Origin of the sequence: Streptomyces erythrochromogenes (assembly GCF_036170895.1) — a bacterium.
Taxonomy (GTDB): Bacteria; Actinomycetota; Actinomycetes; order Streptomycetales; family Streptomycetaceae; genus Streptomyces; species Streptomyces erythrochromogenes.
In genome coordinates this window covers 4258490-4314865 of the sequence record NZ_CP108036.1, presented here as the reverse complement: position 1 = coordinate 4314865, position 56376 = coordinate 4258490, and the positions used below count along the sequence as shown (strand labels likewise).

Genomic DNA, 56376 nt, shown 5'->3' with positions numbered 1-56376 from the left:
CTGCCTGCGGCACACCCGCTGACGGAGCGGGAGCTGGAGATCGTACGGCTGGTGGCGCGCGGGCTCACCAACGCCGAGATCGGCGCGGAGCTGTTCATCACCGCGGGCACGGCCAAGACCCACATCGCGAACGTCCAGGCCAAGACCGGGGCCCGGAACCGGGTGGGGATCGCCGCATGGGCATGGGAGCACGGCGTCGCGAAAGCGGAGGCCGACTAGTCACGTTTCACGTGAAACGCGGCGGTTCTTCACGTGAGGCGATGTTTCACGTGAAACAACGTGGCGCGTGAGCGGCCAGGACAGCAGTCCGACGGCGAGCGCGATGGCGTGGCCGAGGTCGGTGAAGGTGCCGCCGGTGGCGAGGGGGATCCCGAAGAAGGCGATCACTCCGGCCAGGTAGAACCATCTCCAGGGGTTGGGAAGGCGGTAGGTGAGGACACCGATCGAGGCCGCGAGACCGTAGCTGACGCCGATGTCGACGACGTGGGTCATGCTGCGGGGGGCCCGGTGGTCCTGGATGGCCGTCAGAAGGACCTTCTGGCTGATCAGGGTGGCGACGACATGGGCGGTGGCCACGATCACGAGCCAGCGAAGTGTTCCGAGCCAGCGTTCGACGGGTGCGTGGAGCACCTCGAAGAGCACGGCGTAGAGGGCGAGAGACGCCGGGTTCGCGATCCAGAACGCGCTGCTGATGAGGGCTCGGACGGGGTGCTGGACGAGCTGGTGGATGTTGCTGCTGTTGCGGTGGAGCAGGACACGGTCCAGCTGGTCCGGCGCTATCGCGACGATGATGCTGGTCACGGCGATGATCAGCAGCCAGATGTGCGTTCCGGGCGAGGAACGTATCCAGGACCGCAGGGGCCGGGACGGCTCCGGGTCGGTGCGCTCGCTCATGCACCGATGATGACCCGCAAAGCTGTGCCCCGCCTGGCCGGTGGGCCGGGCGGGGCACTGTTGCGCGAGTACTGCGGCCGGGTCCTACTCCTCGCCGGCCAGCGTGAGGCGGCGCAGCTTCTGGCCCGCGTAGACGGTGGCCCCGACGGTGACCACGACGAGCAGGACCGACGCGGTGGGCAGGGCCACTGTGGCGTCGACGTACCCCTCCCCGGCGACCTTCTCGGCCAGGGCCAGGGCCCACTGCTGGACGCTGAGGGTCTTGGCGCCCGAGACCAGGCTGCCGAAGAGCGACTCCCAGATCAGGGCGTAGACCAGGCCGAAGACGACCGCGTGCCGGCTGACCGTGCCCAGCAGCAGGAACAGGGCGCTGTAGGCGATCGAGGCCACGAGTGCGGCGATCGTGTAGGCGACGGCGATCTGCTGGCCGTTGCCGTTGAGGATGAAGCCGGCGATCAGGGTGGGGATCGCGGAGAAGGCCATGGTGACGGCGATCGCCACGATCAGCTTGGTCATGATGATCGTCGGCCGCTTCACCGGCTTGGCCAGCAGGTAGACGATGGAGCCGTCGTCGATCTCGGGACCGATGGCGCCGGTGCCGGCGATCACGCCGATCAGCGGGACCATCGTGGCGAGGGCGAAGCCGCCGAGGAGGTCTGCCGCGACCTTGTCGTCAACACCCGTGAAGGCGCGGACGGCGAGGGCGATGACGATCAGCAGGGCGGGAAGTGCGAAGAGGATCAGCGCGCGGCGCCGGCCGAGCAGGGCCCGGTAAGTGAGCCGGGCAACGGTGGGGTCGTACATGGGTGCCAGCTCCTTTCAGGCCGTGACGAGGTAGGAGAAGACCGACTCGAGGGACTCGTCGGAGGGCGAGACCGTCAGCAGCCGGATGCCGTGCTGTCGGGCCACGACGGGCAGCAGCTCGGTGAACCGGCCGAAGTCGACAGCCTGGATGCGCAGCGCGCCCTCCTTCAGGTCGACCTCGATGCCGGCCGTGGAGGGGTCGGCGATCAGGGCCGCGGCCAGGGACCGGTCGTCGGAGGAGCGGACCAGGTAGCGGTGCGGGCGGTCCGTCATCAGGCGGCGGATCTTGCGGAAGTCGCCGGAGGCGGCGTGCCGTCCGGCCACGACCACCTCGATGTGCGAGGCGAGCTGCTCGACCTCCTCCAGGATGTGGGAGGAGAACAGGACGGTGCGTCCTTCGTCGCCCATGCGCCGCAGCAGGTCCATCAGCTGCATGCGCTGGCGGGGGTCCATGCCGTTGAACGGCTCGTCCAGGAGCAGCACGGACGGGTCGTGGACGAGGGCGGACGCCATCTTCACGCGCTGGCGCATGCCCTTGGAGTAGGTGGAGATCTTGCGGTCCTGCGCGTACTCCATCTCGACGGTGGCGAGTGCGCGCTGCGCGGCCGCGTCGTCGAGGCCGTGGAGCTCGGCGTTGGCGACGACGAACTCACGGCCGGTGAGGAAGTCGTACATCGCCTCGCGCTCGGGCACGACGCCCACGTGCTTGTAGATCTGCTCGTTGCGCCAGATCGGGGCGCCGTCGAGGGTGACGGTGCCCGTGGAGGGGGCGAGGAAGCCGCCCATCATGTTGATGAGGGTGGACTTGCCCGCACCGTTGGGGCCCAGCAGTCCCGTGACACCGGGGCCGATGCGCATGGTCACGTCGTTGACGGCGACGACGTTCCCGAACCAGCGGGAGGTGTGGTCGATGTCGATGGTGGTCACAGCCCGGCCTTCCGGTAGCGGGCCATCAGGGCGGCGTAGGAGCCGGCGATCAGGCCGAGGGCGACGAGCAGGTAGACGAAGCCGATGCCGGCCGAGGGGCCCTCACCGCCGGGGAAGGCGGAGGTGGCGCCGAGGAACGCGGTCTGCACGCCGTCGATCAGGGTGATCGGGGAGAACAGTCCCAGCCAGTCGATGGCTCCCGCGTTCCCGGTGCTGTAGGCGATGCCCTGCACCGCGGTGACCGCGCCGTAGGGGATCAGCAGCACCGCGATGATCGCCGCGACGCCGAACCCGCGGCGCGGAGTGAGCGCGGCCATCACCAGGCCGATCCCGGAGAACAGCAGCGAGAGCAGCAGAACCGACACGAGTCCTTGCCCGAATCCCTTGGTCTGGTCGGCGAAGTCGAACTTCGCCAGGAGCGCCCCGATCCACATGATCAGCAGCGGCGTCGCGGTGAGGATGAACATGGCCGAGGCCATGGCCGCGAACTTGGCCACGACGTAGTCGACGCGCTCGATGGGCCGCGAGAAGTAGAGCGGAACCGTCTTGAAACGCAGGTCCCGCGAGACGGACTGCGGCGCCTGGGAGGCGAGGTAGAGGCCGATGACCACCTGGGTGGTCAGGGCGTACGTCGTGTACTTGATCGGCAGGTCCGTGGAGCCGGGCACCGCGATGGCCACGGCGACGATGATCAGCGCCGGAACGCACATCACCGCGAAGAGCAGCATCGGGAGGACCTTGGACTTGGCGGACCGGCCGAGCCCGTAGGCGCCGCGCAGGGACTGCGAGAACAGCGACTTGCGGGCGTAGGCGCGGCCGAGCCGGGGTCCGTCGTAGGACCGGTAGCCGATGTTGTGGATCTGTGTCGACGTTTCAGGCGCCATCGGAACCGGCTCCCTTCTGCTGAGCGGTGTACGCGGGCTGGTCGTTGTCGCGGAAGACCTCCGCGATGTGGTGGCGGCGCTGTTCCATGCGGACCAGGCCGATGCCCAGTTCCGCGACGGTGTCGCGGATGGTGTCGTAGGTGTCCTCGCCGGTGGCCTCGACGAGGAGGATGTGGCCGGCGCCGGGCAGGCCCTGCTCCGCACCGGCGTGCAGGGTGAGGCCCGCCTCGGCCAGTGCCTTGCGCAGGGCGGTGGTGCCGTCCGGGTGGGTGTCGGAGTCGGTGACCTCGACCGCGAGGGTCGTGGTGGTCTGGGTGAAGTCGCTGGTGGAGCTGGAGCGCAGCAGCTTGCCGCCGTCGACGACCACGACGTGGTCGCACGTCCTCTCCAGCTCGCCGAGGAGGTGGGAGGTGACCAGGACGGAGATGCCGAAGTCGGTGTAGACGCGGCGGATCAGGCCGAGCATCTCGTCGCGGCCGACCGGGTCCAGGCCGTTGGTCGGCTCGTCGAGCAGAACCAGCTGGGGGTCGTGGACGAGTGCCTGGGCGAGCTTGACGCGCTGCTTCATGCCGGTGGAGTAGCCGCCGATGGGGCGGTAGCGCTCCTCGTACAGCCCGACGTGGCGCAGGGTGTCGGCGGTGCGCTCGCGGGCCGCGGTCGGCGGCAGCCCGGACATGCGCGCCATGTGGACGACGAACTCGGTGGCCGAGACGTCGGGTGGCAGGCAGTCGTGTTCGGGCATGTACCCGACGCGTTCACGGATGGCGCTGCCATGCGTATTGACGTCGAGGCCGAGTACGGCGGCGCTGCCCTCGGTGGCGGGGGACAGTCCCAGCAGAATCTTGATCAGCGTGGACTTGCCGGCTCCGTTGGCACCCACGAGCCCGGTCACGCCGGGGCCGATGTCCAGGGAGAGCCGGTCGAGGGCGGTCACTCGGGGGTACCGCTTGCTCAGGCTTTCAGTCGCGATGACAGTCACGGACCCGACGTTAGTGGCGCGGTTCCCGTGAGGCGTCAGACCTGGAGCTGGATCCCGTCTCCGCCTTCAGGCGTACATGCCCGTACTGGAGGCTGATGTGGACCGGACAACTTTGTCCACAGGTCCGTGCACGACCCTTGACGTGATCTCCGGTCATTGTCACATTCATCAGTGTCAACTTACGGGCGCGTACGGCTACACGGATGGACGGGCTGACATGGCTGGGGACACCAGGCAACGCACCGCGCGGCACTCCGGACGGCTCTCCGCCGACCTGAGCGGGTTCAGAGAGGTGCAGCGCCTCTCGTACGAGTGCGCCGAGGCGGTCGCGGCCCAGCTGAGGCCCGGAGTGACCGAGCGCGAGGCCGCGCGCATGCAGCGCGAGTGGCTGCGCGACCGCGGGGTGCGGGACTGGTTCCACCTGCCGTTCGCCTGGTTCGGGGACCGCACCGCCTTCGCGAACTTCCGGATCCCGCTCCAGTTCTTCCCGACCAACCGGCGGCTGGAGCCGGGCATGCCGTTCATCCTCGACATGGCGCCGGTCTACAAGGGTTTCTCGGCGGACATCGGCTACTCGGGCAGTCTGGGCCTGAATCCGGTGCAGGACCGGCTCATGTCCGATCTGCAGGCGCACCGGGTGCTGATCCTGGAGCAGGTGCGCGAGCGCCGCTCGCTGCGGGAGATCTACGAGGACGTCGAGCGGCTGATGAACCGGCAGGGGTACGCCAACCGGCACCGCGCCTACCCCTTCGGCGTGATCGCCCACAAGATCGGCCGGGTGAAGGAGCGACGCTGGTCGCCGACGGCGTTCGGATTCGGCGCCCAGTCCCTCAAGGGGCTGGCGAGTGACGCCCTGCACGGGCACCGTGAGGGCTGGTCCCCGCTGTGGAGCCCGTACCACTTCTCCGACCACCCGCCGCAGCCCGGCCTGTGGGCGGTGGAACCGCACCTGGGCTTCCGGGGCACCGGCGCGAAGTTCGAGGAGATCCTCGTGGTCACCGACTCACGGGACCCCGAGGAGAGCGCGTTCTGGCTCGACGACGATCTGCCGCACGTGCGGCGCTGGGCCGAGGAGGAGAGGGCAGCATGAGCGGCATGACCGGATCAGGAGCGGCGGAACTCGCGGGTGCGCGGGAACACTGGGTGCGCACCGGCGGGATCGAGTTGTGCGTGGTCGAGCTCGGCGAGAAGGGCCGCCCGACCGTGCTGCTGGTGCACGGCTACCCGGACAGCAAGGAGGTCTGGACGGAGGTCGCCGAGCGGCTCGCGACCCGCTTCCACGTCGTGCTCTACGATGTGCGCGGCCACGGGCGCTCCACCGCGCCGCAGCCGCTGCGCGGCGGCTTCACCCTGGAGAAGCTGACCGACGACTTCCTGGCGGTGGCGGACGCGGTCAGTCCGGACCGGCCGGTACACCTGGTCGGCCACGACTGGGGTTCCGTACAGGGCTGGGAGTTCGCGACCGTCGGCCGTACGGAGGGGCGGATCGCGTCCTTCACCTCGATGTCGGGGCCTTCCCTGGATCACTTCGGGCACTGGATCAAGAAGCGCGTGTCGCGGCCGACCCCGCGTGCGGCGGCGCAGCTGCTCGGTCAGGGCGCCAAGTCCTGGTACGTCTACATGCTGCACACGCCCGTCCTGCCGGAGCTCGCCTGGCGCGGACCGCTCGGCAAGCGGTGGCCCCAGATGCTGCAGCGCGTCGAGAAGGTGCCGGCCGGCTCCTACCCGACGGCCTCGCTGCCCTCGGACGCTGCCCACGGCGCTTGGCTCTACCGTGACAACGTGCGCCCGAGGCTGCGCCGGCCGCGCTCCGACGCCTACGCCCACGTGCCGGTGCAGCTGATCACTCCGACCGGGGACGCTTTCCTGTCCGAGCGGCTCTACGACGGCCTGGAGCGGTGGGCCCCGGACCTGCTGCGGCGGACCCTGCCCGCCAAGCACTGGATACCCCGGACCCGGCCCGACCAGCTGGCCTCCTGGATCGCCGAGTTCGTCACGGCCCGGGAGGAGCCGACCTCGCGGGCACCCGAGCAGAAGGCCCCGGCCAAGTACGCCGACCGATTCGGCGGCCAGCTGGTCCTGGTCACCGGCGCGGCCAGCGGCATCGGCCGGGCCACCGCCTTCGCCTTCGCCGAGGCGGGAGCACGGGTGGTGGCTGTGGACCGGGACGCGGAGGGCGCGGCGCGCACGGCCGACATGGCCCGCCTCGTCGGCGCCTCCGAGGCCTGGGCGGAGTGCGTGGACGTCAGCGACGAGCAGGCGATGGAGAAGCTGGCGGCGAAGGTCGCCGCCGAGTACGGAATCGTCGACGTCCTGGTCAACAACGCCGGGATCGGCATGTCGGGGGCCTTCCTCGACACCACTGCCGAGGACTGGAAGAAGGTCTTGGACGTCAATCTGTGGGGGGTCATCCACGGCTGCCGGATCTTCGGGAAGCAGATGGCCGAACGCGGTCAGGGCGGGCACATCGTCAACACCGCCTCCGCCGCGGCCTATCTGCCCTCCCGCACCCTGCCCGCCTACAGCACCTCGAAGGCCGCGGTGCTGATGCTGTCAGAATGCCTGCGCGCGGAGCTCGCCTCGAAGTCCATCGGCGTCTCCGCGATCTGCCCCGGCATCGTCAACACCAACATCACCGCCACCTCGCGCTTCGCCGGGGTGGACCAGGCCGAGGAGAAGCGCCGGCAGGAACGCTCCTCGCGGCTGTACGGCCTGCGCAACTTCCCGCCGGAGAAGGTCGCCGACGCGATCCTGCGCGCCGTGGTCCGCAACGAGGCGGTCGTGCCGGTCACGCCCGAGTCCAAGGGCGCCCTGTGGATGTCCCGCTTCACCCCGCGCGCCCTGCGGCGCATCGCACGGCTGGAGCCCCGGCTGTGAGCGGGGGCCCGAGAGAGCCCGGCACGGCCATACCCCGCTCCTTCCTGCGGTCGTACCATCCCTCGCAGGAGGGCTCGCTGCGCAGGGCGGTCGAGTACCTTGCGGCTCCACCTGCCGCCCGGGCCGCAGCCGGCGCGGTCGGCCGAGCCGCGATGTCGTAGGGAGCCGGGATTGTCCGATCAGGCGGTAGCCGAGTACCGGATCGAGGATCTGGCGCACCACAGCGGAGCGACGGTGCGCACGATCCGCGCGTACCAGGACCGCGGTCTGCTGCCCAAGCCCGAGCGGCGGGGCCGCTCCAACGTCTACCGGGACACGCACCTGGCGCGGCTGCGCCAGATCGCCGACCTCCTGGACCGCGGCTACACCCTGGCCTCCATCAAAGAGCTGCTGGAGGCCTGGGACGCGGGGCGCGGGCTGGGCGGCGTACTGGGGCTGGTCGCCGAGGTGCACGGGCCGTGGACCGACGAGGAGGCGGTCCGGATCAGCCGGGACGAGCTGAACGAACGGTTCGGCGGCCTGCCGGACGACGACGCCGTGAGCGAGGCCTGCGACCTGGGCGTGCTGGAGCGGGTCCCGGGGCGCCCGGACCAGTTCCTGGTGCCGTCCCCGCAAGAGCTGGCGGTGGCGGCCGAGCTGTACGCGGCCGGGGTGCCGCTCGCGGCCATCACCGGACACCTCCGGGAACTGCGGGGCCAGGTGGAGCACATCGCCTCGCGGTTCCTGGAGTTCACCACCGAGCACGTCTTCGCGCGCTACCTCGGGCAGGTGCCGCCCACGGACGCGGACGCCGCGGAGGCGGCGACGATGGTCCGGCGGCTGCGGCCGCTGGCCCAGCAGACCGTGGACGCGGAGCTGGCGCGGGCGATGCGGCTCTTCGCGACCCGACACCTCCAGCGGCACCTGGGAGCGGCCGGGGGGCCGCAGCCGACGGGCCCCTCACCGGTGGCGCTGCCGGCCGGGACGGTACGGGCGGTGCAGGAGCTGGTCGGCGCCGAGCACGTGGCGGAGTTCGTGCGGGCCGCGACGGAGCGGGAGCTCCAGGCCCGGACGATGAATGATCTGGCGCGCCGGGGTGACCGGTAGCCGTGCGCCCGTGGCGAGGCGGCCCGTAGCCGGGCGGCCGATAGCGGGGGCGATCCGTAGACCCGCCGACCCGCAGCGCCTGAACGGAATTGGTCCACAGGTTCCACAGGGCGGATCACGCGTTTGTCGTCAAAACCCGCCCAAACGGCTGTGGACAAGTCACCTTTTCCTGTGGGCAACTGAGACGGCGTCTCAACCGACGGCCTGGTACACGGTCCGGTCGGGGCCGACACCCGCCGGCGGCTCGGGCTCGCGGGCGTCGGTGACCTCGGGCGCGGCAGCGTCCTTCGCCCGGGTTCCGTAGAGGAAGGCCGCCAGCGCCAGACCGAGGATCCCGCCGAGGAGCTGGGCCGCGACGAAGCCCGGCAGCGACCCGGGCGATATGCCGGTGAAGGAGTCGCTGAAGCTGCGCCCGATGGTGCCGGCCGGGTTGGCGAAGGAGCCGGAGGAGGTGAACCAGATCGCGGCCGCGATGTACGCCGCCACCGCCGCCGGAACGAGCCTGTCGCGCCCGATGTGCCCCAGCCCCTGGATCACGAGGACGAGGCCGGCGGTGGCGATCACCTCGCCGACGAGCAGGTGGCCCCCGTCGAGCGCCTGGGTGGCGAAGGTGCCCGGGGTCCGGCCGAACATGGCCTCCGCGAGGACAGCGCCGCCGATGGCTCCGGCGGTCTGGGCCACGACGTAGACGAGCACCTCGCGGCCGCCGAGCCCCTTGCCGCCGGCACGGCGGACCCACCAGGAGGTGAGGGTGACCACCGGGTTGAGATGGGCTCCGGACAGCGGCCCGAAGAGGGTGATGATCAGCCCGAGGCCGATGGCCGACACGAACGAGTTGGCGATGAGGGCGACACCGGTGTCGGGGCTGAGTTCCGCGGCTTTGAGCCCGGAGCCGATCACGACCACGAGCAGGCCGGCGGTCCCGATCAGCTCGGCAGCCGCACGGCGTGGCAGAGAGGTATGGACTGTCATGGTTTCTCCCCCAGGGCAGAAGTGGCAATGGAAAATATATTCCGCATCTCGGAATGGCGATAGAGGGTGTCCACCGGCCGTCCACCGCCGCACGGCCGCCGAAAATCCCTGCCGGAGGGCCTCACGAGCGGGCACGCTGGGGTTCATGGATGAAAGACGCACCGTGAAGGTGTCCAAGTACGTCTCGAAACACCTGCGGCACCAGCCGGAACGGATCGGACTGGCGCTCGATCCCCACGGCTGGGTGGAGATCGACGATCTGCTGAGCGCCGCCGCAGCGCACGGCTTCCACTTCAGCCGCGCCGAGCTCGACCACGTCGTGGCCGCCAACGACAAGCAGCGGTTCGCCGTCGACGGCACCCGCATCCGAGCCAGCCAGGGGCACACCGTGGCCGTGGACCTGGACCTTCCGGAGGCCGAACCGCCCGCGTACCTCTACCACGGCACCGTGGCCGCCGCCCTCGACTCGATCCGCGCCGAGGGTCTGCGCCCGATGGCCCGCCACCACGTGCACCTGTCCCCCGACCGGGAGACCGCGACCCGGGTCGGCGCGCGCCGCGGCCGGCCCGTCGTCCTCAGCGTGGACGCCGGGGCGATGCGTGCGGCCGGGCACGTCTTCCGGATCAGCGCCAACGGGGTGTGGCTGGTGGACGCCGTGCCGCCGCAGTTCCTGCGCTTCCAGTAGCCCGGCCCAACAGCCCTTGCGCGGACGCCTGAAATCGCGCGGAGATTGTCGGACCATCCCCCTAATGTGTGTCCCACTCCGGGATCAGTGAGGGGGGGACCTCGCGATCGCCGAACCATTCACGCCTGCACGCGAGGTGACGCCCCATGACGTCCACACCCACGTCCACACCCATGTCCACACCCGCGTCCGCGCCCCACAGCTTCCAGGTGGATCTGCGCGGTCTGGTGGACCTCCTCTCCCACCACCTCTACTCCAGCCCGCGCGTCTACGTCCGCGAGCTCCTGCAGAACGCGGTGGACGCGGTCACCGCACGCCAGGCGATCGACCCGGAGGCACGGACCGGCATCCGGCTGTCGGCTTCCGGCGGCCGGGTGACCATCGAGGACAGCGGCATCGGCCTGACCGCCGCCGAGGCCCATTCCTTCCTCGCCACCATCGGCCGCAGCTCCAAGCGGGGCAGCGGGGACGAGCTCCACGACCAGGCCCTGGAGGCCACCCGCCGCGAGTTCCTCGGCCAGTTCGGAATCGGACTGCTCGCGTGCTTCGTCGTGGCCCGCCAGATCCGCGTGGTCACCCGGTCCGCCCGCGACCCCCAGGCCGCACCCGTGGAATGGCTGGCCACCGACGACGGCTCCTACACGGTGCGCGAACTGCCCCACGCGGCCCGCCCCGAGCCCGGCACCACCGTCGTCCTGGAAGCCAGGCCGGGTGCGGCGGAATGGACCGTCCCGGCCAAGGTCGAGGAACTGGCCCGCGACTACGGCTCCCTGCTCCCCTACGACATCACCTTCGACGACGGCGAGGGCGGCGAGCCTCGCCCCGTCACCGACCGGCCCGCCGTGTGGGAGCGCGCCTTCCCCACCCCCGCCGCCCGCCGCGTCGCACTGGCCGGGCACTGCGCGGAGCTCTTCGGTTTCACCCCGCTCGACAGCATCGACCTCGACCTGCCGGTCGCCGGCGTGCGCGGGGTGGCGTACGTCCTGCCCGACCCGACCAGCCCCGCCCATCGGGCCGGACACCGCGTCCACCTCAAGGGGATGCTGCTGACACAGCGGGCCGACAACCTGCTGCCGGACTGGGCGTTCTTCGTCCGCGCCGTCATCGACACGGACACCCTGCGGCCCACCGCCTCCCGCGAGAACCTGTACGACGACGAGACCCTCTCCGCCGTACGGGAAGCCCTCGGCGCCCGCATCCGCGGCTGGCTCGCCGAGCTCGCGGCGAGCGACCCGGACCGCCTGGCCGCGTTCCTGCGGGTCCACCACCTCGGTGTGAAGTCCATGGCCCGGCACGACTCCGAACTGCTGGGGCTGATGCTGCCGTGGCTGCCGTTCGAGACCAGCGCCGGTTCGATGAGCCTGCAGGAGTTCGCGGCGGCCCACACCGACATCCACTTCACGCGCACCGTCGAGGAGTTCCGCCAGATCGCGCCGATCGCAGCGGCCCACGGCCTCGGCGTCATCAACGCCGGCTACACCTACGACGCTGACCTGCTGGCCCTGCTGCCCTCCGTACGGCCGGAACTCAAGGTGACCGAGCTGGACGCCGGAGCCGTCACCGAACGGCTCGACCCGGTGCCCACCGCGGCCGAGTTGGCGCTCGCACCCTTCCTGGCCACCGCGCGCAGCCGCCTCGAAGCCCAGAGCTGCGACGTGGTGCTGCGCGCCTTCCAGCCCGTCACCGTGCCCGCGCTCTACCTGGACGACCGCCAGGCCCGCCAGGAACGCGACCGCACCGCCGCGATGGAGAGCGCCGACTCCCTGTGGAGCGGCATCCTCGGGGCGCTGCGTGGATCCGCGCCCCGCGCCCGCCTGGTCCTCAACCACAACAACCCGCTGATCCGCCGGATCTCCGGCCTGCAGGACGAGGCACTGACCGGCACCGCCGTCGAATCGCTCTACGGGCAGGCGCTGCTGATGTCCCAGCGGCCGCTGCGCCCGGCCGACTCCGCCCTGCTCAACCGGGCCTTCCTCGGCCTCCTGGAGTGGGCGACGCACTCCACCGCGCACCCCACCGATGCCCGTGACGGCGAGGAGGACCAGAAGTGACGACCCTGACGCACGAGGAGATCGTGCGGGGCCTGGCGGAGAACCGCGAGGCGCCGAACGGTGCCGCGCGCAACGCACACGCGGAGGCCTTGGCCGGCGCGGCCGAGGCCGGCGGCGACCGGGCCCTGTTCCGCGAGGCCCTCGACAACCTGATCAACGCCTACCTCTACAGCTCCGAGTCGCCGAAGATCCTCGTACCCTTCGCGCGTCTGCTGCAGGAGTACGACAAGGACCCGGCCGCCTTCTCCGAATGGGAGACCCACTCGCTGTTCTGGCAGTTCAAGTGGGTGGCCACGGCCATCGCCGACTCGCCCGGCATCCCGCTGGCTTCGGCGACCGGCTGGCTGGACGAGATGGAGCGCCGCTACCGGCTCGCCGGATACAGCGAGCGGCCGGTGCGCGACGCCGAACTGTGGCTGGCCCATGCCACGGGCGACGACGAGCGCGCGGAGCGCGCCTTCCGGAGCTGGCTGGCGGCGGAGCGCGACGACATGAGCGACTGCCAGGCCTGCGAACTCGGGGGCCAGGGCCACTACGCCGTCCTGCAGGGCGACGACGCCGAGGCCCTGGAACTGTGGCAGCCGGTCCTCACGGGGGAGCTGGTCTGCGCCGAGGAGCCGCACCGCGTCCTCGCCAGTTCGCTGCTGCCGCTGCTGCGGCTCGGCCGGACCGACAAGGCACGCTCGAATCACCTGCGCGGCTACCGCATGGCCCGCGGCAACGAGAGCCTGCTGCCGTCGGTCGGCAAGCACATCGAGTTCTGCGCGCTCACCGGCAACACCTCGCGCGGCCTGGAGATCCTGGCCGAACACGCCTCCCACGTGGCGCCGCTCGCGAACCTCGACGACCGGCTGGCCTTCCACGGCGGCATCCTCGTCCTGCTGCACCGCCTGGGGGAAGAGGGGCACGGGGATCTCCCGGCCGTCTCCTACGAGGGCACCCCCCGAACCGTCTCCGGGCTGTACGAGGCGCTCTACGCGGGCTGCCTCGACATCGCCGGGCAGTTCGACGCGCGCAACGGCACCACGCGGGTCTCGGACCGGTTCCTCGCCCGGGTCGTCCGGGAGCCGCTGACGGCGGACCTGCCGCTGGGGGTGCGCAGCACCAGGCTGCCCCGGCCGGCCACCGCCACTGCGGAAGCCGCTCCCGCCGTTCCGGGGCCGGACGTGACGACGCCCACCGGGTTCACCGAGCTGGTGGCGCGGGCCCGCAGTGCCCGGGACCTGGGCCATCCGGGTGCGGACGCGCTGTGGGCCGAGGTGGCCCTGCGGCTGGACGCACAGCCGGGGACTGACGCGCTGGTCCGTGCGGACCTCGCGGACCAGCAGGCGCTGGCCGCGGCGCGGGGCGGGGCGCCGGAGGCGCGCGAACTCCTGGCCGCCGTCCGGGACGAGTACCGGGCGCTCGGCCGGGCGGAGCGGGCGGCGCTCGCGGAGCTGCGGATGGCGGGCGCGGCCGCTCAGTCCGCGGCTGCGCCCTCCGAGGTCCGCGGCCTGCTGCGGGCCGCCCTGCGATCCGCCGAGGCTCTGGACCACGCCGAGCCGCTGCGGGCGCGGCGGATCGCCCTCGCGGAGCTGTCGGCGATCCGGCTGGAGTCGTACCTGCGCACGGTGGAGGCCGCCGGCCCGGGCGGGCACGACGACCACGGCCATCCCCAGGAAGGGGACCAGGAGCACGGTCATGGTGAGTTCGCCGCCGAACTGACGGCCTTCATCGCCGCCCACGAGGAAGCCGCGCCGGACCTGGTGGCGGAGGCCGAGGAGATGTTGGGCCGGGTGACCTTGGCACAGGGCGACCCGGAGCGGGCCCTGCCGATGCTGGCGGCGAGCGCCGCGCGGGCGCTCGCGGCGGGTCGCCCCTGGCAGGCGGTGGACCCCCTGGTGCTGCGGGCCGGGGTGCTGATGTCGCTGGACCGCGCCGAGGAGGCGGAGCGGACGGCCCGGTCCGGGCTGGAGCATGCCGCCGAACTGACCGATGCCGAGGCGCAGGGCGTCGTACGGCTGACCCTCGCGGACATCCTGCTGCGGCGGGGCGAGACGGCGGAGGCCGCGGCGCACGCGCTGACCGCGGCCCACTGGTTCGACCGGGCCGGCCTCGGGGCCGACGGCGGTGCGCAGGCCCGGCTGCTGCTGGCCAGGGCGTACGCGCGCAACGAGCGCACCGCCGAAGCCGCCGAGGTACTGCAGTCGGCCCTGCCGGACCTGCTGGAGCACGGCGACGGGCAGACCGTGTTCGTACGGGAGTTCCTGGGCGACCTGCTGCGCCGGCTGGGCGAGCTCCGCCCCGCGGCGGAGCAGTACCTGCTGGCGGCGGAGGTGACCAAGGGCTGGGAGGACCCCCGGCCGCAGGCGAGCCTGGCGCAGTCGGCCGCCGACACCCTGGACGACGCGGGGCTGGCCGAGGAGGCTGTCGCCGCCTACGAACGGGCCCTGGAGCTGCACCGCAGGACGGCCACCGACCCCGTCGCCGAGGTGCGGGTTCTGCGCTCCCTGGCCTGGCTGGGTCTGCGCGATGAGATCACCGCCACCACGGTGGATCTTGCCCGGGGACGCATGGGGGAGGCCGCGGCGGTACTGGAGGCGGCCCTCGCCGCCGATCCCGAAGTGCCTGCCCTGCGGTCCGAACTCGCCCAGACCTGGCACCAGCTGGCCCAGGTGCTCGACCGGTACGTCGCCACCGCCCGGGAAGCCGACGGGGACCAGGACACGGATCCGGCCCGGACGGCCCCCTTGAGCCCGGCGCAGGTCGACGCACTGCGCCGGGAGGAGATCGAGCTGTGGGACCGGTCCGGCCGGACCTACGCGGAGCTCGGCCCGGACCACCTGCGGGACCGGTTCCAGTGCCTGAACAACGCGGCCTGGACGGAGCAGGAGCGCGGCGACGCGGAAGCGGGTGCGGCCCGAGTCACCGCGCTGATCGACGAGGCACGGGCGCTTCCCGAGGACGATGTGCCGGACTGGCTCCTGCCCTCCGCCGAGCGGCTGCTGACGCAGCTGAACGGCCGGGACGGGTAGGGAACCCGGTGTCCCGCACCGGTCGTCGCCGCTCCGTCCGGGAGCGGCGACGACCGGTGGATCAGCTGTCGAGCTGCGCCAGGGCCTCGGTGGCGATCTCCTCGAAGACGGCCTCGTCCGCGGCGAAGTCGGAGTCCGGGATCGGTGCGTGGATCACGAGCTCCGTGAATCCCAGCTCGCGGTGCCGGCCTGCGAAGTCGACGAACGCATCCACGGACGCGAGCACGGTGTTGGCCTCGGGCGTGAAGCCGGTCAGCAGGATCTTCTCCATGGGCTCGGGGTCCCGGCCGATCTCCACGAAGGCCTTCTCGAGCCGTTCGAGCTGTCCGCGCAGTGCCTCCAGCGATTGCTCGGGCGTGCCGTTCTCGAAGAGCTTCGGGTCACCCGTGGTCACCCACGCCTGGCCGTACCGGGCGGCGAGCCGCAGACCGCGCGGTCCGGTCGCGGCGACCGCGAACGGCAGCCGCGGTCCCTGAACACAGCCGGGGATGTTGCGGGCCTCCTCTGCGGAGTAGAAGGTGCCCTCGTGGCTCACGGAGCCTTCGGTCAGCAGCCGGTCCAGCAGCGGCACGAACTCGGCGAAGCGATCGGCGCGCTCCCGCGGGGACCAGGCCTCCTGGCCCAGGGCCGTCGCGTCGAACCCGTTTCCACCGGCGCCGATGCCGAGCGTGACACGGCCGCCCGAGACGTCGTCGAGGGTGATGAGGTCCTTGGCGAGGGTCACCGGGTGGCGGAAGTTCGGCGAGGTGACGAGTGTGCCGAGGCGCATCCGCTCAGTGGCGGCGGCCGCCGCGGTCAGGGTGGGCACCGCACCGAACCAGGGGCCGTCGCGGAAGGTCCGCCACGACAGGTGGTCGTAGGTGTAGGCGGTGTGGAAGCCGAGCTGCTCGGCGCGCAGCCATTGGTCCCGACCCCCCTCGTGCCATCGACGTACCGGAAGGATCACCGTGCTCAGACGCAGACTCATGCATCGAGCCTACGGCGGGTCGATGTTTCACGTGAAACATCGAGCCGCAGAGATGTTTCACGTGAAACATCGCCCACAGCCCGCCGCGGCAGCCTGGCTTGATCATGGTCCGGTCCTCCCCTCCCATGGGCGAAGATGGAGCCGTGACCTCGGCTCCTCAGTGCCCGGACGGGCAAACCCCCACGCCCCGGCTCATCGCCACCGACCTCGACGGCACCCTGCTGCGCGATGACCAGTCCGTCTCGCCGCGCACCGTCGCCGCACTCGCCGCCGCGGAGGAGGCGGGAATCGAGGTCTTCTTCGTCACCGGCCGCCCCGCCCGGTGGATGGACGTGGTCGCCGACCATGTCCACGGCCACGGCCTCGCGATCTGCGCCAATGGCGCGGCGGTGGTCGACCTGCACGCCGGGCGGGAGTTCGTACAGGTCAGGGCTCTTCCGAGGACGGCCGCACTATCCGTCGTCGAGGCCCTGCGCGCGGCGGCACCCGGCACGTCCTTCGCGGTCGAGCTGACCACCGGCATCAACTACGAGCCGGCCTACCCGCCCTTCTTCAAGGATCCGGGCGCCAGGCTCGCGACCGCCGAGCAGCTACTCCACGAGAACACGGACGAAAGTGCCGCACCCGTTCTCAAGCTTCTGGCTCACCACTCCGAGGTCGCCCCGGACGAGTTCCTCGCACTGGCACGCTCCGCCGCCGGCACATACGCGTCGATCACCCGGTCCAGCCCCACCTCCCTGTTGGAGGTCAGCGGGCACGGCGTGTCCAAGGCGAGCACCCTGGCCCTGTGCTGCGCCGAGCGGGGCATCTCCCCCGCCGAGGTCGTCGCCTTCGGGGACATGCCGAACGACGTGGAGATGCTCAGCTGGGCCGGCACCTCCTACGCGATGGGCAACGCCCATCCCGATGTGATCGCGGCCGCGTCCGGCCGTACGGTCGCCAACAACGAGGACGGGGTCGCCCTCGTCATCGAGCGCATCCTGGCCGAACGCCTCGCAGGACACCAGGCCTAGGCTGCCGCGTAACGCAGCACTACTGGAGCGGGGCCTCCCAGACGAGGGTGGTCCCGCCGCCGGCCTCCCCGATGCCCGGGCCGTAGGAGCTCGTGCCGCCCAGCGACTCCGCCCGCCGCCGCAGGTTGCGCAGGCCGCTGCGCCGGCCGCTCTCGGGGATGCCCACCCCGTCGTCGGCGACTTCCAGCCGGACTCCGGGTCTACCGTCGGGCAGCGTGACGGTGCAGTCCAGGACCACCTCGATCCGGGACGCGTCGGCGTGCCGGAAGGCATTGGACAGCGCCTCGCGCAACGCGGCGATCAGGTTCTTGCCGACCAGCTCGCCGACGACCGTGTCGACCGGCCCGAGGAAGCGGTGCGCGGGCTTGAAGCCGAGCGGAACGGCCGCCATGTTGATCTCCCGCAGGACGCGGGTGCGCAGCCCTGACGGGGCCTCCGCAGGCCCTTGCTGGAGAGCGAAGATCGCCGTGCGGATCTCCTGGATCGTCACGTCCAGTTCGTCCACGGCCTTGCCCACGCCGTCGCGTACCTCGGGGACGATCGACCGGCGCTGGGCGCCCTCCAGCATCATCCCGGTCGCGAACAGCCGCTGGATGACGAGGTCGTGCAGGTCACGGGCGATCCGGTCGCGGTCCTCGAAGACCGCCAGCCGCTCCCGATCGCGTTGCGCCTCGGCCATCATCAGCGCGAGCGCCGCCTGCGAGGCGAACTGAGTGGCCAGGGTCCGCTCGGCCTCGGTGAAGGGGCGCTTGCCCCGCGCACGGGGCGTGACCAGTGCGCCCAGCACCCGCCCACCGCTGTGCAGGGGCAGCATCATGCAGGGGCCGTACTGGCTGGTGAGCCGGCTGATCATGCGGGGGTCCGCCGAGGCGTCGTCCGTGAAGACCGGCTCCCCGCGCAACAGATGGTCGACGACCGGACTCTCGCCCGGGAGCACCACTCCGAGCGAGGTGGCCGGGTTCTCCGCGGATACGGCGACGATCTCCATCCCGCCCTCTTCGGCCGGCAGCAGGACGATCCCGGCGGCGGAGTCCGCCAGCCGGCGGGCCTGCTCGGCCACCACCGAGAGGGCGTCGTCGGCGTCCCCGCCGGACAGCAGGGCGGTGGTGACGGCGACCGAGCCGTCGATCCAGCGCTCGCGCTGGGTGGCCGCCTCGTACAGCCGGGCATTGCCGATGGCGATGCCCGCCTCGGTGGCCAACACCCGGACCATGTGGACGTCGTAGTCGTTGAACTCGACGCCGCCGTTCTTCTCGGCGAGGTACAGGTTGCCGAAGATCTCGCCCTGCACGCGGATCGGGACTCCGAGGAAGGTCTTCATGGGCGGGTGGTGCGCCGGGAAGCCCGCCGAGCGCGGGTCCTTCGTCAGGTCGGCGAGCCGCACGGTGTCGGAGTGCGCGATCAACGCTCCCAGCAGGCCCCGCTTCCCGTCCGGACGGTGTCCGATCTTCCGGGACACCTCCGGGCTGATGCCGTGGGTGACGAAGTCGGAGAGCCCTCGGCCCTCCGTGTCGACGACACCGATCGCCGCGTAGCGGGCGCCCGCGAGCTCTGCCGCGGTCTCGCAGATGCGGTCGAGCGTGGAGTGCAGCTCCAGCCCGGTGCCGACCGACCGCATGGCCTCCAGCAGCTGCGGTACCCGCGCCGTGAGCTCGGTGGACAGTCCGTGCAGGCTCTTGGCGGCCTCGGTGCCGGCGACCAGGGGGTCCGGTGTCCCCTGCGATGGATCCGGCAGGGGATCTGGTGATTGCTGCGACGGCTGCGCTGACATGTCCTTGAGAGTAGTTAGTCCCCATTAGAGGGGAAAGTTGGCCAAAGTCCCGTCCGTTGCGCGTTCCCGCTCCAGCATCCGGCGCAGCGGCCCCTCGACCGCGGCCAGCTCCGCGTACCCGCCGCGCTGCACGACCTCGCCGCGGTCCAGCACGAGGACCTCGTCGACCGCTTCCAGGCCGGCCAGCCGGTGCGTGATCAGCACGGTGGTGCGGCCCTCCGTCGCGGCCAGCAGGTCCGTGGTCAGGGCGTCCGCCGTGGCCAGGTCCAGGTGCTCGGCCGGCTCGTCCAGGACCAGTACGGGGAAGTCCGCCAGCAGGGCCCGGGCGAGGGCCAGGCGCTGGCGCTGGCCGCCCGAGATCCGCTCGCCGTGCTCGCCGACCAGCGTGTCCAGCCCGTCCGGAAGGCCGTCCGCCCACTCCAACAGCCGGGCCGCGGCCAGCGCGTCCCTCAGCTGCTCCTCGCTCGCCCCGGTGCGGGCCAGCCGGAGGTTCTCCCGCACCGAGCTGTCGAAGAGGTGCGCGTCCTGGGCGCACAGGCCGACCAGCCCCCGTACGTCGTCGCTGTCGAGCGTGCGCGCGTCGGCGCCGCCCAGGCGGTAGGAGCCTTCGGCCGGGTCCAGGAACCGGAGCATGACCTGGGCCAGCGTGGTCTTGCCGGAGCCCGAGGGACCGACGACCGCGATGCGGCGGCCGGCCTCCAGGGTGAGGTCCAGTCCGTGCAGCGCGTCACGCTCCTGGCCCGGGTGGCGGGCGCACAGCCCGGCCAGCCTCAGCGGGAAGGGCGAGGCGGGCGCCTCGGCAGGCTGCTTCGGCTCGGCGACGGGGACGGGCGCGTCGATGACCTCGTAGACCCGTTCGGCGCTACGGCGCACCCGCTGGCGGTACTGGACGGCGAGGGGGAGTCCGGTCACCGCCTCGAAGGCGGCGAGGGGTGTCAGGACCGCGACGGCCATGGCGACCCCGGACAGCCGTCCGTCGTGGACGGCGTCCGCGGCAACGGCCGCGGCGGCCACGACCGTGAGCCCGCAGACGAGGGCGGACAGCCCGCCGCCCAGCCCGCCCGCGGCGGCGCCCCGCGCGGCGATGCGCGTCAGCACGCCGTCGCTCTCCCGAGCCCGGCCCTTGCGGTCCGCCAGCGCCCCGGCCACGGTCAGCTCCGCAGTACCGGTCAGCAGGTCCGCCACCCGGGTGGCGAGCTCGCCCCGTGCCGGGGCGAGCCTGCGCTCCGCACGGCGGGCGCAGGCGCCGCTGACCAGCGGGACCCCGATGCCGGCGGCGAGGAGGCCGACGGCGAGTACGGCCCCGGCCTCGGGCAGCAGCCATGTGGTGAAGGCGACGGAGCCCGTTCCGACGAGTACCGCGGTGCCGACGGGCAGCAGCCAGCGCAGCCAGTAGTCCTGCAGGGCGTCGGCGTCGGCGACCAGCCGGGCCAGCAGGTCCCCGCGCCGGTGCTCGCGCAGCCCGGCGGGTGCGATGCGCTCCAGCCGCCGGTACACGGACACCCTGAGGTCGGCGAGCATCCGCAGGACAGCGTCGTGCGAGACGAGCCGTTCGGCGTACCGGAAGACGGCGCGGCCCATTCCGAAGGCCCGGGTCGCGGTGACGGCCACCATCAGATAGAGGACGGGGGGCTGTTCGGAGGCCCTTGAGATCAGCCAGCCCGACACGGCCATCAGGCCGACGCTGCAGCCGACGGCCAGTGACCCGAGCAACAGCCCCAGCCTGAACCGTCCCTGCCATGCCCTGGCCACCGCCCGCACCCGGCGCAGCGGATCGGCTCCGCCCGCGTCGGACGGCGTCCCGCCGAGCCGCAGCCGCTCGGGAGCGGCGCCGAGGATCCACTCACCGGCATCGGGGCCCGGGCCACCGGCGGCCGGCTCTTCGGCGTCCGCCGCGGACCCTGCGGCGCGGGGGAGTGCGCCGGACCCGTCGGGAACGGGACCGGCCGTCATGCGGACCACCCGGTCCGCGACGGCGAGCAGGGCCGGCCGGTGCACGACCAGCAGGACCGTCCGTCCCGAGGAAAGCCGCCGGACCGCGTCCACGATCCCGGCCTCGGTCTCGCCGTCCAGTGCAGCCGTCGGCTCGTCCAGCAGCAGCACCGGCCGGTCCGCCAGGAAGGCCCGCGCCAGCGCCAGCCGCTGCCGCTGCCCGGCGGACAGCCCCACGCCGCCCTCGCCCAGCAGGGTCTCGGCGCCGCGCGGCAGCGCGGACACGAACTCCCAGGCGCCGGCGTCCTTCAGGGCGGCGGTCACCTCGCTGTCACGGGCGGCGGGCCGGGCCAGCCGTACGTTCTCGGCGACGGTGCCGGCGAACAGGTGCGGCCGCTGGGGCACCCACGCGATCCGCTCCCGCCAGTGCTCCGGCGACAGCTCGGCCAGGTCCACGCCCGCGATCCGCACCCGCCCGGCGGTCGGCCGCACGAACCCCAGCAGCACCTGGAGCAACGTGGACTTGCCGGCGCCGCTCGGGCCGGTGAGGGCCACGCACTCCCCCGGTCCGACAGTCAGCGAGACGGGCCGGGGCGAGTCCTCGTCCCGGCCCTCGTAGCGGACGGCGACCCCGTCGATCTCGATCCGCAGGGGAGCGCCGCCCGGCAGCTCCGCCGTACCGGCCGGCCCGGCGTCGGGGGTCTCCAGGACCTCGAAGATCTCCTCGGCGGCCGCCAGCCCCTCCGCGGCAGCGTGGTACTGCGCTCCCACCTGCCGCAGCGGCAGGTAGGCCTCGGGCGCCAGGATCAGGATGACCAGGCCCGTGTAGAGGTCGAGTTCGCCGTGGACCAGTCGCATGCCGATGGTCACGGCCACCAGCGCGACCGACAGGGTCGCCAGCAGTTCCAGGGCGAAGGACGAGAGGAAGGCGATGCGCAGCGTCCGCATCGTCGCCCGCCGGTAGTCGTCGGTGATCTTGCGGATGGACTCGGCCTGCGCCTTGGCCCGGCCGAAGACCTTCAGGGTGGGAAGACCGGCCACCACGTCGAGGAAGTGCCCCGACAGCCGCGACAGGAGCCGCCACTGGCGGTCCATCCGGGACTGGGTGGCCATGCCGATGAGGACCATGAAAACCGGGATGAGGGGGAGGGTGACCACGATGATGGCCGCCGACACCCAGTCCTCGGTGACGATGCGGGCGAGCACTGCCACCGGCACCACGACCGCGAGCCCCAACTGGGGCAGGTAGCGGGAGAAGTAGTCGTCGAGCGCGTCCACGCCCCGGGTGGCCAGCGACACCAGCGATCCGGTCCGCTGCCCGCCCGGACGCCCGGGCCCGAGCTCCGCGGCCCGGTCCAGCAGCCGGCCCCGCAGTTCCGACTTGACCGCCGCACTGGCACGGTGCGCGGCCAGCTCCGTCAGCCATGCGATCAGAGCGCGGCCGAGCGCCACCGCCGCGAGCAGCAACAGCGGCGAACGGAGCGCCTCGCCGTCGAGGCCCTGCTCGAAGGCGCCGACCACGATCTCGGCGATGAGCATCGCCTGACCGACGACCAGCCCCGCCCCGGCGAGCCCCAGGGCCACCACCGCCCCCAGGAAGAGGCGGGTGGACCGGGCGTACCGGAGCAGGCGCGGGTCGATCGGTTTCACGTGAAACATCCTCCGGGGGAGGGCCGGCCGGGCCGGCGGGTCAGGTGGCGCGAGGACGCGGGCGCGTCCACCGGCACTGGGCTCAGTGCGCGTCGACGATGTGCTGCGTCCCGATCCGCTTGCGGAACACCCAGTACGTCCAGCCCTGGTAGAGCAGCACGAGCGGAGTGGCCACGGCGGCACACCAGGTCATGATCTTCAGCGTGTACGGGCTGGACGAGGCGTTGGTGACCGTGAGGCTCCAGGCCGGGTCGAGCGAGGAAGGCATCACGTTCGGGAAGAGCGTCAGGAAGAGCATCGCGACGGCAGCCGCGATGGTGATCCCGGACAGTGCGAACGACCAGCCCTCGCGGCCCGCCAGGTTGGAGCCGAGCGCCCCCAGGAGGGCCAGCACCGCGACGGCCATCGCGATCAGGCTCTTCCCGTCGCCGCGCGAGGCCTGCGTCCAGGTGAGGAAGACCAGCGCCAGCACGGCGGTGACGAGCCCCAGCACGGTCGCCGTCCTGCGTGCCCGGTCCCGGATGTCACCGACGGTCTTGAGCGAGGCGAAGACCGCGCCGTGGAAGGTGAACAGCGTGAGGGTGACCAGTCCGCCGAGGAGCGAGTAGACGTTGAGCAGGTCGAGGAAGCTGCCGACGTACTCCTTGTCCTGGTCGATCTTCACTCCGCGCACGATGTTGGCGAAGGCCACGCCCCACAGGAACGCGGGGATCAGCGAGGTCCAGAAGATCGCGTGTTCCCAGTTGGCCTGCCAGCTCTCGTCAGGGCGCTTGTGCCGGTACTCGAAGGCCACGCCCCGGATGATCAGGCAGACCAGGATGAGCAGCAGCGGCAGGTAGAAGCCGGAGAAGAGGGTGGCGTACCAGTCGGGGAAGGCGGCGAAGGTCGCACCGCCGGCCGTGAGCAGCCAGACCTCGTTACCGTCCCACACGGGCCCGATCGTGTTGATCAGGACCCGCTTCTCCGTGCGGTCGCGGGCGAGCAGCTTGGTCAGTACGCCGATGCCGAAGTCGAAGCCCTCCAGGAAGAAGTAGCCGATCCACAGAACGGCGATCAGCACGAACCAGACGTCGTGGAGCTCCATGGTGCGTTCTCCTCAGCCTCAGTACGAGAAGGCCATCGGCCGGTCGGGGTTCTTGTCGTCCCCGCCGATCTTGGTGGGCGGGTTGAGGTCTGCCTCGGTGAGCTCCGGCGGGCCGAGCTTCACGTACTTGACCAGGAGCCTGACCTCGATCACGGCGAGCACGGCGTAGAGCAGGGTGAAGCCGATCATCGAGGTGAGCACCTCGGCCTGGGAGACGTGCGGCGAGACCGCGTCGCGGGTGCGCAGGACTCCGTAGACCACCCACGGCTGGCGACCCATCTCGGTGAAGATCCATCCCCAGGAGCTGGCGATGAGCGGGAAGCCGGTGGTCCAGAGGGCGACCATCCAGTAGAGGTTGCCGACCTTGGGGCTCAGTGCCTTCTTGAAGAGCACCAGGTTCGGTACCTCGTCCTCGCCGGTGCGCAGCCCCGGCGGCAGCAGGAACTTCTTGCGGGTCAGCCAGAGCCCCAGCACGCCCACGCCGAGCGAGGCCATGCCGAAGCCGATCATCCAGCGGAAGCCCCAGTAGGCGACGGGGATGTTGGGCCGGTAGTCGCCCGGTCCGAACTTCTCCTGCTCGGCCTTGTTGACGTCGTTGATGCCCGGGACGAAGGAGGTGAAGTCGTCGTTGGCCAGGAAGGACAACAGACCCGGGATCTCTATGGCCACCTTGTTGTGGCCCTTCTCGACGTCTCCGTAGGCGAAGACGGAGAAGGGAGCGGGCGCCTCACCGTCCCAGAGCGCCTCGGCGGCGGCCATCTTCATGGGCTGCTGCTTGAACATGACCTTGCCGAGCAGGTCACCGCTGATCGCGGTGCCCAGGCCGGCGATGATCAGGACCACGAGGCCCAGGCGCAGCGAGCTGCGCATCACGGGGACGTGCTTCTTGCGCGCCAGGTGGTAGGCGGAGATGCCGGCCATGAACGCACCCCCGACGAGGAAGGCGGCCGTGATCGTGTGGAAGAACTGGGTGAGCGCGGTGTTCTGGGTGAGCACGAGCCAGAAGTCGGTGAGCTCGGCCCGGCCACGCTCCTCGTTGATCCGGTATCCGACCGGGTGCTGCATCCAGGAATTCGCCGCCAGGATGAAGTAGGCGGACAGGACGGTGCCGATGGACACCATCCAGATGCAGGCCAGGTGGATCTTCTTGGGCAGCTTGTCCCAGCCGAAGATCCACAGTCCGATGAAGGTGGACTCGAAGAAGAAGGCGATCAGCGCTTCGAAGGCGAGGGGGGCGCCGAAGACGTCACCCACGAACCGCGAGTAGTCGGACCAGTTCATGCCGAACTGGAACTCCTGGACGATGCCGGTGACGACACCCATCGCGATATTGATCAAGAAAAGCTTTCCCCAGAACTTGGTGGCTCTGAGGTACTTCTCCTTCTCGGTGCGCACCCAGGCGGTCTGCAGGCCGGCCGTGAGCGCGGCGAGCGAGATCGTCAAGGGCACGAAGAGGAAGTGATAGACGGTGGTGATGCCGAACTGCCATCGCGCCAGGGTTTCTGGCGCCAGAGCCAGGTCCACGTCCTCGTCTCCTTCGTGTCGCCGTGATCACAGGGGAAGCCTGACTTCCGAACCCGCCCAATCAGGGAGGAAGCAGACACGCTTGTGAACGCGTTCACATTCACAAGCATTATGGCGCACGGCTTTCGACCGCCTTCACCCGGGGTACCCCTCTAGCCAATCCATTCAACAGATTGTTGAATGCGGCTCATGCAGATACGAATCTCCTGGCCCTCGGGCCAGCTCACCGCAACCCTCGACGAGACCCCGACCAGCAAGGCGCTGGCCGAGGCCCTTCCGATCTCCGCCTCCGCGAACACGTGGGGCGAGGAGGTCTACTTCGACACCGGCGTCTCCGTGGCCCTGGAGGACGACGCCCGGCAGGTGGTCGAGCCCGGCACGGTCGCGTTCTGGACCGAGGGCGACGCCCTGGCGCTGCCCTACGGCCCGACGCCCATCTCGCGCGGAGGCGAGAGCCGCCTGGCGAGCCCGTGCAACGTGCTCGGCTCGTTCGACGGCGACCCCCGCCTACTGTCCACCGTCCGCGACGGCGACCCCGTCCGCGTGGAACTGGCCTGAGGCTCCCGCCCCACCCCGTCCGCGCGCCGGTCCCGGCCGGCAATCCGCGTTCGCGCGTTCGCGTTCGCGGAGCCTAGAGCTCCTTGAAGAACGCCCCCGCCGTGTGCAGGAAGAGGTCATTCGCCTCGGGCTCACCGATCGTGACCCGAAGGCCCTCACCCGCGAAGGGCCGGACCACCACACCGGCCTTCTCGCAGGCGGCCGCGAAATCCACGGTCCGCTCGCCGAGGCGCATCCACACGAAGTTCGCCTGCGTGTCCGGCACGGTCCAGCCCTGCGCCAGCAGCGTCTCGTGGACCCGCGCCCGCTCGCCCACCAGCGCCCCCACCCGGCCCATCAGCTCGTCCTCGGCGCGCAGCGAGGCAACCGCCGCGTCCTGCGCGAGCTGGCTGACACCGAAGGGCACCGCCGTCTTGCGCAGCGCCGCGGCCACCCGCTCGTGCGCGACCGCGAAGCCGACCCGCAGGCCGGCGAGCCCGTACGCCTTGGAGAACGTACGCAGCACGGCGACGTTGGGGCGGTCGCGGTAGAGCTCGATACCGTCCGGGACGTCCGTGTCGCGCACGAACTCGCGGTACGCCTCGTCCAGGACCACCAGGACGTCCGAGGGCACCTGGTCCAGGAACCGCTCCAGCTCGGCGCGGCGCACGGCGGTGCCGGTGGGGTTGTTCGGGTTGCAGACGAAGATCAGCCGGGTCCGCTCGGTGATCGCCGCGGCCATGGCGTCCAGGTCGTGCACGTCGCCGTCGGTCAGCGGGACCTGCACCGAGGTCGCGCCCGAGATCTGCGTGATGATCGGGTACGCCTCGAAGGAGCGCCAGGCGTACATGACCTCGTCGCCCGGGCCCGCGGTGGACTGGATCAGCGACTGGGCCACGCCCACCGAGCCGGTGCCCGTGGCCACGTGCTCGACGGGCACGCCGAACCGCTCGGCGATCTCGTTCACCAGGCCGGTGCAGGCCATGTCGGGGTACCGGTTGAAGGTCCCGGCCGCCGTGACTGCGCTCTCCAGCACGCCCGGCAGCGGCGGGTACGGGTTCTCGTTCGAGGACAGCTTGTACGCGACGGGCCCGCCCGCGGCGGCCGGCTTGCCGGGCTTGTATGTCGGAATGCCGTCCAGCTCGGCGCGCAGCTTCGGGCTGTTCTCGCTCACCGCAGGTCCTCCTCGACCGTCCCGTACGACGTCGCCGTCGACTCAATACTGCTCACCTTATGAGGATTCCCGCCTTCCGAGAATGGGGGCGCCTGGAATGAGGGGGAGCGCACGCATATATGCGCGCGCTGGTGGCCTGCGCCGTGGCGCGCGTCCCTCGTACAGGTGAGTTGAGATCGACCCGAAACCTCACCGGTTTGGCATGCCCGGACCCGCCGACAAGCTTCACCCTCCACTCGCGCCATCAAGCGCCTTCATTTCCAAGGTCATTGGGGGTGGCGAACCATGCAGAAACGTGCCTGTCAACGCGTGCATATGCACCCGGACCGCGCACCCCACCGAGCCCTACTATCGGCTCGCCATGACAGCAGCAGGGAAGCATCAGGTGAGCCGGACCGAGACCACCCGGCGGGCCGCCGGCCGACAAGGCCGGGCCGGCATCAGGGACGTGGCCGCCGCGGCGGGCGTCTCCATCACGACCGTCTCCGACGCGCTCAATGGCAAGGGACGGCTGCCCGACGCCACCCGCCGCCACGTTCGCGAGGTCGCCGACCGGCTGGGCTACCGCCCGTCGGCCGCCGCCCGCACCCTCCGTACCGGCAAGTCCGGCCTCATCGGCCTGACCGTGACGACATACGGGGATGAACCTTTCACCTTCACCGAATTCGCGTACTTCGCCGAGATGGCCAGGGCCGCCACCTCGGCGGCGCTCGCCCGCGGATACGCCCTCGTCATCCTCCCCGCCACCTCCCGCCACGACGTGTGGTCCAACGTCGCCCTCGACGGCACCGTCGTCATCGACCCCTCCGACCACGATCCCGTCGTCACCGAGCTGGTCCGCCAGGGCCTTCCCGTGGTCTCCGACGGCCGGCCGGCCGGCTCCCTCCCCGTGACCGCCTGGGTCGACAACGACCACGAGGCCGCCGTGCTCGGCCTCCTCGACCACCTCGCCGCCGCCGGCGCCCGCCGGATCGGGCTGCTCACCGGCACCACCACCGACACCTACACCCGCCTGTCCACCACCGCCTACCTCAACTGGTGCGAGCGCGTCGGCCAGGACCCCGTCTACGAGTCCTACCCCGCCCACGACCCGTGCGCGGGCGCCGTCGCCGCCGACCGGCTCCTCGCCCGCCCCGACCGCCCCGACGCCGTCTACGGACTCTTCGACCCCAACGGCACCGACCTGCTCGCCGCCGCCCGCCGCTACGGCCTGCGCGTCCCCGAGGACCTGCTGCTCGTCTGCTGCAGCGAGTCCACCGTGTACGCCAACACCGAGCCGCCCATCACCACCCTGTCCCTCAAACCGCGCCGCATCGGCACCGCCGTCGTGCAGCTGCTCATCGACGCGATCGAGGGCGTGGACACCGGACGCCCGGTCGAACAGGTCGTCCCGACCGAGCTGATCATCCGTACCTCGTCGCAGCGCAGGCAGCCCCGAAGGACCGTCAGCCCGCCCCGATCTCCGGCCCAGGACTGACCGGCAGACCGTCCGGTCGGCCTGATCGGCGGTCGGTCCAGGATTTCAGCAACGGCAATATCGGGCAAAAACGGTAGGAACGATACGCTCCGCAAAGGATTCACCACCCCTGGTGCGTCACAGAGCGCGAGCCGCATTCCTATGATGGGCGCACGACATCACGGACCCTCCTCCCCGGAGGTCAGGAGGGTCCGCAGGTGTACGGCAGCGCGACGGTGGTGGAGGGGTCGATGACTCAGGGGGCCGGTCAGGGACCCGCGATGCGGACGGAAACGCTGCGGGACTTCCGGGTGCCAGTCACCGAACCCGCTGCTCCGTACGCCGTAGCCACCGGTCTGCCCGACGAGGCTCCCGTGTACGGCGAGTACCCCGCGTACTACGAGGACGCCCCACAGGCCGTCGTGCCGCCGCAGCCCGGCTACGCGCCGCAGCCGCCCGCGTCTGCGCCGCCGGCCCCGCACCACGATCCGCGTCAGGACCCGCGTCAGGACCCGCGCCGCGAGGAGCACCTCCAGGGGCGTCCCCAGGGCCACTCTCACCCCCACGCGCACGCCGACGCCGAACCGGAGCACGCGACGCCCCAGGGTCCCGAGGAGGACGACCTCGAGGGCTACACCCCGACCTACCGGGACCTCCCCGTCATCGGCCGCAGCCCGCTCGGCGGCCCCGGCGACACCGTCCAGGTCCAGTACGTCCCGCAGGACACCGCGGGCCCCGGCCCGCTGTACGTCGTCGGCGACGTCCACGGCTACCTCGACGAGCTCGTCACCGAGCTGCACGCCCAGGGCCTGATCGACACGGAGGGCCGCTGGTCCGCGGGCAACGCCCGGCTCTGGTTCCTCGGCGACTTCACCGACCGCGGCCCCGACGGCATCGGCGTCATCGACCTCGTCATGCGGCTGTCCGCCGAGGCGGCCGCCGCCGGCGGGTACTGCAAGGCCCTGATGGGCAATCACGAGCTGCTGCTCATCGGCGCCAAGCGGTTCGGCGACACCCCTGTCGTCTCCGGGGCCGGCACCGCCACCTTCCAGGCCGCCTGGCTGCTCAACGGCGGCCAGCGCACCGACATGGAGCGCCTGCAGGACGTGCACATCCAGTGGATGTCGCGGCTGGACGCGGCCGTCCTGGAGGAGGACCACCTGCTGCTGCACTCCGACACCACGGCCTACCTCGACTACGGCGACTCCATCGAGGACGTCAACGACACCATCCACGAGCTCCTCAACCGGGGCGACGTCGACATCACGTGGGACCTCTTCCGGAAGTTCACCAAGCGCTTCGCGTTCCGCGACGAGGAGACCGGCCCCCAGGCCGTCCGCGAACTGCTCGACACCTACGGCGGCAGCCGCGTCGTGCACGGCCACAGCCCCATCCCGTACCTGCTCGGCGAAGTGGGCACCGAGGACGGCGACGAGTCCCGCGGCCCGGAGGCCGTGGACGGCCCGCACGTCTACGCGGACGGGCTCGCCATCGCGATGGACGGCGGCGTGACGATGGCCGGCAAGCTGCTCGTCGTACGGCTGCCGCTGAGCGACTGAGAGCTTACGCAGAGGGGTATTTCCGGAAAGCCCCTGTCACGGCGTGGTGTGGGCGCTCTACCATCGCTCTATCCGTAGCAGGCTCTCCTCCGTTTCCGCCGGCGCCCGGGTCTACGCGGGCAAACCGGCTTCTACGGAGCATCGGGGGATGCACATGACCAGCGCTCCGCACCTGCTGACCGAAGACCGGCCCGAATTCGACCGGCTCATCGACGAGGCACTGCGCGCAGCGAGCGAACGGCCCGAGCTCGCCACACTCGGCGAGCGGCTGAACGCCGAACAGCTGCGCACCATGGCCCAGGGCGCCAGCGCCCTGCTGGCGGCCGCGGCGGCCGCCGAGTACGGCCACTACGTGAAGGTCCGCGAGGAACGACGCGACGAGGCGCTCTCCGCACCCGGTACGACGGGGGACGAGTACGACGATCACAGCAGCGGCGGCGGCGCGGGCGTCAGCGCCGTGGTCGCGGTCCTCGCACCGGTCCTGGCCGGCACCGCCATGCTGATCTTCCTGCTCGTCGGCTACATCCTGAAGATGATCGAGCCCGAACCGGCCTTCGCCCAGACCATGCTGACGGCGGGTTGGCTCTTCGGCGCGCTCACCGCGGCGGCCCTGCTCTTCGCCGTGATCGGGCTGCTGGTCACGGCCGTCCGCAACAGTGCGACCGAGGTGGGGGCGGACGAGAGCGAGGCGATACCCGACGAGGTGGCGCGGGCCCGCGAGGCCTGGCGGCACGCCCTGCTGGAGCGCGGCATCATCCCGTTCCTGCGGGACGCACTGGCCGATCCGAGTGCGGGCCCGGGCTTCCCGACCCCCCGCACGCCGGGGGCCGGGCGCATCCCCAGTCTGGGATACACCCGGCCCGACTTCACCAGTCCGGGAACCCCGTCGCAGGGGGTCCCGCCCGGCTACACGCCACCGGACTTCACCAGTCCGGACTTCGGCGGCCCGGACCACCGGCCGGAGTAGGCGCTCCGGCCGGTACCGGAAGCTACTTCAGCGCCTTCGGCAGGTGGTTGGGGTCCGTGGGACGGATCGGCTGCTCGTGGGTACGCAGCGGCGCCGGCGGGTCGCCCGGGTTGGGCTGCGGTACCGCGTCGTTCCACACCCCGTTGCACGTGAGCGTGTCGGGAGTGCCCGGGTTCACGTCGCAGAACGTCTCCCAGATCTCGCCGCCCGTGGTGATCACTTCGATGACGAGCCGGTTGGCCTGGTGGCCGATGGAAACCCCACAGGCGCCGGCCGGGTAGTCGCCCTCCTCGTTGGTGGTGAGGTCGTACCAGATCCAGGGGCCGACCGTGGTGTTCTGGATCTCGCGAACGCCTGCGTAGGTGATGCCGTCGGGGGTGAGCGCCGCCTTGAACTCGCGGTCGTTGTTGTCCCGGACGGCATCGACGTCCACGCAGGCGCCCGCGCCGGTCGCACCGGTCGCGCCCGTGGCCCCGGTGGCACCGGTCGCGCCCGTGGCCCCGTCGGCGCCGTCCTCGCCCGGCTCTCCCTGAGGGCCGCGCGGGCCCGTGGGGCCCGTCGGGCCCCGCTGGCCCTCGCATTCGTCGCCGCCGCCCCGTGGGCCCGCCTGGGTGCCCGCCACTCTCGGATCGTGGTTCGAGCTCTTCTTCGTCGTGCAGTCACCGCCGCCGGTCGGGCTCGCCGACCGAACGGTCGCGGCTGCCTGGACGCCCTGCGCAGTGGCGAACGCCGGGCTGGCGATTCCCGCCACCACCAGAGCGAGAGATGCCAGCGTGCCTCCCTTCACCACAGCACTCCGCCGGGCCACCGGGCCGAGGGGTGACCTGGTCCTGTTCACGGGGCTCATATACGCCGCTCCTTCTCGAAACCGGATCAAACGATGTGCGATCGGCCCGGACGGGCCGCCTCGCCCATAGTGGGTAAATCGGATGGGAAGCAGCTCTCGCCTCGCTAGGCAGTCATCTCATCGGACCAGCAACAGGCACCCAATGGCGGCTCGCCCCGTGGCTTCCTTGCACGCCATTGACCGGATCCCTACGGTCGCCTCACGGTCGTCTTCACCACCACCGTGGACGGGATCCTTGAAAGCAAAAGTCTGTCTGAATATGATCGTAAAGAACGAGGCCGCGGTGATCAGGCGCTGTCTCGAATCCGTGCGCCCCTTGATCGACACCTGGGTGATCGTCGACACCGGGTCGACGGACGGCACCCAGGAGATCATCCGGGAATTCCTCGGTGATCTCCCCGGTGTCCTGCACGAACGGCCCTGGAAGGGGTTCGACGGAAGCCGCAGCGAGGCGATCGACCTGGCCCGCTCCAGCGCCGACTACCTGCTGTTCGTCGACGCGGACGACGTGATCGAGGTGGACCCCGGATTCCGGATGCCGGAGCTCACTTTCGATTCGTACGGCATCGCGGTGCACCACCAGCCCGTCATCCACTGGCGGCCCGCTCTGGTCTCCACCCGATTGCCCTGGAAATACGTCGGCGTCCTGCACGAGTACCTGGATTGCGAAGCGCCGTTCACCCGCGGAGTACTCGAAGGCTTCCATATCCGCATCGTCGGCGGCGGAGCCCGGCAGGGCGAAGGGGGCCACCGGGAGAAGTACCTCCGCGATGCCGGGATCCTCGAAAAGGGGCTGATCGAAGAACCGGGGAATGCCCGCTACGCCTTTTATCTGGCTCAGAGCTGGCGTGACGCGGGCGAGCCGGAGAAGTCCCTGGCGGCCTACGACCACCGGGCCGCGATGGGCGGCTTCGCCGAGGAGGCCTTCTGCGCCCGGCTCTACGCGGCACGGCTCGCGGCGGGCCTGCGGCGCCCGCCGGCCGAGGTGATGGACCGCTACCTCCGCGCCCACGAGAGCCGCCCCGGGCGGGCCGAGGCACTCGGCGACCTGGCCCGTCTGTGCCGTCTCGACGGCCGCTTCGAGCTGGCGTACCTGTTCGCCCGTCAGGCGGCGCGGATCCCGCGCCCCGAGGACATCCTGTTCGTCGAGTTCGACTGGTACGAGTGGCGCGCGCTCGACGAGCTCGCGGTGGCCGCCTACTGGGTCGGCGCGTACGAGGAGTCGCTGGAGTGCTGCGACCGCCTCCTGCGGGAGGGCGGGCTTCCGGAGAGCCAGCGCGAACGGGTCGGTGAGAACCGCGCATTCGCGCTGTCCAAGCTGGGGCCGGAGTACCAGGTGGTGGCCTGAGGGCCCCGCCGTCGTCGAACGGCCGAGGGGCCGGACGCATCCGCCACGATCCGGGATGCGTCCGGCCCCTCTACGTGACCCTCCCTAGCGGGAGCGGTTCAAGGGGGCTCCGCTCAGCGTGTCTCCCTTGAAGGACTTGCCGCGGAGGACTCCGGTCGGGCCGGGGGTCAGTTCGAACCACCCCTCGTCCCATACGAAGTTGTCCAGGTTGGTGTCACCGTGGGTCTGGTAGACCCTGTTGTCCGTGGTCAGGACCTGGATGTAGGCGTTGTTGCCCTGGTCGATGATCGAGATGCCGCAGGCCAGGCCGAACGGGAATCCCGGGTTGTCCGCGTCCGTGAGGTTCTGCCAGACCGGCACACCTCCGGTCGTGCTCGCGCGACCGGCGTAGGCGATGCCGTTCGTCAGGACGGCGCTGAACGACTCGGTGGTCGAGGGCGCGAAGCTGTCGATGTCGCTGCAGGGACCGGTGGCGCCCGTTGCGCCGGTGGCTCCCGTGGCGCCGTCAACGCCGCTCGTACCCGTGGCGCCGGTCGCTCCGGTGGCACCGTCCTCGCCGTTCACCCCGGAGGCGCCGGTGCTGCCCGTAGCGCCCGTGGCACCCGTAGCACCGGTGGCACCGGTGGCACCCGTGGCACCGTCAGCGCCGGTCGCGCCCGTGGCACCGGTCGCACCCGTGGCACCGTCAGCGCCGGTCGCACCCGTGGCACCGGTCGCACCCGTGGCACCGTCAGCGCCGGTCGCACCCGTGGCACCGGTCGCACCCGTGGCACCGTCAGCGCCGGTCGCACCCGTCGCGCCGGTGGCACCCGTGGCACCGTCAGCGCCGGTCGCACCCGTGGCACCGGTCGCACCCGTGGCACCGTCAGCGCCGTCGGCCCCGTCAGCACCCGTCGCGCCGGTGGCACCGGTGGCGCCCGTCGGTCCTGTCGGTCCGGGCCTGCCCGGTTCGCACCCGTCGTCACCGTTGGGGCCGGCCATGAGGCCCGCCGCCCACGGGCCATCGCCCGGTCCGTGGTCCGGGTTGAAGTCCGGTCCCTGGTCAGGCCCCTGGTCGGGACCGCGGTCGGGACCGCGGTCGGGACGGTGGTCGGGGCGGTGGTCCGGGCGGTGATGATGACCGTCCGGCTTGCAGTGGTCCCCACCCGTGGGGCTCGCCGCGGTGACGCGCTCAGCCGCCTGGACGCTCTGTGCCACGGCGATGGCGGGGCTGGCCACTCCCATCATCACCAGGGCGAGCGACGCGAGCGTGCCTGCCTTGCGCCAGCTGCTCCTCGGCAGCGGGCCAAGGGGCGTCCTGGACCTGTTCTCGGGGCGCATACCACTCCTTCTCGAAACCGATCGATCGATGGTGGCGGGCTTGTCCGGCCACATCGGTAGCGTGGGAACCGCGGCCTTCAGCGGCGGTACACCTCGCAGACAAGTCCACTCATCGGACTATCGATGCGACACCAATGGCCGCCGCGGCGAACCCGACCGCCCCATCTCCCCGACGGCACGAAAAAACGGGCGGACCCGCGACTCCCCCCATGGGTCGCGGGTCCGCCCGTCAGCCGGGTCCTGCCCTGCCGATCGGCGTCAGTCGGCCAGCGGCAGGTACACGCGGCTGCCCGAGGCCGCGAACTCGGCGGACTTCTCCGCCATGCCGGCCTGGATCTCCTCCGCCTTCAGGTCCCCGCCGTGCTCGCGGCGGATGTCCTGCGAGATCTTCATCGAGCAGAACTTCGGACCGCACATGGAGCAGAAGTGCGCGGTCTTGGCCGGCTCGGCGGGAAGGGTCTCGTCGTGGAACTCACGGGCCGTGTCCGGGTCCAGGGCAAGGTTGAACTGGTCCTCCCAGCGGAACTCGAACCGCGCGTCGGACAGCGCGTCGTCCCACTCCTGGGCGCCCGGGTGCCCCTTGGCCAGGTCAGCGGCGTGCGCCGAGATCTTGTACGTGATCACGCCGGTCTTGACGTCGTCCCGGTTGGGCAGGCCCAGGTGCTCCTTGGGCGTGACGTAGCAGAGCATCGCCGTGCCCCACCAGGCGATCATCGCGGCGCCGATGCCCGAGGTGATGTGGTCGTACGCGGGCGCGACGTCCGTGGTCAGCGGGCCGAGCGTGTAGAACGGCGCCTCCTCGCAGATCTCCTGCTGGAGGTCGATGTTCTCCTTGATCTTGTGCATCGGGACGTGGCCCGGGCCCTCGATCATCGTCTGGACGTTGTGGCGCTTGGCGATGGTGTTGAGCTCGCCCAGCGTCTTCAGCTCCGCGAACTGCGCCGCGTCGTTGGCGTCCGCGATGGAGCCGGGTCGCAGGCCGTCGCCCAGCGAGTACGTGACGTCGTACGTCGCCAGGATCTCGCAGAGCTCCTCGAAGTGCGTGTAGAGGAAGTTCTCCTTGTGGTGCGCGAGGCACCACGCGGCCATGATCGAGCCACCGCGCGAGACGATGCCGGTCTTGCGGCGGGCGGTCAGCGGCACGTACGGCAGGAGCACGCCGGCGTGGACCGTCATGTAGTCGACGCCCTGCTCGGCCTGCTCGATGACCGTGTCCTTGTAGATCTCCCAGGTCAGTTCCTCGGCGCGGCCGTCGACCTTCTCCAGCGCCTGGTAGAGCGGCACGGTACCGATCGGGACCGGGGAGTTGCGCAGCACCCACTCGCGGGTGGTGTGGATGTTGCGGCCCGTCGAGAGGTCCATGACCGTGTCCGCGCCCCAGCGGGTCGCCCAGGTCATCTTCTCCACCTCCTCCTCGATGGAGGAGGTGACGGCGGAGTTGCCGATGTTGGCGTTGACCTTCACGAGGAACTTCTTGCCGATGATCATCGGCTCGATCTCCGGGTGGTTCACGTTCGCCGGAAGCACGGCGCGACCTGCGGCGATCTCCTCGCGGACGACCTCGGGGGAGACGTTCTCGCGGATCGCGACGTACTCCATCTCCGGGGTGATCTCGCCCCGGCGGGCGTACGCGAGCTGCGTGACTGCGGCGCCGTCGCGGCCCCGGCGGGGCTGGCGGGGGCGGCCGGGGAAGACCGCGTCGAGGTTCTTGAGGCCACCGCGCGGCGAGGTGTGCTTGATGCCGTCGTCCTCGGGACGGACCGGGCGGCCGGCGTACTCCTCGGTGTCGCCGCGGCTGATGATCCAGTTCTCGCGCAGCGGCGCGAGGCCCCGTCGCACATCGGTCTCGATCTGCGGGTCGGTGTACGGACCGGACGTGTCGTAGAGCGTCACGTCCTTGCCGTTGGTGAGGTGGACCTGGCGGACCGGCACCCGGATGTCGGGGCGGGAGCCCGCCACGTAGCCCTTGTGCCAGCCCGGCTTGCGCTCGGTCGAGCCGTCGGCGTCCTGGCTGACGGCAGGCGTGCGTGCGTCCTGAATGGTCATGAGACCTGATCTCCCTACGCCGGCATTACCCGGTAACAGGTTCGGCGGTCGACGCAGCCTCCTCCCGTACGCATTCGTGATCGCGTACGGTGATCAGCGCCCTCTCAGCCCGGTGCTCCGAGCTCCCGCGTTGTGCAAAGTAGCCCCCACGCTAGCGTCATCCATGGCGTGCTGAACAGTGGGCCCCCTCATCTCTTGCGATGATCTGCTGGTGACGTCCTCGCCGCAGCCCCCCACCGAGCCCACTGAGCCCAACGGCCACTCCGGCCACGCGCATGCCGGACACGGGCACTCCTCCGGCCACTCCCACAGCCACAGTCACGGACCTGCGGCACCCGTCTCCAAGCACCTGCGCAAGGTCATCGCGGCCGTACTGATCCCCTTCGCCGTCGCCGTCTTCGTCGGCCTGGCGGTCCTCTGGCCGGGCGGCACGCCGGACCACGAGCGGACCGGGGTGGGATTCGACCGGCAGACCCAGCAGGCCAAGGTCGTCTCGCTGGAACTCGTCGACTGCAAATCCGTGAACGCCGCGCAGGTGCCGCCGACCGGCGAGGGCTCCGCCCCGACGGGCGGCGGGGCCCGGGCCGCGCAGACCGGCGACTGCAAGAAGGCCACCGTCGAGATCGGGAGCGGCCCGGACAAGGGGCGCACCTTCGTGGAGATCGTCCAGCCGGGCGCGCCACGGCAGTTGGCGGACGGCCAGGAGGTGGTGGTGGCGTACGCGCCGGACGCGCCCCGCGACCTCCAGTACTCGGTGATCGACGTGAACCGCAAGCTCCCGCTGGCGGTGCTGGCCGGCATCTTCGCGCTCTCGGTCGTCCTCGTCGGGCGGATGCGCGGGCTTTTCGCACTGATCGCACTGGTCGTCAGCTTCGGCGTGCTGACGCTCTTCATCCTCCCCGCCATCCTGCAGGGGTCGAACCCGCTGGTGGTCGCGGTGGTCGGGGCGAGCGCGATCATGCTGATCGCGCTCTACATGTGCCACGGCCTGACCGCCCGCACCTCGGTGGCCGTCCTGGGCACGCTCGTGTCGCTGCTGCTGATCGGCCTTCTGGGCTCGGTGTTCATCGACTGGGCGTTCCTCAGCGGCAACACCGACGACAACACCGGTCTGATCCACGGGCTCTACCCGGACATCGACATGAGCGGCCTGCTGCTCGCCGGGATCATCATCGGATCGCTGGGTGTCCTCGATGACGTGACGGTCACCCAGACCTCGGCGGTCTGGGAACTCCACCAGGCCGACCCGTCGCAGGGGCCGCGGGCCCTGTACCGGGCCGCCATCAGGATCGGCCGCGACCACATCGCGTCGGTGGTCAACACCCTGGTGCTGGCCTACGCGGGCGCCGCACTCCCGCTGCTCCTGCTGTTCTCGATCGCCAACAGCAGCATGGGATCGGTGGCGAACAGCGAGCTGGTCGCGGTGGAGATCGTACGGACCCTCGTCGGCTCGATCGGACTGGTGGCCTCGGTGCCCGTGACGACGGCGCTGGCCGCGCTGGTGGTTTCGGCCGACCGGCCGGAATCCCCGGCCGTCGCACCGGGCTCGGGACCGGTACGCGGCGGCCGGGGCCGGCGGCGCAAGCGCTGAACGGCGGTTCAGCCCGAGTGGTGAGCCGGTCGGGGCGGTGGTTCAGCCGGCGTTCTGCTCGTTCTGCTTCGACTCGGCCAGGATTCTGCCGAGTGCCTCGTCCAAGTGCTCCTCGAAGTCGCCCGTATTGCGCTCCTGTCCGAGCGGAACGAGCCGGTCGGTGCGGTCGAGGAACGCGACGAGCGGCGCCGCGCTGGCCCGGAACAGGGCCCGGTCGCCGCCTACCTGAAGCCGGATGTGGACGTCGGACAGCTCCTCGGGGCTGGTGGGGGCGATGTGCACATCGCCGTCACCGCACGGCTTGTTGATGCCGTCGAGGAGCAGCTCCCGGCCGAACGCCCAGGTCACGGGTGCGTCTCCGGGAAGGTGGAAGGTCAGGCGGACTGCGTAGGGATCACGGGCGTCGTACCGGAGTTCCACCGGGATCCGGAACGAGAGCTCCTCGGAAACGAGGAAACTCATCATGACCTCTGCCTGTACGGACTCGCGCATTGCCTACCCCGCTGTAGTGGAAGTGGCCAGGAATGATCCCCCAGGGCCCTCTTGACAAGAGTGGTGGAAGCGCATGCAGATCACAAGGAGTGAGTTTTCAGATACTGATAGAGAACGAGAGGGTGCTCAACAGCGCGCCTACTTCACTCCGTAGTCGATCGACTACATACAGCAATCGATCTTCGTGGTGCAGGGGCAAAGAAATGGCCATCGTCGCGGCCGCATCCCCGGCCGTGATGGGGATGGCGGCACAGACTGTGCCGAGGGCATATTCCTGCCTCTCGATTACAGGCTGCATTCGCCCGAGGGCTCCGATCCGGTTCTCCAAGGAGCGCAGATCGCGCACGGTATAAGGGGTGATGGCCTCTACCGGATGACGGTCGTAATAGTCCTTGCGCGCGCTCTCGTCGAGCTGGCCGAGCAGGCACTGTCCGATCGCGTGCGCGAATCCCGTCGCACGGAAGTCGGCCCACTCCTCGCACGCCGGGCTGGCCGGGGTGTCCGAGACACCCACGACCTCGATTTCACCCTCGCGGTAGACCGCGAAGTAGACGGGCGCCCCGACCGTGTCGCGGAAGTGCGCGAGCGAGTCGAGGATCATGCTGCGACGTTTCTGCTGGAGTGCCCCGCCGGCCAGCCTGCCGGCCGCGGCGCCGAGTACGAAGACTCCGCTCTCTCTGTGCAGATAGCCCTCGTGCGTCAGGGTGCGCAGCAGGTGGTAGGCGGTGGGCAGCGGAAGCCCGGCCTCACGCGCCAGCTGCTTCGCCGGGGCTCCCCCGCTGTGGGATCCCGCGGCTTCGAGCAGCCTGAGCGCCCTCTGCACCGAACCGATCAGTGTCGGCACACCCGCATTGTGGACCGGAGACAAGCTCACCCCCAGGCGTGGCGGCGGGCCTTCAGGGGTGGCCCGCCCTGCGGGGGCCGCCCCCGCTCATGCCGGCTCCTGGGGGTCGCTCGACGGGTCGTCGGCGTCACCACAGGTCAGGCGGTGCTGCCGGCTGGTGCCCAGGTATCGGCACAGTTCGCGACTCTATCCACCGATTCCGGGGCTGTGAGCGGTTCAGGGCGTCCGGTTCCCTCAGCTGGGTTAACGCGGGAACCGCCCCCGCCCGTCACCTACCACTCGGTGGAGGAGGACTTCGAACGTCCGCGACCGAGCTTCTTCACTACGAAGATCAGACCGCCGACGAGGCCGACGAAGAGCAGCAGCTTGAAGGCGAACGAGATCAGTGCGCCCAGGATGCTGGTGATGACGCCGCCGAAGACGAACAGCGCCAGCAGCGGAACGGCGACCCACTTAACCCACCAGGGCATGCCTGCGAATATCTCCCGGATCCCGTTCATGTCCTCGACCTCTTCCTGGTCTTCCCGTCCGTGACTTCCTGCTGTCGATGCTAGGAGTCCGCAGGCTCCGATCGGGGCCCGCGAGCCCTCGGAGTCCCCTGATCCGCCCCTTAGGGGGATCAGGGGCACGACCCTCACCCGGGGGTCCCCTCAGCCCTCCGGCGGGGAGAACACCACCATCACCTTCAGGTCCTCGGTGATGTGGTGGAACTTGTGCGGGACCCCCGCCGGGACGTAGACGACGCTGCCGCGCGCCACGGTGGTGGTCTCCTCGCCGACCGTGATCGAAGCCCTCCCGCTGACGACGAAGTACACCTCGTCCTGACCGTGCGGCCGCTGCGGATCGATCTGGCCGGCATCGAGGGCGTACAGCCCGACCGACATGTTCCGCTCGCGCAGGAACTGCAGATAGGCGCCGTCGTTGGCGGCCCGCTCCGCTTCGAGCTCGTCAAGCCGGAAGGCTTTCATCGTCGTTGTGCCCCTTGTACTCGATCGTTCCCTCGCATCCGCTGATCTGCGGATGTCCCACCGGGATCTTCTCTGCCACGATCAGACACATGACGAATTTCGTAGTCAAGACGCTCGCCAACGCGGCGGCCCTGGCCGTGGCCATCTGGCTGGTTCACGGCATCACCCTGGACGACGGCAGCACGATGGGCCGCCGGACGCTGACCCTGATCCTGGTCGCCCTGCTCTTCGGCCTGGTCAACCTCATCGTCAAGCCCGTGGTGAAGCTGCTCTCGCTGCCGCTGTTCATCCTCACGCTCGGCCTGTTCACGCTCGTCGTGAACGCGCTGATGCTGCTGCTGACCTCGTGGCTGGCCGACCAGTTCGACCTCAGTTTCCACGTGGACAACTTCTGGTCGGCGCTGATCGGCGGCCTGATCATCTCTGTCGTCTCCTGGGCCGCGAACATGGTCCTTCCCGACAACGACTGAGCGGCCCGCACATGTACCGCGTCTGCTTCGTCTGCACGGGCAACATATGCCGCTCCCCCATGGCCGAGTCCGTCTTCCGCGCCCATGTGGAACGGGCCGGACTCGACGCCCTCGTCGAGGTGGACAGCGCCGGGACCGGCGGCTGGCACGAGGGCGACGGCGCCGACCCTCGCACCGCCTCCGTCCTGGAGGCCGCCGGCTACGCCCAGGACCACCGGGCCCGGCAGTTCCGGTCCTCCTGGTTCTCCCGCCTGGACCTCGTGATCGCACTCGACTCCGGGCACCTGCGCGACCTGCGGGCACTCGCACCCACTCCGCAGGACGCCGCCAAGGTCCGGCTGCTGCGGTCCTACGATCCGGCGGCCCCCGCCGGGCAGCACGACGTACCGGACCCCTACTACGGGTCGCTCGACGGGTTCGAGGAGTGTCTGGAGCTGGTCGAGGCGGCGAGTCCCGGTCTGCTGGACGCCGTACGCGAGGCGATGAAGGAGCACACCACGTGAACGAGCACGCCCCCGAAGGCCCCGGCGAGATGATCGGCGACGGCACCCGCGCCGTGCGCGCCGGTCTGCCCGAAGCCGTCAAGAACGAACCGCCCCTGCCGGGGCCGGTCTTCGCCGCCCACTTCCACCTTCCGGGAGACGTCGAGGGCCCGTACTCCTACGGCCGCGACACCAACCCGACCTGGACCCTGCTGGAACGGGCGATCGGAGAGCTGGAGGCCCCCGGCCAGGACGTGCACACCGTCGTCTTCGCCTCCGGCATGGCGGCGGTCTCCGCCGTCCTCCTCTCCCAGACCCGCACCGGCGACACCGTCGTCCTGCCCGACGACGGCTACCAGGCGCTGCCCCTGCTGCGCGAGCAGCTGGAGGCGTACGGGATCCACGTGCGCACCGCGCCCACCGGCGCGGACGCCCAGCTCGGGGTCCTCGCCGGGGCCCGGATGCTGTGGATCGAGACGCCGTCCAATCCCGGGCTCGACGTGTGCGACGTACGCCGCCTCGCGGAGGCCGCCCACGGAGGCGGGACCCTGGTCGCCGTGGACAACACCCTCGCCACCCCGCTCGGGCAGCGGCCCCTGGAGCTGGGCGCGGACTTCTCCGTGGCGAGCGGCACCAAGGGCCTCACCGGCCACGGCGACCTGCTGCTCGGGTACGTCGTGTGCCGCGACCCGGAACTCGCGGCCCGCGTCCGGGGGTGGCGCAAGATCGTCGGCGCGATCCCCGGTCCCATGGAGGCCTGGCTCGCCCACCGTTCGCTGGCAACGATCCAGCTGCGCGCGCAGCGCCAGTGGGCCAACGCCCTGGCCGTCGCGGAGGCCCTGGTCGACCGCCGCGACGTGAGCGGGGTGCGCTACCCGGGGCTGACCACGGATCTCTCCCACAAGACGGCCGCCCGCCAGATGCGGGGCTTCGGCTCGGTGGTCTCCTTCACCCTGCCCGACCGGGCGCACGCGGAACGGTTCATGGCCGCCCTGCACCTGGTCGAGGACGCCACGAGTTTCGGTGGCGTACGGTCCACCGCCGAGCGGCGCGGACGGTGGGGCGGCGATGCCGTGCCCGAGGGCTTCATCCGCTTCTCAGCCGGGGCCGAGGACACCGAGGACCTGGTCGCGGACGTCCTGCGGGCACTCGACCGTGCCCTCGACCCGGCCGGTCACGACCGCTGAACACGACGTGGAAAGGCAGTCCGAGCCTCCCCCCTAGTGGCTCGGACCGCCCCGGGTTCCGCGCGCTAAGAACCACGCGACAAGGCTAGTTGACTCTGCGTCAGAGTCCAATCACGGTAGCGACAGGGGCCTATCTGCATATTTATAGTTGTAGACCCCCACCGAGAGGTGTCGCTATGGATCTGGCCCTGCTGCGCACCTTCGTCACCGTGCACCGGGCGGGCTCGTTCACGCGCGCCGCCGCCCTCCTCGGGCTGTCCCAGCCCGCCGTGACCTCGCAGATCCGCACCCTGGAGCGCCAGTTGGGGCGGCCCCTCTTCCACCGCCGGGCCCGCGGGGTCACTCCCACCGCCGTCGGCGACGAGCTCGCCCACAAGGCCGCCCCGCACCTCGACGCCCTGCTCCGGATCGCCGAGGCCGAGCGGGAGGACGCGGCCGGTCTGCGGTCCCTCCATGTCGCCGGGCCGCCCGAGTTCCTGTCGCTGCGGGTACTTCCCGCCCTCGCGCCGCTCGTCGGCCAGGGCCACACCTTGCGCGCCACCCTGCAGAGCGACGCCGCGAGCGTCCTCGACGGGCTCGCCGCCGGCCACCACGACCTCGTCGTCACCACCGCACACCCCCGCGGCGGGCCCTTCACGGCCACCGCCCTGTGCGACGAGGAGCACGTCCTGGTCGCCGCGCCCTACTGGGCCGCCCTCGTCGACACGGACCGGCTGCGCGACGACGGCCCTGCGGCCCTGGAGGGCATCCCGCTCGTCGAGGTCCACGAGACCCTGCCGCTCGTCACCCGGTACTGGAGCGCCGTCTTCGACACCCTGCCGGACGCCAGGTCCCTCGCCGCCACCGTGGTCGCGCCCGACCTGCGCGCCGTACTGGAATGCGTCCTCGCGGGCGCGGGGCTCGCCGTCCTGCCCCGCTACCTGTGCCAGGAAGCCCTCGACAGCGGCCGGATCACCGCCGTGGCGGAGCCTGCCGTACCACCGCTGCGCACCTGGTTCCTGGTCCTGCGGACGGGGAGCCCCTCCCTCGCCCATCTCGCCCGGGCCCGTGAACGGCTGCTGGACGCGGCCGTGCACTGGTGAGCCCCCCTGTTTCCGGCCCGTGGCGCGTTTCAGAAGCGGAGCGGTGGGCCACTCTTCTCCCATGACCGAACGTCCCGTGGTCAAACGCACCGCTCGCGCGATCCTGCTCGACGGTGACGACCTGATCCTCATCAAGCGCACCAAGCCCGGCGTCGACCCGTACTGGCTCACCCCCGGCGGGGGAGTGGAGTCCTCGGACGCCACCGTCGTCGACGCCCTCCACCGAGAGGTCCACGAAGAACTCGGCGCGAAGATCACCGATGTCGTGCCCTGTTTCGTCGACACCGTCGAGCACATCGCTGGCGGCGGGGTGACCGGCGTGAAGGTGCAGCACTTCTTCGTCTGCCGCCTCGAATCGATGGACCCCAGCCTCCGGCACGGCCCCGAGGTCGACGAGCCGGAGGGCGAGTACGAGATCGTCCGCGTGCCCTTCAGCCGGGTGGGCATTGCCGCGGTCCACCTCGTCCCGCTGTCCCTACGGCACTACCTGGACGGCAATATCGAGGGCGTGCGCGCCATGCACGCGCCCGACCTGGGCTGAAGCCCTTCCGGGGCCGGTGGGCTGCCGCCGGTCCCGGACCGGCCCTGCCCGCCGGACTCACCCGGCGATGCCCGCCAGTTCCTCGACCGCGTCGTGCCGAATCCGTTCGCCTGGAATGCCGATGCGCAGCAGCTCGTCGACCCCGCTGCGGATCATCGCGGGCGGGCCGGAGATGAACGCGTCGTACGAGCTCCACGGCCCGTGCTCACCCACGGCGTGCGGCAGCTGTCCGGCCAGCCCGTCTCCGACCACCGGCCGGACCGACAGCCACGGGTGCGAACGCTGCAGCCCCAGCAGGGTGTCCTTGTCGTAGAGGTCGCTGTCGCTGCGCGCCCCGAAGAACACCTCCACCGGGCGTCGCTCCCCGTGTCCGGCCACATCCTCGATCAGCGCCTTGATCGGGGCGATACCGGTGCCCCCGCCCAGGCACAGCATCCCGTTGTCCGTGGTGTGGTCCACCACCATGGACCCGGCCGGCGGCCCCAGGCGCAGCACGTCCCCGGGGCGGGCGTGGCGCACCAGTGCGTTGGAGACCCAGCCCGCGGGGACGGCCTTGACGTGGAAGGAGAGCAGCCCATCGGCCCGGGGAGCCGAGGCGAAGGAGTAGTGCCGCCACACCCGCGGCCACCACGGGGTCTCCAGGCTCGCGTACTGGCCGGCCAGGAAGGCGTAGGGCTGGTCGGGGCGGACGGTCAGCACGGCGATGTCCGGGGTGCGCAGGTCGTGGGAGACCACCTCCGCGTGCCACCACGCGGGGGCCTTCACCTCGTCCTCAGCCGCGGCGTCGATCATGATCTGGGAGATCGCGGTGTACGCCCGCACCCACGCGGCCTCGGTCTCCGGCCCCCAGCTCTGCGTGGCGAACCGGGCCAGCGCCCCGACGAGGGCCTCGCCGACCGCGGGGTAGTGACCGGCCATGGTGCCGTATTTGCGGTGCCCGGTGCCGAGTCGGCAGAGGTAGGGGGCGAGTACTTCGGGGTTGTCGATGTGCTCGGCGGCCGTCAGGAGCGCCTTCAGCAGCCGGTCGCGCTGCGTGTCCATGGCCGCCGGGAACATCCCCCGTACTTCCGGGTGCCCGGTGAAGACCAGAGCGTAGAAGTACGAGGTCACCCTGTCGGCGACCGGGGCGATCTCCGCGAGGGTCCGGCGGATGAGTACGGCATCCGGTGAGGGCTCGGCCGTACCGCCCTCGGAGGGTATCCGGGCCGCTTCGCGTCTGGCCGATCTGGTGGGCGGAGCGTCCATGCGGTGCCTCGCTTCGAGCATCTCGGTCGGTCTGCACACGCCACGGTCATGAATCCGTGGTTCCCGGTTTCACAGCGTGCCACCCGCCCCAGAGGCCTGCGGGGAAACGCGGAAAATCCGCGTTTCGAACCCACTTTCCTCCTAAGATGCGTCAACTCCCGGGCGTGCCACCGCCACGAGCTGGTATACCTCCCGCAGATCCCGTCCCTCGTAGACATGGGTCGCGCGCGCGGCCAGGTGCGGTCGGGCATTGACCGCCACCGAAACGGACACCGCCTCGAAAAGGTGGATGTCGGTCCCCGAATCCCCGTACGCCACGCAGTCGCCCCGCGTCACGCCGAACTGCTCGCACAGCCGGTCGGCGACCATGACCTTGGCCTCGGGGGTCAGGATCCCGGCCGCCTCCACGGGCCGGGTGAACGGCACTTCCGGGAATACAGACCCGTGGGCGGCATGAGCGCCCCACTCCAGCAGCAGTTCCACGAAGAAGGACGGCGACAGGGAGACCACCGCGCAGTACTCTCCGCGCTGCCGGATCTCCTGCCAGACGTCCCGGATCCCTGCGAGCCACGGAGCCCCGTCGAACGCCGCCCTGACGTGCGCCGGCGTCAGCTCGGCCCACAGTGCGTGCACCGCCACCGAGAACTGGTGCGGCCCGATCTCGCGTGCGACGAAGGACCGCTCCAGCTTGGCGATCTCGGCGCTCAGCCCGAGCTGGCGGGAGATCTCCACCGGAGCGGCCGAGCCGTACATCAGCGTTCCGTCGAGGTCGAAGAGGTGCAGGCGCGTCATAGCCGTCGAGGCTAGTGGGTTCGTTTCACGTGAAACACCGTGTTTCACGTGAAACACCGTCCGGCGTGACCGCCCGGGCGCCCATGTTTCACGTGAAACATCGACCCCAAATCCTCTGGACGACTCCCGGTCCATGATCCAGTCTGGGCCGGTGACACCACCACACATCACCGATCTGCCGATCCGGGCGCTGACCGTGGACGATCTCCACCGCTGCGCCGACCTGTCCGAAGATCGTGGCTGGCTCCGCGAGGACCACAAGTGGGGACTGCTGCTCGCGGCAGGGAACGGCTACGGCGTCGACGCCCCGGACGGCCGGGGCCTCGCCGCCGCCTGCGTCGTCACCCGGTACGGCAGCATCCCCGCCGGCCCCGGACTCGCCGCCGTCGGCATGGTTCTCGTGGCCGACCGCTATGCCCGTCAGGGTCTGGGGCGCGCCCTGATGACCCATGTCTGCAACGACGCCCTCAAGGGCGTCCCACTCACCCTCCACGCCACGCCCTACGGGCGCCCGCTCTACGAAGAGCTCGGGTTCAAGACCACGGGCCGCTCCGAGATGCTGGTGGGCACCTTCCGGGAGGAAGGCACCTCCGACACGCACGGCACGACTCTGGTCCGGCGGGCGGTCGCAGAGGACCTCCCGCGCATCCTGCGCCTGGACGCCGAGGTCTTCGGCGCCGACCGCACGCACATGATCACGCGGCTGCCCGCCTTCGCCGATCAGCTGCTGGTCTCCGAGGACAGAAGCGGCGACGGCACGCTCACCGGATACGCCGCGGCCTGGCCCAACATGCACACCCATGTCGTCGGCCCGCTGATCGCCCGTGACACCGACACCGCCAAGTCCTTGGTCACCGCCCTCGCCAGAGGCACGGACCGTGCGCTGCGCACCGATGTCGACGTACGGCACGAGGATCTGCTCGCGTGGCTCAAGGAACGCGGGTTGGAGTCCGTCGCCTTCAACGCCGTCATGGCCCGGGACATCCCCGACCTGCCCGGTGACTGGACCCGCCGCTGGGCGCCGCTGACCGTGGCCGCGGGCTGAGAAGGGACTGCCATCGTGACCGACACCCCCGAGCCGGCGATCCGGCCCGCGACCGAGGCCGATCTGCCCGCCATCGTCGCCATGCTGGCCGATGACCCGCTCGGTGCCACCCGTGAGTCCCCGGAGGACCTCACCCCGTACCGCACGGCCCTGGAACGTCTCTCCGGCGACCCGAACCAGCATGTGGTCGTCGCCGTCCGGGCGGGCCGTGTCGTGGGAACCCTCCAGCTGACGATCGTCCCCGGCCTCTCCCGCCAGGGAGCCACCCGCGCCATCATCGAGGGCGTCCGCGTCCACGCGGACGAGCGCGGCAGCGGGCTGGGCACCCGGTTCATCGAGTGGGCGATCGAGAAGTCCCGTGCCGAGAACTGCACGCTCGTCCAGCTCACGTCGGACGGGACCCGGACCGACGCCCACCGCTTCTACGAACGGCTCGGGTTCACCGCGTCGCACGTCGGGTTCAAGCTCCAGCTCTGACCGGCCGCATGTGGCCGGGCCGGGCCGCTGTGTCGGCGGCCCGGCCTACGATCGGGAAGATGAGCGCCAGTCTCCCCCTCATCAGCGCCACCGAGCGGCGGAACCGGCTCGGCCGACGCCACCGCCTTGCTCCGTCGGCCCGCGCCGCGACGGTCGCGGAAGCCGCCGACGCCGCGACCGTCTTCCTCTCCGCGCGGGCCCGGCTGGCCCAGGGCGGCCCCGGCGCGGTCGAGCAGGCGCTCTACGAGGACGTCCGCCTCGTGCGGCTGCTCAGCATGCGCAACACCCTCTTCGCGGTGTCGACGGAACTCGCCCCGTACGTCGACGCGTCGACCGCCCGTGCCATCGCCGTCAAGGAGCGCCGCACCTTCCTCAAGCACCTCGCCGAGGACGGGCAGGGACTCGACGCCGCGTGGCTGGCCCGGGCGGAGACCGCCGCGCTGGACACCCTCGACGCCAGCGGTCCCCTCACCGGCAGTCAGCTGTCCACCGCCGTGCCCGCCCTGCGCCAGAAGATCACCATCAGCCGTGGCAAGAAGTACGAGACGGAGCAGGGCGTCGCCACCCGGGTCATCCGCCTGCTGGCCGCAGACGGCCGGATCCGCCGGGACCGGCCGCGCGGATCGTGGACCTCCAGCCAGTTCCGCTGGGTCCACACCGCGCCCTGGCCCGCGGTACCGGCCGCGGAGGCCCGCGCGGAGATCGCCCGCCGCTGGCTGGACGCATACGGCCCGGCCACCGAGGCCGACCTCAAGTGGTGGACCGGCTGGACCCTGACGGACGTCCGCAAGGCGCTCGCGGCCGTCGGTCCCGACCAGGTGCGCCTCGATGACGGCAGCACCGCCCTCGTCAGTCCCGGGGACACGGCGCCCGAGCCGGCTCCCGAGCCCTGGGCGGCGCTGCTGCCCGCACTCGACCCCACCGGCATGGGCTGGGCCGACCGGGGGTTCCATCTCGAGGCCGCCCACAGACCAGCCCTGTTCGACTACGCGGGCAACATCGGCCCCACCGTGTGGTGGAACGGCGAGATCGTCGGCGGCTGGGCCCAGCGCCCGGACGGAGAGATCGCCTGGCGGCTGCTGTGCGACCCCGGCCGCACCGCCGAGAGTGCGATCACCGCCGAGGCCTCCCGCCTCGCCGCCTGGGTGGGCGACGCCCGCGTCACCCCGCGCTTCCGCACTCCGCTGGAGCGTGAACTCGTCGCCTGAGACGGTCCCCCGGCCGTCAGCCGATGCCGCGCCAGCCCTGCGGGTCGACCCCGCCGGGCACCGGGGCGCCGGCGTCGTAGGGCTCCCTCGTGAACACGAAGGACGCCAGATCGAGGTGGCTCACCGAGCCGTCCTCCCGGCGCACCGCCTGCAGCGTCTCGCCTGCGTAGTACCCGGACAGCCCGGTCCAGCTGCCGTCGGGCTCGGACCGGAACCGGGCCGTACGCCCCGTCCCGCCGACCGGCCCCAGCTCCAGCGAGCCGTCCGCGAGCAGCCGCACCACCTGGGCCGAAGTCCCCCAGTACCAGGGGCCGCACAGCTCGAGAGGCGCCTGATCCGCCTCCCGGAACGGCCGCCACGGCCGCGGGAACGGGGGCTCGGCATCCGACACGATCCCGACGAGGTCGGCGGCCACGGCCGCAGCCGGCAGCCCCGACGTGCAGTTGGCCAGCACGACCGCCGCCACGTCGTCGGCCTCGCTCAGCCACAGCCCCGCGACGAACCCGGGCAGCGAGCCGCTGTGGCCCACCAGCCGGCGTGCGCCCTGGGCCAGCAGCTGCATCCCCAGCCCGTAGCCGAGATCGGCCAACCCGGGCTCCGGAGGCGCTGCCGGCCGGCGCATCTCCCGTACGGACTCCGTGCTCAGCACCCGCTCGTCACCGCGCAGCAGGAAGTCGGCGAACCGTGCGAGGTCCCGGGTCGTTGACCACAGCTGACCGGCCGCGGCCATCAGCCCCAGGTCCTCGAGCGGCTCGGGCATCATCACGTCGGCCCACGGGTGCACCGCCCAGCCGCCCGCGTGCGGGGCCTGCGGCCGTCCGCTCGTACGGTCCAGGCCGAGGGGCTCCAGCACCTCGGCCCTCAGGACCTCTTCCCAGGGCTTGCCGCGCAGCGCCTCCACCAGCGAACCCAGCAGTGTGTAACCGGGGTTGGAGTAGTGGTGCCTGCTGCCCGGGGTGAGCTTGAAGGGCTCCTCGCCCAGTACGTCGGCGAGCTCGGGCCGCTGCTCGCCGGGGGTGCGCTCCCACCACTCGCCGGGGGTCTCCGCGGCCAGCCCGCCGGTGTGGGCCAGCAGTTGGGCGATGGTCACCCGGCCGACGGTGGTTCCCGGGAGGTGCTCCTCCAGCGGGTCCTCGAGCCTGAGCAGCCCTTCGTCCCGCAGCCGCATGACGAGGACGGCGGTGAAGGTCTTGCTGATCGACCCGATCCGGTACTGCACGTTCCCGTCCGGGCCGTGCCCCTCGACGGAGGTCCGGGAGCCCTCCCAGACCACCTCCCCGCCGCGCAGAACGGCCGCCACGACCGACGGCGCCCGGCCCGCACTCTGGGCGACGGCGATCCGGTGCCTCAGCGCACGCCGGGTGGCGGGGAGCAGTTCACGGTCCTCGGCAAGCTCATCCATGATCGGATGCTACGTGTTGGCCATGTCCACGAAGCGCGAATAGTGGCCCTGGAAGGCCACGGTGATCGTCGCGGTGGGGCCGTTACGGTGCTTGGCCACGATCAGGTCGGCCTCACCGGCACGAGGGGACTCCTTCTCGTAGGCGTCCTCGCGGTGGAGCAGGATCACCATGTCGGCGTCCTGCTCGATCGAGCCCGACTCACGCAGGTCGGAGACCATCGGCTTCTTGTCGGTTCGCTGCTCCGGACCACGGTTGAGCTGGGAGAGCGCGATCACCGGGACCTCCAGCTCCTTCGCCAGGAGCTTCAGGTTTCGGGACATGTCCGAGACCTCCTGCTGACGGCTCTCGGGACGGCGCGAGCCGCCCGACTGCATGAGCTGGAGGTAGTCGATGACGACGAGCGAGAGGTCGTTGCGCTGCTTGAGCCGGCGGCACTTGGCCCGGATCTCCATCATCGACAGGTTGGGGGAATCGTCGATGTAGAGGGGGGCGGCGGAGACGTCCGGCATCCGGCGGGCCAGCCGGGTCCAGTCGTCGTCCGTCATCGTGCCCGAACGCATGTGGTGCAGGGCCACCCTGGCCTCCGCCGACAGGAGGCGCATGGCGATCTCGTTGCGCCCCATTTCGAGGGAGAAGATCACGCTGGGCAGGTTGCTCTTGATGGAGCAGGCCCGGGCGAAGTCCAGCGCGAGCGTGGACTTTCCCATGGCCGGACGGGCGGCGATGACGATCATCTGGCCCGGGTGCAGGCCGTTGGTCAGGGAGTCCAGGTCGGTGAAGCCGGTGGGCACGCCCGACATCTGCCCGCTGCGCGAACCGATGGCCTCGATCTCGTCGAGGGCGCCCTCCATGATGTCGCCGAGCGGCAGGTAGTCCTCGGAGGTCCGCTGCTCGGTGACGGCGTAGATCTCGGCCTGGGCGCTGTTGACGATCTCGTCGACGTCGCCGTCGGCCGCGTACCCCATCTGCGTGATCTTCGTACCGGCGGCGACGAGGCGGCGCAGGACGGCCCGCTCGTGGACGATCTCCGCGTAGTACTCGGCGTTCGCCGCCGTCGGCACGGACTGGACCAGCGTGTGCAGGTACGAGGCCCCGCCGACCTTGCTGATCTCGCCGCGCCGCGTCAGCTCGGCGCCGACGGTGATCGGGTCGGCCGGCTCGCCCTTGGCGTACAGGTCGAGGATGGCCTGGTAGATCGTCTCGTGCGAGGGCCGGTAGAAGTCGTGGCCCTTGAGGACCTCGACGACGTCGGCGATGGCGTCCTTGGAGAGGAGCATGCCGCCGAGGACCGACTGCTCGGCATCGAGGTCCTGCGGAGGGACGCGCTCGAAGCCGCCGCCGCCACCGTCCCAGGAGCCGCCCTCGCGACCCCGGTCGTGCTGCTCGTCGCCGCGGCCCCGGCCTTCGCTGTTACGGCGCGGACGGGCGGGCAGACGGTCACTTGGACCGCTGTCGGCCCAGGGGTCGTCCATGGGCTCGGGCATGCTCACCGGGCCGCCTCCTCCCGTCCGCAACGCGGACCTCGCCGTGCGACTCTTTCTACGACACGGCTCTGACATTTGGGGCACCCGAATCGGCTGTCGGCGAGTCGGGCAACGCACCACGGTAGGGCCGCGAGCGGCGTCAGCCAATCTTGTTATCCACAGGCTCTGTGGATGAGATGTGGACGACGGCGCCAATGCTGTGGGTAACTCCCCCGAAGCTGTGCACGGACCGGGGGACGACGCTGTGGACAAAATCACCCGGGACACCCCCTTACCCAATCTGACCTGGGATTTCGTCTTCCACTGGCAGTGGGGGAGAAAATTCTCCGCCCGGGTTTCGAGAACGCCTCCAACGAGGCGGGAGGAACGCCCAAGTCAGCGCACCGGTAAGGATCGATACGAGATTGCATCCGTTACCTGTGGAAGATTAGATTGGGCGCATGACACAGGCCCTCGCAGCACCCACGGCGGGGCCGAGACGGCACGACCGAGAGATATTCGCACTCGCCGTCCCCGCCTTCGGCGCCCTCGTGGCCGAGCCCCTCTTCGTGATGGCCGACAGCGCCATCGTGGGACACCTCGGCACCCCCCAGCTGGCCGGCCTCGGCATCGCCGCCGCCCTGCTCACCACGGCCGTGAGCGTCTTCGTCTTCCTCGCCTACGCAACCACCGCGGCCGTCTCCCGCCGGGTCGGTGCCGGAGACCTGCCGGCAGCCATCCGGCAGGGCATGGACGGCATCTGGCTGGCCCTCCTGCTCGGCGTCGCCGTCATCGCCGTGGTGCTGCCCGCCGCACCCTCGCTGATCTCCCTCTTCGGAGCCTCGGACAGCGTCGCCCCGCACGCGATCACCTATCTGCGGATCTCCGCCCTCGGCATCCCGGCGATGCTCGTGGTCCTGGCCGCCACGGGGGTCATCCGCGGCCTCCAGGACACCCGCACGCCGCTCTACGTCGCCATCGGCGGCTTCGCCCTCAACGCGGTCCTGAACGTCGCCCTCGTCTACGGTGCGGGCTTCGGCATCGCCGGCTCCGCCTGGGGCACCGTCCTCGCCCAGTGCGCCATGGCGGCCGCCTACCTCTTCGTGGTCGTCCGCGGGGCCCGACGGCACGGCGCCTCGCTGCGTCCCGACACCGCCGGCATCCGCGCCTGCGCCCAGGCCGGGGCCCCGCTGTTGGTCCGCACCCTGTCCCTGCGCGCCATCCTGATGATCGCGACCGCCGTGGCCGCCCGACTCGGCGACGCCGACATCGCGGCCCACCAGATCCTGCTCTCCCTCTGGAGCCTGCTCGCCTTCGCCCTGGACGCCATCGCGATCGCAGGCCAGGCGATCATCGGCCGCTACCTGGGCTCGGGCGACACGGACGGCGCGAAGGCCGTCTGCCGCCGGATGGTGCAGTGGGGCATCGCCACGGGCATCGTGCTCGGCATGCTGGTGGTCCTGGCCCGCCCCGTGTTCATTCCGCTGTTCACCAGCGACCCGGCCGTGGAGAGCGCACTACTGCCCGCTCTGCTGGTCGTGGCGCTCTCCCAGCCCGTGTCCGGCATCGTCTTCGTGCTGGACGGGGTCCTGATGGGTGCGGGCGACGGCCGCTACCTGGCCCGGGCAATGCTCGTGACGCTTGCCGTGTTCACCCCGGTCGCACTGCTCGTCCCGGTCCTGGGTGGCGGTCTGACGACGCTCTGGTGGGCCATGACCCTGATGATGCTGGTTCGGATGGTCACCCTTCAGCTGCGTGCCCGCTCCGGCCGATGGGCGATCGCGGGCGCCACCCGGTAGTTGTTTCACGTGAAACGTCGCGCAGCCGTCGCCATGTTTCACGTGAAACACCGCCCGCCGAGGCCGCGGCCCCAGCCGGAGACGCTCAGGAAACGGCGAAGGGCCGCACCCCACCGGGGTGCGGCCCTTCACGTGCAGCCCTTAGGCGGCGACGACCTCGATGCCCACGTTCGCGGCCACGTCGGCGTGCAGACGCACGGAGACCTGGTACGAACCGAGGGTCTTGATCGGGGAGCCCAGCTCGACGCGGCGCTTGTCGACCTTCGGGCCACCGGAAGCTTCGATCGCCGTGGCGATGTCGGCCGGGGTCACGGAGCCGAAGAGACGACCGGCGTCACCCGCGCGGGTGGCCAGACGGACCTTCACACCCTCGAGCTTGGCCTTGACCTCGTTGGCCTGCTCGATGGTCGCGATCTCGTGGATCTTGCGGGCGCGGCGGATCTGCGCCACGTCCTTCTCGCCACCCTTGGTCCAGCGGATCGCGAAACCACGCGGGACCAGGTAGTTGCGAGCGTAACCGTCCTTGACGTCGACGACATCGCCGGCGGCACCGAGGCCAGAAACCTCGTGGGTCAGGATGATCTTCATTAGTCGGTCACCCTTTCCTTATCGCGCGGTGGACGTGTAGGGCAGCAGCGCCATCTCACGGCTGTTCTTCACGGCCGTGGCGACGTCACGCTGGTGCTGCGTGCAGTTGCCGGTGACGCGGCGGGCACGGATCTTGCCGCGGTCGGAAATGAACTTCCGCAGCATGTTCGTGTCCTTGTAGTCCACGTAAGCGGTCTTGTCCTTGCAGAACGCGCAGACCTTCTTCTTAGGCTTGCGCACAGGCGGCTTCGCCATTGTGTCTCTCCTGTGTGATCAAGAAGTTTGGATGGAGCTGCCCTAGAAGGGCGGCTCGTCCGAGTAGCCACCGCCGGAACCGCCGGAGCTTCCGCCCCAACCGCCCCCGCCGCCGCCCTGCTGCTGGCCACCGGCCGGCGCGCTGGACGCCCACGGGTCGTCGGAGGGAGCTCCGCCGCCCTGCTGGCCGCCGCTGGGGGCTCCGCCCCAGCCACCGCCGCCGCCGCCCTGCTGCTGACCGCCGCCGCCGTATCCACCCTGACCACCGCGACCGGTGGTCTTGGCGACCTTGGCCGTGGCGTTCTTCAGGCTGGGGCCGACTTCCTCGACGTCCAGCTCGTAGACCGTGCGCTTGACACCCTCACGGTCCTCGTACGACCGCTGCCTCAGCCGGCCCTGCACGATGACGCGCATGCCTCGCTGAAGGGACTCGGCGACGTTCTCCGCCGCCTGCCGCCACACCGAGCAGGTCAGGAACAGGCTCTCGCCGTCCTTCCACTCATTGGTCTGACGGTCGAAGGTGCGGGGGGTGGACGCGACACGGAACTTCGCGACCGCCGCACCCGAGGGGGTGAAGCGCAGCTCGGGGTCGTCGACGAGATTGCCGACGACCGTGATGACGGTCTCGCCTGCCATGGATGAACCTCTCGGCGGGGATTGCTGCTGGGCTGCTGTGCTACTCGATCCCGATTACCGCTGAACCGAAGTTCAGTGGGTCTCGGGGCGAAGGACCTTGGTCCGGAGAACCGACTCGTTCAGGTTCATCTGTCGGTCAAGCTCCTTGACGACCGCAGGCTCGGCCTGGAGGTCGATGACCGAGTAGATGCCCTCGGGCTTCTTCTTGATCTCGTAAGCGAGACGACGACGGCCCCAGGTGTCGACCTTCTCGACCTTTCCGTTGCCCTCACGGACGACGGAAAGGAAGTTCTCGATCAGCGGGGAGACAGCGCGCTCCTCGAGATCGGGGTCGAGGATGACCATCACTTCGTAGTGACGCATGTGGAACCCACCTCCTTTGGACTCAGCGGCCACGGTCGTTCCGTGGCAGGAGGGTCGTGATGCGTGAGCACGGCGTCCGCAGAGCAGACACCGCGCAGCTGTACAGACTACCTGCTCGCGTCCTTCCGGTTGAAATCCGGCAGGAGAGGTCCACAATCTGTATCCATCGGGTGTGCTCGGTGCTATGCCCTCGGCCCCCTGCCGGAGGCAGCCCGCAGCACCGCCAGCTTCAGCCAGGAGGTGCCTTCCGATGGCACAGGCAATGCGGTCACCTCAGATCTCCCTGCTCTCCACCGACGGAAAGCCCCACCCGCTGCAGGACGCCCTGATGGCGGTCACCCTGACCCTCGGTGCCGTGGCGTTCGTCACGGCCTTCTTCCACAACCTGCACCTGATCAGCTCGTGGGCCGGGCTGATCGGAATCCTGACCGGTGCGTACGGACAGTTCGTCTCCGTCACGACACGCGAGCGCTTCGCGCTGATCATCGGCCTTGGCGCGTCTGCCATCGGCTTCTACCTCGGCATGTTCCACGGCGGCCTCTTCGGGGGCTGACCGGGCCGCCCGGGGCACCTCCGCGGCGGGGCGCCGGCGGCACACCGGCCCGGGCCCACGGCCCGTCCCCCAGAAGGGTGGCGCCCCTGTCGCAGTAGGCTTCGCGCCATAGCCAGCGAAGCCGCCGAGGAGACGCCCCGCATGAGCCTGTCCCTGAGGACCATCAGCCGAGAGCAGCATCTGGGTTACCTCCAGAGCCTGCCCTCGGCGAGCCACTGCCAGGTCCCGGCGTGGGCCGACGTGAAGAACGAGTGGCGTTCCGAGAACCTCGGTTGGTTCAACGAGTCCGAGGAACTCGTCGGAGCGGCACTCGTGCTGTACCGCCAGCTGCCCAAGGTGAAGCGCTACCTCGCCTACCTCCCCGAGGGGCCGGTCATCAACTGGTACGCCCCGAACCTGGAGGAGTGGCTCCAGCCGATGCTGGCCCACCTCAAGCAGCAGGGCGCCTTCACGGTGAAGATGGGCCCGCCCGTCGTCATCCGCCGCTGGAACTCGGCCGCCATCAAGGCCGGCATCCAGGACCC

Annotated in this window: 52 protein-coding genes (2 of these 52 only partly in view); 25 read left to right on the top strand and 27 right to left on the bottom strand. The window is 70.8% G+C overall.

Annotation, left to right across the window (positions count from 1 at the left end; all coding sequences use genetic code 11):
* A protein-coding gene (locus OHA91_RS19545) for a response regulator (protein ID WP_031156155.1) crosses the window boundary here: on the top strand, positions 1–219 show its end. Its footprint begins 426 nt before the window's first position; only the last 219 of its 645 coding nucleotides appear in the window; its start codon lies beyond the left edge, outside the window; the stop codon is at positions 217–219.
* On the opposite strand, the gene OHA91_RS19540 is transcribed toward OHA91_RS19545, so the two are convergent.
* From OHA91_RS19540 to OHA91_RS19520, 5 genes are all read right to left on the bottom strand, one after another.
* Complete coding sequence (locus OHA91_RS19540; protein WP_328739664.1) at positions 220–894, bottom strand: rhomboid-like protein; 675 nt, start codon at positions 892–894, stop codon at positions 220–222.
* An 84-nt stretch (positions 895–978) separates the two neighbouring features.
* Positions 979–1698, bottom strand: a complete 720-nt coding sequence (locus tag OHA91_RS19535; RefSeq protein WP_031156153.1) for an ABC transporter permease — start codon at positions 1696–1698, stop codon at positions 979–981.
* Positions 1699–1713: 15 nt separating this feature from the next.
* On the bottom strand, positions 1714–2625 hold the full coding sequence (locus OHA91_RS19530) for an ABC transporter ATP-binding protein (protein ID WP_266499516.1): 912 nt from the start codon (positions 2623–2625) through the stop codon (positions 1714–1716).
* Complete coding sequence (locus OHA91_RS19525) at positions 2622–3509, bottom strand: ABC transporter permease subunit (protein WP_031156148.1); 888 nt, start codon at positions 3507–3509, stop codon at positions 2622–2624. Before OHA91_RS19525 ends, OHA91_RS19530 begins: the two co-directional genes overlap by 4 nt.
* Entirely contained in the window at positions 3499–4488 is a 990-nt protein-coding gene (locus OHA91_RS19520) for an ABC transporter ATP-binding protein (RefSeq protein ID WP_078959540.1), read from the bottom strand. Before OHA91_RS19520 ends, OHA91_RS19525 begins: the two co-directional genes overlap by 11 nt.
* A gap of 217 nt (positions 4489–4705) precedes the next feature.
* Between OHA91_RS19520 and OHA91_RS19515 the strand changes: the two genes are divergently transcribed.
* From OHA91_RS19515 to OHA91_RS19505, 3 genes are all read left to right on the top strand, one after another.
* Positions 4706–5578, top strand: a complete 873-nt coding sequence (locus tag OHA91_RS19515; RefSeq protein WP_037633589.1) for a M24 family metallopeptidase — start codon at positions 4706–4708, stop codon at positions 5576–5578.
* 5 nt (positions 5579–5583) lie between these two features.
* A complete protein-coding gene (locus OHA91_RS19510; RefSeq protein WP_031156141.1) occupies positions 5584–7365 on the top strand; it encodes an SDR family oxidoreductase in 1782 nt (593 codons plus the stop codon).
* Positions 7366–7536: 171 nt separating this feature from the next.
* A complete protein-coding gene (locus OHA91_RS19505) occupies positions 7537–8451 on the top strand; it encodes a MerR family transcriptional regulator (protein WP_031156139.1) in 915 nt (304 codons plus the stop codon).
* A gap of 192 nt (positions 8452–8643) precedes the next feature.
* Here OHA91_RS19505 and OHA91_RS19500 read toward each other — a convergent pair whose 3' ends face one another.
* Positions 8644–9423, bottom strand: coding sequence for an aquaporin (locus OHA91_RS19500; RefSeq protein WP_266499509.1), 780 nt, complete (start codon positions 9421–9423; stop codon positions 8644–8646).
* A 145-nt stretch (positions 9424–9568) separates the two neighbouring features.
* Here OHA91_RS19500 and OHA91_RS19495 point away from each other — a divergent pair, with 145 nt between their 5' ends.
* From OHA91_RS19495 to OHA91_RS19485, 3 genes are all read left to right on the top strand, one after another.
* Positions 9569–10108: an RNA 2'-phosphotransferase gene (locus OHA91_RS19495; RefSeq protein ID WP_031156136.1), complete on the top strand. Its 540-nt coding sequence runs from the start codon at positions 9569–9571 to the stop codon at positions 10106–10108.
* Positions 10109–10254: 146 nt separating this feature from the next.
* A complete protein-coding gene (locus OHA91_RS19490; RefSeq protein ID WP_266499505.1) occupies positions 10255–12159 on the top strand; it encodes an HSP90 family protein in 1905 nt (634 codons plus the stop codon).
* Positions 12156–15173 (top strand): tetratricopeptide repeat protein, encoded by a 3018-nt coding sequence (locus OHA91_RS19485; protein ID WP_266499502.1) that lies wholly within the window; start codon positions 12156–12158, stop codon positions 15171–15173. The genes OHA91_RS19490 and OHA91_RS19485 overlap by 4 nt, the downstream gene beginning before the upstream one ends.
* A 61-nt stretch (positions 15174–15234) precedes the next feature.
* On the opposite strand, the gene OHA91_RS19480 is transcribed toward OHA91_RS19485, so the two are convergent.
* Positions 15235–16140, bottom strand: coding sequence for an LLM class flavin-dependent oxidoreductase (locus tag OHA91_RS19480; RefSeq protein ID WP_031156129.1), 906 nt, complete (start codon positions 16138–16140; stop codon positions 15235–15237).
* A 125-nt stretch (positions 16141–16265) separates the two neighbouring features.
* Here OHA91_RS19480 and OHA91_RS19475 point away from each other — a divergent pair, with 125 nt between their 5' ends.
* The gene (locus tag OHA91_RS19475) at positions 16266–17153 is read left to right on the top strand and encodes a Cof-type HAD-IIB family hydrolase (RefSeq protein ID WP_031156127.1); all 888 of its coding nucleotides are present in this window, start codon (positions 16266–16268) and stop codon (positions 17151–17153) included.
* 19 nt (positions 17154–17172) lie between these two features.
* Here OHA91_RS19475 and OHA91_RS19470 read toward each other — a convergent pair whose 3' ends face one another.
* From OHA91_RS19470 to OHA91_RS19455, 4 genes are all read right to left on the bottom strand, one after another.
* The gene (locus tag OHA91_RS19470; RefSeq protein ID WP_051893576.1) at positions 17173–18924 is read right to left on the bottom strand and encodes a GAF domain-containing sensor histidine kinase; all 1752 of its coding nucleotides are present in this window, start codon (positions 18922–18924) and stop codon (positions 17173–17175) included.
* A gap of 24 nt (positions 18925–18948) precedes the next feature.
* A complete protein-coding gene (cydD, locus tag OHA91_RS19465; protein ID WP_031156125.1) occupies positions 18949–22506 on the bottom strand; it encodes a thiol reductant ABC exporter subunit CydD in 3558 nt (1185 codons plus the stop codon).
* A gap of 82 nt (positions 22507–22588) precedes the next feature.
* Positions 22589–23590, bottom strand: coding sequence for a cytochrome d ubiquinol oxidase subunit II (gene cydB, locus OHA91_RS19460; RefSeq protein WP_031156122.1), 1002 nt, complete (start codon positions 23588–23590; stop codon positions 22589–22591).
* Between the two features lie 18 nt (positions 23591–23608).
* Positions 23609–25114, bottom strand: a complete 1506-nt coding sequence (locus OHA91_RS19455; RefSeq protein ID WP_266499493.1) for a cytochrome ubiquinol oxidase subunit I — start codon at positions 25112–25114, stop codon at positions 23609–23611.
* Between the two features lie 189 nt (positions 25115–25303).
* Here OHA91_RS19455 and OHA91_RS19450 point away from each other — a divergent pair, with 189 nt between their 5' ends.
* A complete protein-coding gene (locus OHA91_RS19450; RefSeq protein ID WP_183066363.1) occupies positions 25304–25672 on the top strand; it encodes a cyclophilin-like fold protein in 369 nt (122 codons plus the stop codon).
* Between the two features lie 73 nt (positions 25673–25745).
* Here the strand turns inward: OHA91_RS19450 and hisC are convergent, their stop codons facing one another.
* Positions 25746–26825 (bottom strand): histidinol-phosphate transaminase, encoded by a 1080-nt coding sequence (hisC, locus tag OHA91_RS19445; RefSeq protein ID WP_031156116.1) that lies wholly within the window; start codon positions 26823–26825, stop codon positions 25746–25748.
* 361 nt (positions 26826–27186) lie between these two features.
* On the opposite strand from hisC, the gene OHA91_RS19440 reads away from it, so the two are divergent.
* The 3 genes from OHA91_RS19440 (at position 27187) to OHA91_RS19430 (ending at position 30807) form a co-directional block, all read left to right on the top strand.
* Positions 27187–28302 (top strand): LacI family DNA-binding transcriptional regulator, encoded by a 1116-nt coding sequence (locus OHA91_RS19440; protein ID WP_031156115.1) that lies wholly within the window; start codon positions 27187–27189, stop codon positions 28300–28302.
* Between the two features lie 260 nt (positions 28303–28562).
* Positions 28563–29840, top strand: a complete 1278-nt coding sequence (locus OHA91_RS19435; RefSeq protein WP_381703147.1) for a metallophosphoesterase — start codon at positions 28563–28565, stop codon at positions 29838–29840.
* Between the two features lie 148 nt (positions 29841–29988).
* Positions 29989–30807, top strand: a complete 819-nt coding sequence (locus OHA91_RS19430) for a hypothetical protein (protein ID WP_328739663.1) — start codon at positions 29989–29991, stop codon at positions 30805–30807.
* Between the two features lie 22 nt (positions 30808–30829).
* Here OHA91_RS19430 and OHA91_RS19425 read toward each other — a convergent pair whose 3' ends face one another.
* Positions 30830–31654 (bottom strand): hypothetical protein, encoded by an 825-nt coding sequence (locus OHA91_RS19425; protein ID WP_266499484.1) that lies wholly within the window; start codon positions 31652–31654, stop codon positions 30830–30832.
* A gap of 259 nt (positions 31655–31913) precedes the next feature.
* Here OHA91_RS19425 and OHA91_RS19420 point away from each other — a divergent pair, with 259 nt between their 5' ends.
* Positions 31914–33002, top strand: a complete 1089-nt coding sequence (locus OHA91_RS19420) for a glycosyltransferase (RefSeq protein ID WP_266499481.1) — start codon at positions 31914–31916, stop codon at positions 33000–33002.
* 84 nt (positions 33003–33086) lie between these two features.
* Here OHA91_RS19420 and OHA91_RS19415 read toward each other — a convergent pair whose 3' ends face one another.
* Both OHA91_RS19415 and thiC read right to left on the bottom strand, forming a co-directional pair.
* Positions 33087–33566, bottom strand: coding sequence for a hypothetical protein (locus tag OHA91_RS19415; RefSeq protein ID WP_276566140.1), 480 nt, complete (start codon positions 33564–33566; stop codon positions 33087–33089).
* 1014 nt (positions 33567–34580) lie between these two features.
* Positions 34581–36368, bottom strand: coding sequence for a phosphomethylpyrimidine synthase ThiC (gene thiC / locus OHA91_RS19410; RefSeq protein ID WP_031156103.1), 1788 nt, complete (start codon positions 36366–36368; stop codon positions 34581–34583).
* A gap of 211 nt (positions 36369–36579) precedes the next feature.
* On the opposite strand from thiC, the gene OHA91_RS19405 reads away from it, so the two are divergent.
* Positions 36580–37959 (top strand): YibE/F family protein, encoded by a 1380-nt coding sequence (locus OHA91_RS19405; protein ID WP_051893572.1) that lies wholly within the window; start codon positions 36580–36582, stop codon positions 37957–37959.
* Positions 37960–38001: 42 nt separating this feature from the next.
* On the opposite strand, the gene OHA91_RS19400 is transcribed toward OHA91_RS19405, so the two are convergent.
* The 4 genes from OHA91_RS19400 to OHA91_RS19385 all read right to left on the bottom strand — a co-directional run bounded on the left by OHA91_RS19400 (position 38002) and on the right by OHA91_RS19385 (position 40263).
* A complete protein-coding gene (locus tag OHA91_RS19400; RefSeq protein ID WP_030647381.1) occupies positions 38002–38451 on the bottom strand; it encodes an SsgA family sporulation/cell division regulator in 450 nt (149 codons plus the stop codon).
* A gap of 97 nt (positions 38452–38548) precedes the next feature.
* Positions 38549–39295, bottom strand: a complete 747-nt coding sequence (locus OHA91_RS19395) for an IclR family transcriptional regulator (protein WP_078959537.1) — start codon at positions 39293–39295, stop codon at positions 38549–38551.
* Positions 39296–39567: 272 nt separating this feature from the next.
* Positions 39568–39795, bottom strand: a complete 228-nt coding sequence (locus OHA91_RS19390; protein WP_031156093.1) for a DUF5326 family protein — start codon at positions 39793–39795, stop codon at positions 39568–39570.
* Between the two features lie 150 nt (positions 39796–39945).
* A complete protein-coding gene (locus OHA91_RS19385; protein WP_031156091.1) occupies positions 39946–40263 on the bottom strand; it encodes a cupin domain-containing protein in 318 nt (105 codons plus the stop codon).
* Positions 40264–40352: 89 nt separating this feature from the next.
* Between OHA91_RS19385 and OHA91_RS19380 the strand changes: the two genes are divergently transcribed.
* From OHA91_RS19380 to OHA91_RS19360, 5 genes are all read left to right on the top strand, one after another.
* Positions 40353–40733 carry a phage holin family protein gene (locus OHA91_RS19380; RefSeq protein WP_266499470.1) on the top strand — a complete coding sequence of 127 codons (381 nt, stop codon included), beginning with the start codon at positions 40353–40355 and terminating at the stop codon, positions 40731–40733.
* An 11-nt stretch (positions 40734–40744) separates the two neighbouring features.
* Positions 40745–41236 carry a low molecular weight protein-tyrosine-phosphatase gene (locus OHA91_RS19375; RefSeq protein WP_031156087.1) on the top strand — a complete coding sequence of 164 codons (492 nt, stop codon included), beginning with the start codon at positions 40745–40747 and terminating at the stop codon, positions 41234–41236.
* A 29-nt stretch (positions 41237–41265) separates the two neighbouring features.
* Entirely contained in the window at positions 41266–42402 is a 1137-nt protein-coding gene (locus OHA91_RS19370; RefSeq protein WP_328741149.1) for a cystathionine gamma-lyase, read from the top strand.
* Positions 42403–42578: 176 nt separating this feature from the next.
* Entirely contained in the window at positions 42579–43484 is a 906-nt protein-coding gene (locus OHA91_RS19365) for a LysR family transcriptional regulator (RefSeq protein ID WP_031156083.1), read from the top strand.
* A gap of 61 nt (positions 43485–43545) precedes the next feature.
* Positions 43546–44025 carry an NUDIX domain-containing protein gene (locus OHA91_RS19360; protein ID WP_031156081.1) on the top strand — a complete coding sequence of 160 codons (480 nt, stop codon included), beginning with the start codon at positions 43546–43548 and terminating at the stop codon, positions 44023–44025.
* Between the two features lie 57 nt (positions 44026–44082).
* Here OHA91_RS19360 and OHA91_RS19355 read toward each other — a convergent pair whose 3' ends face one another.
* Together OHA91_RS19355 and OHA91_RS19350 are read right to left on the bottom strand one after the other, a co-directional pair.
* On the bottom strand, positions 44083–45291 hold the full coding sequence (locus tag OHA91_RS19355) for a globin domain-containing protein (RefSeq protein ID WP_078959536.1): 1209 nt from the start codon (positions 45289–45291) through the stop codon (positions 44083–44085).
* A gap of 120 nt (positions 45292–45411) precedes the next feature.
* Positions 45412–46062 carry an HAD family hydrolase gene (locus OHA91_RS19350; protein WP_031156079.1) on the bottom strand — a complete coding sequence of 217 codons (651 nt, stop codon included), beginning with the start codon at positions 46060–46062 and terminating at the stop codon, positions 45412–45414.
* Positions 46063–46213: 151 nt separating this feature from the next.
* Here OHA91_RS19350 and OHA91_RS19345 point away from each other — a divergent pair, with 151 nt between their 5' ends.
* The 3 genes from OHA91_RS19345 to OHA91_RS19335 are packed head-to-tail and all read left to right on the top strand — an operon-like array spanning position 46214 to position 48792.
* Complete coding sequence (locus OHA91_RS19345) at positions 46214–47107, top strand: GNAT family N-acetyltransferase (RefSeq protein ID WP_107064800.1); 894 nt, start codon at positions 46214–46216, stop codon at positions 47105–47107.
* Between the two features lie 15 nt (positions 47108–47122).
* Complete coding sequence (locus tag OHA91_RS19340) at positions 47123–47584, top strand: GNAT family N-acetyltransferase (protein WP_031156074.1); 462 nt, start codon at positions 47123–47125, stop codon at positions 47582–47584.
* Positions 47585–47643: 59 nt separating this feature from the next.
* The gene (locus OHA91_RS19335; RefSeq protein WP_266499460.1) at positions 47644–48792 is read left to right on the top strand and encodes a winged helix DNA-binding domain-containing protein; all 1149 of its coding nucleotides are present in this window, start codon (positions 47644–47646) and stop codon (positions 48790–48792) included.
* 16 nt (positions 48793–48808) lie between these two features.
* Here the strand turns inward: OHA91_RS19335 and OHA91_RS19330 are convergent, their stop codons facing one another.
* Together OHA91_RS19330 and dnaB are read right to left on the bottom strand one after the other, a co-directional pair.
* The gene (locus tag OHA91_RS19330) at positions 48809–50194 is read right to left on the bottom strand and encodes a serine hydrolase domain-containing protein (protein WP_328739662.1); all 1386 of its coding nucleotides are present in this window, start codon (positions 50192–50194) and stop codon (positions 48809–48811) included.
* Between the two features lie 9 nt (positions 50195–50203).
* Complete coding sequence (dnaB, locus tag OHA91_RS19325) at positions 50204–51667, bottom strand: replicative DNA helicase (RefSeq protein WP_031156067.1); 1464 nt, start codon at positions 51665–51667, stop codon at positions 50204–50206.
* Between the two features lie 452 nt (positions 51668–52119).
* Here dnaB and OHA91_RS19320 point away from each other — a divergent pair, with 452 nt between their 5' ends.
* Positions 52120–53457, top strand: coding sequence for an MATE family efflux transporter (locus OHA91_RS19320; RefSeq protein WP_031156065.1), 1338 nt, complete (start codon positions 52120–52122; stop codon positions 53455–53457).
* A gap of 141 nt (positions 53458–53598) precedes the next feature.
* On the opposite strand, the gene rplI is transcribed toward OHA91_RS19320, so the two are convergent.
* The 4 genes from rplI to rpsF all read right to left on the bottom strand — a co-directional run bounded on the left by rplI (position 53599) and on the right by rpsF (position 55299).
* Positions 53599–54045 carry a 50S ribosomal protein L9 gene (gene rplI / locus OHA91_RS19315; protein ID WP_031156063.1) on the bottom strand — a complete coding sequence of 149 codons (447 nt, stop codon included), beginning with the start codon at positions 54043–54045 and terminating at the stop codon, positions 53599–53601.
* Between the two features lie 18 nt (positions 54046–54063).
* Positions 54064–54300: a 30S ribosomal protein S18 gene (rpsR, locus tag OHA91_RS19310; protein ID WP_005315025.1), complete on the bottom strand. Its 237-nt coding sequence runs from the start codon at positions 54298–54300 to the stop codon at positions 54064–54066.
* Between the two features lie 42 nt (positions 54301–54342).
* Entirely contained in the window at positions 54343–54936 is a 594-nt protein-coding gene (locus OHA91_RS19305; RefSeq protein ID WP_031156060.1) for a single-stranded DNA-binding protein, read from the bottom strand.
* Between the two features lie 72 nt (positions 54937–55008).
* Positions 55009–55299 carry a 30S ribosomal protein S6 gene (gene rpsF, locus OHA91_RS19300; RefSeq protein ID WP_004950685.1) on the bottom strand — a complete coding sequence of 97 codons (291 nt, stop codon included), beginning with the start codon at positions 55297–55299 and terminating at the stop codon, positions 55009–55011.
* 250 nt (positions 55300–55549) lie between these two features.
* On the opposite strand from rpsF, the gene OHA91_RS19295 reads away from it, so the two are divergent.
* Together OHA91_RS19295 and OHA91_RS19290 are read left to right on the top strand one after the other, a co-directional pair.
* On the top strand, positions 55550–55852 hold the full coding sequence (locus OHA91_RS19295) for a hypothetical protein (protein ID WP_030839351.1): 303 nt from the start codon (positions 55550–55552) through the stop codon (positions 55850–55852).
* Positions 55853–55993: 141 nt separating this feature from the next.
* Positions 55994–56376 carry the start of a lipid II:glycine glycyltransferase FemX gene (locus tag OHA91_RS19290; RefSeq protein WP_030025757.1) on the top strand. Its footprint extends 736 nt past the window's final position, so the window shows 383 of its 1119 coding nt (coding positions 1–383); the start codon lies at positions 55994–55996; its stop codon lies off the right edge, out of view.

Coding starts and splice junctions, on each gene's coding strand:
- OHA91_RS19540 (WP_328739664.1), bottom strand. CDS start 894: ATGAGCGAGCGCACCGACCCGGAGCCGTCCCGGCCCCTGCGGTCCTGG.
- OHA91_RS19535 (WP_031156153.1), bottom strand. CDS start 1,698: ATGTACGACCCCACCGTTGCCCGGCTCACTTACCGGGCCCTGCTCGGC.
- OHA91_RS19525 (WP_031156148.1), bottom strand. CDS start 3,509: ATGGCGCCTGAAACGTCGACACAGATCCACAACATCGGCTACCGGTCC.
- OHA91_RS19515 (WP_037633589.1), top strand. CDS start 4,706: ATGGCTGGGGACACCAGGCAACGCACCGCGCGGCACTCCGGACGGCTC.
- OHA91_RS19510 (WP_031156141.1), top strand. CDS start 5,584: ATGACCGGATCAGGAGCGGCGGAACTCGCGGGTGCGCGGGAACACTGG.
- OHA91_RS19500 (WP_266499509.1), bottom strand. CDS start 9,423: ATGACAGTCCATACCTCTCTGCCACGCCGTGCGGCTGCCGAGCTGATC.
- OHA91_RS19495 (WP_031156136.1), top strand. CDS start 9,569: ATGGATGAAAGACGCACCGTGAAGGTGTCCAAGTACGTCTCGAAACAC.
- OHA91_RS19490 (WP_266499505.1), top strand. CDS start 10,255: ATGACGTCCACACCCACGTCCACACCCATGTCCACACCCGCGTCCGCG.
- OHA91_RS19480 (WP_031156129.1), bottom strand. CDS start 16,140: ATGAGTCTGCGTCTGAGCACGGTGATCCTTCCGGTACGTCGATGGCAC.
- OHA91_RS19475 (WP_031156127.1), top strand. CDS start 16,266: ATGGGCGAAGATGGAGCCGTGACCTCGGCTCCTCAGTGCCCGGACGGG.
- OHA91_RS19470 (WP_051893576.1), bottom strand. CDS start 18,924: ATGTCAGCGCAGCCGTCGCAGCAATCACCAGATCCCCTGCCGGATCCA.
- cydB (WP_031156122.1), bottom strand. CDS start 23,590: ATGGAGCTCCACGACGTCTGGTTCGTGCTGATCGCCGTTCTGTGGATC.
- OHA91_RS19450 (WP_183066363.1), top strand. CDS start 25,304: ATGCAGATACGAATCTCCTGGCCCTCGGGCCAGCTCACCGCAACCCTC.
- OHA91_RS19440 (WP_031156115.1), top strand. CDS start 27,187: ATGACAGCAGCAGGGAAGCATCAGGTGAGCCGGACCGAGACCACCCGG.
- OHA91_RS19435 (WP_381703147.1), top strand. CDS start 28,563: ATGCGGACGGAAACGCTGCGGGACTTCCGGGTGCCAGTCACCGAACCC.
- OHA91_RS19430 (WP_328739663.1), top strand. CDS start 29,989: ATGCACATGACCAGCGCTCCGCACCTGCTGACCGAAGACCGGCCCGAA.
- OHA91_RS19425 (WP_266499484.1), bottom strand. CDS start 31,654: ATGAGCCCCGTGAACAGGACCAGGTCACCCCTCGGCCCGGTGGCCCGG.
- OHA91_RS19420 (WP_266499481.1), top strand. CDS start 31,914: ATGATCGTAAAGAACGAGGCCGCGGTGATCAGGCGCTGTCTCGAATCC.
- thiC (WP_031156103.1), bottom strand. CDS start 36,368: ATGACCATTCAGGACGCACGCACGCCTGCCGTCAGCCAGGACGCCGAC.
- OHA91_RS19400 (WP_030647381.1), bottom strand. CDS start 38,451: ATGCGCGAGTCCGTACAGGCAGAGGTCATGATGAGTTTCCTCGTTTCC.
- OHA91_RS19390 (WP_031156093.1), bottom strand. CDS start 39,795: ATGAACGGGATCCGGGAGATATTCGCAGGCATGCCCTGGTGGGTTAAG.
- OHA91_RS19385 (WP_031156091.1), bottom strand. CDS start 40,263: ATGAAAGCCTTCCGGCTTGACGAGCTCGAAGCGGAGCGGGCCGCCAAC.
- OHA91_RS19380 (WP_266499470.1), top strand. CDS start 40,353: ATGACGAATTTCGTAGTCAAGACGCTCGCCAACGCGGCGGCCCTGGCC.
- OHA91_RS19375 (WP_031156087.1), top strand. CDS start 40,745: ATGTACCGCGTCTGCTTCGTCTGCACGGGCAACATATGCCGCTCCCCC.
- OHA91_RS19370 (WP_328741149.1), top strand. CDS start 41,266: ATGATCGGCGACGGCACCCGCGCCGTGCGCGCCGGTCTGCCCGAAGCC.
- OHA91_RS19365 (WP_031156083.1), top strand. CDS start 42,579: ATGGATCTGGCCCTGCTGCGCACCTTCGTCACCGTGCACCGGGCGGGC.
- OHA91_RS19360 (WP_031156081.1), top strand. CDS start 43,546: ATGACCGAACGTCCCGTGGTCAAACGCACCGCTCGCGCGATCCTGCTC.
- OHA91_RS19355 (WP_078959536.1), bottom strand. CDS start 45,291: ATGCTCGAAGCGAGGCACCGCATGGACGCTCCGCCCACCAGATCGGCC.
- OHA91_RS19350 (WP_031156079.1), bottom strand. CDS start 46,062: ATGACGCGCCTGCACCTCTTCGACCTCGACGGAACGCTGATGTACGGC.
- OHA91_RS19335 (WP_266499460.1), top strand. CDS start 47,644: ATGAGCGCCAGTCTCCCCCTCATCAGCGCCACCGAGCGGCGGAACCGG.
- OHA91_RS19330 (WP_328739662.1), bottom strand. CDS start 50,194: ATGGATGAGCTTGCCGAGGACCGTGAACTGCTCCCCGCCACCCGGCGT.
- dnaB (WP_031156067.1), bottom strand. CDS start 51,667: ATGGACGACCCCTGGGCCGACAGCGGTCCAAGTGACCGTCTGCCCGCC.
- OHA91_RS19320 (WP_031156065.1), top strand. CDS start 52,120: ATGACACAGGCCCTCGCAGCACCCACGGCGGGGCCGAGACGGCACGAC.
- rplI (WP_031156063.1), bottom strand. CDS start 54,045: ATGAAGATCATCCTGACCCACGAGGTTTCTGGCCTCGGTGCCGCCGGC.
- rpsR (WP_005315025.1), bottom strand. CDS start 54,300: ATGGCGAAGCCGCCTGTGCGCAAGCCTAAGAAGAAGGTCTGCGCGTTC.
- OHA91_RS19305 (WP_031156060.1), bottom strand. CDS start 54,936: ATGGCAGGCGAGACCGTCATCACGGTCGTCGGCAATCTCGTCGACGAC.
- rpsF (WP_004950685.1), bottom strand. CDS start 55,299: ATGCGTCACTACGAAGTGATGGTCATCCTCGACCCCGATCTCGAGGAG.
- OHA91_RS19295 (WP_030839351.1), top strand. CDS start 55,550: ATGGCACAGGCAATGCGGTCACCTCAGATCTCCCTGCTCTCCACCGAC.